This window comes from Paludibacterium sp. (assembly GCF_019232825.1).
Classification (GTDB): Bacteria; Pseudomonadota; Gammaproteobacteria; order Burkholderiales; family Chromobacteriaceae; genus Paludibacterium.
In genome coordinates, this window is record NZ_JAFAND010000092.1 from 1 (window position 1) to 55,755 (window position 55,755).

General features: G+C 61.4%; 55 protein-coding genes, 1 tRNA gene and 2 pseudogenes (1 of these 58 only partly in view). 19 read left to right on the forward strand and 39 right to left on the reverse strand.

Going from position 1 to position 55,755, the window contains the following annotated elements:
* The 6 genes from JOZ06_RS11755 to JOZ06_RS11780 all read right to left on the reverse strand — a co-directional run.
* On the reverse strand, window positions 1-119 hold a 119-nt coding region (locus tag JOZ06_RS11755; RefSeq protein ID WP_293232800.1), incomplete at its 3' end, for a ChbG/HpnK family deacetylase.
* Window positions 119-505 (reverse strand): GtrA family protein, encoded by a 387-nt coding sequence (locus JOZ06_RS11760; protein ID WP_293232611.1) that lies wholly within the window; start codon window positions 503-505, stop codon window positions 119-121. The genes JOZ06_RS11755 and JOZ06_RS11760, both read right to left, overlap by 1 nt.
* The gene (locus JOZ06_RS11765) at window positions 502-1,509 is read right to left on the reverse strand and encodes a glycosyltransferase family 2 protein (RefSeq protein WP_293232613.1); all 1,008 of its coding nucleotides are present in this window, start codon (window positions 1,507-1,509) and stop codon (window positions 502-504) included. The genes JOZ06_RS11760 and JOZ06_RS11765 overlap by 4 nt, the downstream gene beginning before the upstream one ends.
* A gap of 13 nt (window positions 1,510-1,522) precedes the next feature.
* Window positions 1,523-2,962, reverse strand: a complete 1,440-nt coding sequence (locus tag JOZ06_RS11770) for a glycosyltransferase family 39 protein (RefSeq protein WP_293232615.1) — start codon at window positions 2,960-2,962, stop codon at window positions 1,523-1,525.
* 155 nt (window positions 2,963-3,117) lie between these two features.
* Window positions 3,118-4,494 carry a peptide MFS transporter gene (locus JOZ06_RS11775; protein ID WP_293232616.1) on the reverse strand — a complete coding sequence of 459 codons (1,377 nt, stop codon included), beginning with the start codon at window positions 4,492-4,494 and terminating at the stop codon, window positions 3,118-3,120.
* Window positions 4,495-4,653: 159 nt separating this feature from the next.
* A complete protein-coding gene (locus JOZ06_RS11780) occupies window positions 4,654-4,980 on the reverse strand; it encodes a hypothetical protein (protein WP_293232618.1) in 327 nt (108 codons plus the stop codon).
* Window positions 4,981-5,061: 81 nt separating this feature from the next.
* On the opposite strand from JOZ06_RS11780, the gene JOZ06_RS11785 reads away from it, so the two are divergent.
* The gene (locus JOZ06_RS11785; RefSeq protein ID WP_293232620.1) at window positions 5,062-6,450 is read left to right on the forward strand and encodes a tryptophanase; all 1,389 of its coding nucleotides are present in this window, start codon (window positions 5,062-5,064) and stop codon (window positions 6,448-6,450) included.
* Window positions 6,451-6,507: 57 nt separating this feature from the next.
* Here JOZ06_RS11785 and JOZ06_RS11790 read toward each other — a convergent pair whose 3' ends face one another.
* The 6 genes from JOZ06_RS11790 to ccoN form a co-directional block, all read right to left on the reverse strand.
* Window positions 6,508-6,918 carry a YbaY family lipoprotein gene (locus JOZ06_RS11790; RefSeq protein WP_293232622.1) on the reverse strand — a complete coding sequence of 137 codons (411 nt, stop codon included), beginning with the start codon at window positions 6,916-6,918 and terminating at the stop codon, window positions 6,508-6,510.
* Between the two features lie 96 nt (window positions 6,919-7,014).
* A complete protein-coding gene (gene ccoG / locus JOZ06_RS11795; protein WP_293232624.1) occupies window positions 7,015-8,442 on the reverse strand; it encodes a cytochrome c oxidase accessory protein CcoG in 1,428 nt (475 codons plus the stop codon).
* Between the two features lie 144 nt (window positions 8,443-8,586).
* Complete coding sequence (gene ccoP, locus JOZ06_RS11800) at window positions 8,587-9,516, reverse strand: cytochrome-c oxidase, cbb3-type subunit III (protein WP_366515129.1); 930 nt, start codon at window positions 9,514-9,516, stop codon at window positions 8,587-8,589.
* Complete coding sequence (locus JOZ06_RS11805; RefSeq protein ID WP_293232626.1) at window positions 9,513-9,704, reverse strand: cbb3-type cytochrome c oxidase subunit 3; 192 nt, start codon at window positions 9,702-9,704, stop codon at window positions 9,513-9,515. The genes ccoP and JOZ06_RS11805 overlap by 4 nt, the downstream gene beginning before the upstream one ends.
* Window positions 9,705-9,707: 3 nt before the next feature.
* Entirely contained in the window at window positions 9,708-10,322 is a 615-nt protein-coding gene (gene ccoO / locus JOZ06_RS11810; protein WP_293232628.1) for a cytochrome-c oxidase, cbb3-type subunit II, read from the reverse strand.
* 19 nt (window positions 10,323-10,341) lie between these two features.
* Window positions 10,342-11,766 (reverse strand): cytochrome-c oxidase, cbb3-type subunit I, encoded by a 1,425-nt coding sequence (gene ccoN / locus JOZ06_RS11815; RefSeq protein WP_293232630.1) that lies wholly within the window; start codon window positions 11,764-11,766, stop codon window positions 10,342-10,344.
* A 403-nt stretch (window positions 11,767-12,169) separates the two neighbouring features.
* Between ccoN and JOZ06_RS11820 the strand changes: the two genes are divergently transcribed.
* The 7 genes from JOZ06_RS11820 (at window position 12,170) to aroC (ending at window position 21,013) form a co-directional block, all read left to right on the forward strand.
* A complete protein-coding gene (locus JOZ06_RS11820; protein WP_293232632.1) occupies window positions 12,170-13,960 on the forward strand; it encodes a PDZ domain-containing protein in 1,791 nt (596 codons plus the stop codon).
* Window positions 13,961-14,034: 74 nt separating this feature from the next.
* Window positions 14,035-16,662 (forward strand): aminopeptidase N, encoded by a 2,628-nt coding sequence (pepN, locus tag JOZ06_RS11825; protein ID WP_293232634.1) that lies wholly within the window; start codon window positions 14,035-14,037, stop codon window positions 16,660-16,662.
* Between the two features lie 119 nt (window positions 16,663-16,781).
* Window positions 16,782-17,669, forward strand: a complete 888-nt coding sequence (locus JOZ06_RS11830; RefSeq protein ID WP_293232636.1) for a DMT family transporter — start codon at window positions 16,782-16,784, stop codon at window positions 17,667-17,669.
* A gap of 87 nt (window positions 17,670-17,756) precedes the next feature.
* On the forward strand, window positions 17,757-18,677 hold the full coding sequence (locus JOZ06_RS11835) for an alpha/beta fold hydrolase (RefSeq protein ID WP_293232638.1): 921 nt from the start codon (window positions 17,757-17,759) through the stop codon (window positions 18,675-18,677).
* A 41-nt stretch (window positions 18,678-18,718) separates the two neighbouring features.
* Window positions 18,719-19,411 (forward strand): YafY family protein, encoded by a 693-nt coding sequence (locus JOZ06_RS11840; protein ID WP_293232640.1) that lies wholly within the window; start codon window positions 18,719-18,721, stop codon window positions 19,409-19,411.
* A gap of 69 nt (window positions 19,412-19,480) precedes the next feature.
* The gene (locus JOZ06_RS11845; protein ID WP_293232642.1) at window positions 19,481-19,852 is read left to right on the forward strand and encodes a VOC family protein; all 372 of its coding nucleotides are present in this window, start codon (window positions 19,481-19,483) and stop codon (window positions 19,850-19,852) included.
* 75 nt (window positions 19,853-19,927) lie between these two features.
* Complete coding sequence (aroC, locus tag JOZ06_RS11850) at window positions 19,928-21,013, forward strand: chorismate synthase (RefSeq protein WP_293232644.1); 1,086 nt, start codon at window positions 19,928-19,930, stop codon at window positions 21,011-21,013.
* 341 nt (window positions 21,014-21,354) lie between these two features.
* Here the strand turns inward: aroC and JOZ06_RS11855 are convergent, their stop codons facing one another.
* The 3 genes and pseudogenes from JOZ06_RS11855 to galE all read right to left on the reverse strand — a co-directional run bounded on the left by JOZ06_RS11855 (window position 21,355) and on the right by galE (window position 23,243).
* The gene (locus tag JOZ06_RS11855) at window positions 21,355-21,669 is read right to left on the reverse strand and encodes an addiction module antidote protein (protein ID WP_293232646.1); all 315 of its coding nucleotides are present in this window, start codon (window positions 21,667-21,669) and stop codon (window positions 21,355-21,357) included.
* A 14-nt stretch (window positions 21,670-21,683) separates the two neighbouring features.
* Window positions 21,684-21,938: pseudogene (locus JOZ06_RS11860) on the reverse strand (type II toxin-antitoxin system RelE/ParE family toxin); the annotation flags it as partial.
* 291 nt (window positions 21,939-22,229) lie between these two features.
* Window positions 22,230-23,243: a UDP-glucose 4-epimerase GalE gene (galE, locus tag JOZ06_RS11865; protein ID WP_293232648.1), complete on the reverse strand. Its 1,014-nt coding sequence runs from the start codon at window positions 23,241-23,243 to the stop codon at window positions 22,230-22,232.
* A 179-nt stretch (window positions 23,244-23,422) separates the two neighbouring features.
* Here galE and JOZ06_RS11870 point away from each other — a divergent pair, with 179 nt between their 5' ends.
* Complete coding sequence (locus JOZ06_RS11870; RefSeq protein ID WP_293232650.1) at window positions 23,423-23,680, forward strand: hypothetical protein; 258 nt, start codon at window positions 23,423-23,425, stop codon at window positions 23,678-23,680.
* Between the two features lie 70 nt (window positions 23,681-23,750).
* On the opposite strand, the gene JOZ06_RS11875 is transcribed toward JOZ06_RS11870, so the two are convergent.
* From JOZ06_RS11875 to glmS, 7 genes are all read right to left on the reverse strand, one after another.
* A complete protein-coding gene (locus tag JOZ06_RS11875) occupies window positions 23,751-24,821 on the reverse strand; it encodes a type II asparaginase (RefSeq protein WP_293232652.1) in 1,071 nt (356 codons plus the stop codon).
* Between the two features lie 261 nt (window positions 24,822-25,082).
* Window positions 25,083-25,400 (reverse strand): DUF4387 domain-containing protein, encoded by a 318-nt coding sequence (locus JOZ06_RS11880; RefSeq protein ID WP_293232654.1) that lies wholly within the window; start codon window positions 25,398-25,400, stop codon window positions 25,083-25,085.
* The gene (locus tag JOZ06_RS11885; protein ID WP_293232656.1) at window positions 25,397-26,767 is read right to left on the reverse strand and encodes an acyclic terpene utilization AtuA family protein; all 1,371 of its coding nucleotides are present in this window, start codon (window positions 26,765-26,767) and stop codon (window positions 25,397-25,399) included. Before JOZ06_RS11885 ends, JOZ06_RS11880 begins: the two co-directional genes overlap by 4 nt.
* Window positions 26,764-28,014 carry a methylaspartate ammonia-lyase gene (locus JOZ06_RS11890; protein ID WP_293232658.1) on the reverse strand — a complete coding sequence of 417 codons (1,251 nt, stop codon included), beginning with the start codon at window positions 28,012-28,014 and terminating at the stop codon, window positions 26,764-26,766. Before JOZ06_RS11890 ends, JOZ06_RS11885 begins: the two co-directional genes overlap by 4 nt.
* A complete protein-coding gene (locus JOZ06_RS11895) occupies window positions 28,011-29,459 on the reverse strand; it encodes a methylaspartate mutase subunit E (protein WP_293232660.1) in 1,449 nt (482 codons plus the stop codon). The genes JOZ06_RS11890 and JOZ06_RS11895 overlap by 4 nt, the downstream gene beginning before the upstream one ends.
* An 11-nt stretch (window positions 29,460-29,470) precedes the next feature.
* Window positions 29,471-30,862, reverse strand: coding sequence for a methylaspartate mutase accessory protein GlmL (gene glmL / locus JOZ06_RS11900; protein WP_293232662.1), 1,392 nt, complete (start codon window positions 30,860-30,862; stop codon window positions 29,471-29,473).
* Window positions 30,859-31,302: a methylaspartate mutase subunit S gene (glmS, locus tag JOZ06_RS11905; protein WP_293232664.1), complete on the reverse strand. Its 444-nt coding sequence runs from the start codon at window positions 31,300-31,302 to the stop codon at window positions 30,859-30,861. Before glmS ends, glmL begins: the two co-directional genes overlap by 4 nt.
* 281 nt (window positions 31,303-31,583) lie before the next feature.
* Here glmS and gcvA point away from each other — a divergent pair, with 281 nt between their 5' ends.
* The gene (gene gcvA / locus JOZ06_RS11910) at window positions 31,584-32,546 is read left to right on the forward strand and encodes a transcriptional regulator GcvA (protein WP_293232666.1); all 963 of its coding nucleotides are present in this window, start codon (window positions 31,584-31,586) and stop codon (window positions 32,544-32,546) included.
* A gap of 63 nt (window positions 32,547-32,609) precedes the next feature.
* On the opposite strand, the gene JOZ06_RS11915 is transcribed toward gcvA, so the two are convergent.
* Complete coding sequence (locus tag JOZ06_RS11915; RefSeq protein WP_293232668.1) at window positions 32,610-32,777, reverse strand: hypothetical protein; 168 nt, start codon at window positions 32,775-32,777, stop codon at window positions 32,610-32,612.
* A 336-nt stretch (window positions 32,778-33,113) separates the two neighbouring features.
* On the opposite strand from JOZ06_RS11915, the pseudogene JOZ06_RS11920 reads away from it, so the two are divergent.
* Window positions 33,114-33,673 (forward strand): annotated as a pseudogene (locus tag JOZ06_RS11920) (IS3 family transposase); the annotation flags it as partial.
* Between the two features lie 64 nt (window positions 33,674-33,737).
* Here JOZ06_RS11920 and JOZ06_RS11925 read toward each other — a convergent pair.
* Window positions 33,738-33,935, reverse strand: coding sequence for a hypothetical protein (locus JOZ06_RS11925; protein ID WP_293232670.1), 198 nt, complete (start codon window positions 33,933-33,935; stop codon window positions 33,738-33,740).
* Window positions 33,936-34,216: 281 nt separating this feature from the next.
* Between JOZ06_RS11925 and JOZ06_RS11930 the strand changes: the two genes are divergently transcribed.
* Entirely contained in the window at window positions 34,217-35,419 is a 1,203-nt protein-coding gene (locus tag JOZ06_RS11930; RefSeq protein ID WP_293232672.1) for an MFS transporter, read from the forward strand.
* Between the two features lie 84 nt (window positions 35,420-35,503).
* Entirely contained in the window at window positions 35,504-35,728 is a 225-nt protein-coding gene (locus JOZ06_RS11935; RefSeq protein WP_293232674.1) for a hypothetical protein, read from the forward strand.
* Here the strand turns inward: JOZ06_RS11935 and JOZ06_RS11940 are convergent, their stop codons facing one another.
* From JOZ06_RS11940 to JOZ06_RS11950, 3 genes are read right to left on the reverse strand one after another with little or no spacing between them, the layout of a single operon-like run.
* Window positions 35,729-36,331 (reverse strand): uracil-DNA glycosylase family protein, encoded by a 603-nt coding sequence (locus JOZ06_RS11940; protein ID WP_293232676.1) that lies wholly within the window; start codon window positions 36,329-36,331, stop codon window positions 35,729-35,731.
* Window positions 36,328-36,744 carry a GFA family protein gene (locus tag JOZ06_RS11945; RefSeq protein ID WP_293232678.1) on the reverse strand — a complete coding sequence of 139 codons (417 nt, stop codon included), beginning with the start codon at window positions 36,742-36,744 and terminating at the stop codon, window positions 36,328-36,330. The genes JOZ06_RS11940 and JOZ06_RS11945 overlap by 4 nt, the downstream gene beginning before the upstream one ends.
* A gap of 13 nt (window positions 36,745-36,757) precedes the next feature.
* Window positions 36,758-37,600, reverse strand: coding sequence for a helix-turn-helix transcriptional regulator (locus JOZ06_RS11950; protein ID WP_293232680.1), 843 nt, complete (start codon window positions 37,598-37,600; stop codon window positions 36,758-36,760).
* 97 nt (window positions 37,601-37,697) lie between these two features.
* On the opposite strand from JOZ06_RS11950, the gene JOZ06_RS11955 reads away from it, so the two are divergent.
* On the forward strand, window positions 37,698-38,597 hold the full coding sequence (locus tag JOZ06_RS11955; RefSeq protein ID WP_293232682.1) for an SDR family oxidoreductase: 900 nt from the start codon (window positions 37,698-37,700) through the stop codon (window positions 38,595-38,597).
* Between the two features lie 111 nt (window positions 38,598-38,708).
* Here JOZ06_RS11955 and JOZ06_RS11960 read toward each other — a convergent pair whose 3' ends face one another.
* On the reverse strand, window positions 38,709-39,179 hold the full coding sequence (locus JOZ06_RS11960; RefSeq protein ID WP_293232684.1) for a GNAT family N-acetyltransferase: 471 nt from the start codon (window positions 39,177-39,179) through the stop codon (window positions 38,709-38,711).
* 520 nt (window positions 39,180-39,699) lie between these two features.
* On the opposite strand from JOZ06_RS11960, the gene JOZ06_RS11965 reads away from it, so the two are divergent.
* Entirely contained in the window at window positions 39,700-40,356 is a 657-nt protein-coding gene (locus JOZ06_RS11965; RefSeq protein ID WP_293232686.1) for a class I SAM-dependent methyltransferase, read from the forward strand.
* Between the two features lie 93 nt (window positions 40,357-40,449).
* Here JOZ06_RS11965 and JOZ06_RS11970 read toward each other — a convergent pair whose 3' ends face one another.
* From JOZ06_RS11970 to JOZ06_RS11985, 4 genes are all read right to left on the reverse strand, one after another.
* Entirely contained in the window at window positions 40,450-41,700 is a 1,251-nt protein-coding gene (locus JOZ06_RS11970; RefSeq protein WP_293232688.1) for a TIGR03862 family flavoprotein, read from the reverse strand.
* Between the two features lie 151 nt (window positions 41,701-41,851).
* Window positions 41,852-42,190, reverse strand: coding sequence for a type II toxin-antitoxin system HicB family antitoxin (locus JOZ06_RS11975; RefSeq protein ID WP_293232689.1), 339 nt, complete (start codon window positions 42,188-42,190; stop codon window positions 41,852-41,854).
* Window positions 42,187-42,441 carry a type II toxin-antitoxin system HicA family toxin gene (locus tag JOZ06_RS11980; protein WP_293232691.1) on the reverse strand — a complete coding sequence of 85 codons (255 nt, stop codon included), beginning with the start codon at window positions 42,439-42,441 and terminating at the stop codon, window positions 42,187-42,189. Before JOZ06_RS11980 ends, JOZ06_RS11975 begins: the two co-directional genes overlap by 4 nt.
* A gap of 114 nt (window positions 42,442-42,555) precedes the next feature.
* Window positions 42,556-42,645 (reverse strand) — tRNA-Ser (locus JOZ06_RS11985).
* A 164-nt stretch (window positions 42,646-42,809) separates the two neighbouring features.
* On the opposite strand from JOZ06_RS11985, the gene JOZ06_RS11990 reads away from it, so the two are divergent.
* Window positions 42,810-43,226: a hypothetical protein gene (locus JOZ06_RS11990; protein ID WP_293232693.1), complete on the forward strand. Its 417-nt coding sequence runs from the start codon at window positions 42,810-42,812 to the stop codon at window positions 43,224-43,226.
* 83 nt (window positions 43,227-43,309) lie between these two features.
* Here the strand turns inward: JOZ06_RS11990 and JOZ06_RS11995 are convergent, their stop codons facing one another.
* Window positions 43,310-44,524: a transposase gene (locus JOZ06_RS11995; RefSeq protein ID WP_293232695.1), complete on the reverse strand. Its 1,215-nt coding sequence runs from the start codon at window positions 44,522-44,524 to the stop codon at window positions 43,310-43,312.
* Window positions 44,525-44,541: 17 nt separating this feature from the next.
* On the opposite strand from JOZ06_RS11995, the gene tnpA reads away from it, so the two are divergent.
* The gene (gene tnpA / locus JOZ06_RS12000) at window positions 44,542-44,955 is read left to right on the forward strand and encodes an IS200/IS605 family transposase (RefSeq protein WP_293232697.1); all 414 of its coding nucleotides are present in this window, start codon (window positions 44,542-44,544) and stop codon (window positions 44,953-44,955) included.
* Window positions 44,956-45,086: 131 nt separating this feature from the next.
* On the opposite strand, the gene JOZ06_RS12005 is transcribed toward tnpA, so the two are convergent.
* The 4 genes from JOZ06_RS12005 to apbC all read right to left on the reverse strand — a co-directional run bounded on the left by JOZ06_RS12005 (window position 45,087) and on the right by apbC (window position 49,615).
* Window positions 45,087-46,316 (reverse strand): dicarboxylate/amino acid:cation symporter, encoded by a 1,230-nt coding sequence (locus tag JOZ06_RS12005; RefSeq protein ID WP_293232699.1) that lies wholly within the window; start codon window positions 46,314-46,316, stop codon window positions 45,087-45,089.
* A 439-nt stretch (window positions 46,317-46,755) separates the two neighbouring features.
* Complete coding sequence (locus JOZ06_RS12010; RefSeq protein ID WP_293232701.1) at window positions 46,756-47,661, reverse strand: DMT family transporter; 906 nt, start codon at window positions 47,659-47,661, stop codon at window positions 46,756-46,758.
* A gap of 109 nt (window positions 47,662-47,770) precedes the next feature.
* Window positions 47,771-48,529, reverse strand: coding sequence for a glutamate racemase (murI, locus tag JOZ06_RS12015; protein ID WP_293232703.1), 759 nt, complete (start codon window positions 48,527-48,529; stop codon window positions 47,771-47,773).
* Window positions 48,530-48,544: 15 nt separating this feature from the next.
* Window positions 48,545-49,615, reverse strand: a complete 1,071-nt coding sequence (gene apbC / locus JOZ06_RS12020; RefSeq protein WP_293232705.1) for an iron-sulfur cluster carrier protein ApbC — start codon at window positions 49,613-49,615, stop codon at window positions 48,545-48,547.
* A gap of 287 nt (window positions 49,616-49,902) precedes the next feature.
* Here apbC and JOZ06_RS12025 point away from each other — a divergent pair, with 287 nt between their 5' ends.
* Window positions 49,903-51,144 carry an MFS transporter gene (locus JOZ06_RS12025; RefSeq protein WP_293232707.1) on the forward strand — a complete coding sequence of 414 codons (1,242 nt, stop codon included), beginning with the start codon at window positions 49,903-49,905 and terminating at the stop codon, window positions 51,142-51,144.
* Between the two features lie 58 nt (window positions 51,145-51,202).
* The gene (gene metG, locus JOZ06_RS12030; protein ID WP_293232709.1) at window positions 51,203-53,263 is read left to right on the forward strand and encodes a methionine--tRNA ligase; all 2,061 of its coding nucleotides are present in this window, start codon (window positions 51,203-51,205) and stop codon (window positions 53,261-53,263) included.
* 255 nt (window positions 53,264-53,518) lie between these two features.
* Here metG and JOZ06_RS12035 read toward each other — a convergent pair whose 3' ends face one another.
* Entirely contained in the window at window positions 53,519-55,105 is a 1,587-nt protein-coding gene (locus JOZ06_RS12035; RefSeq protein ID WP_293232711.1) for an ABC transporter substrate-binding protein, read from the reverse strand.
* A 105-nt stretch (window positions 55,106-55,210) separates the two neighbouring features.
* Window positions 55,211-55,755, reverse strand: partial view of an HD-GYP domain-containing protein gene (locus JOZ06_RS12040; RefSeq protein ID WP_293232713.1) — the final stretch only. Its footprint extends 736 nt past the window's final position; 545 of the gene's 1,281 nt are visible here — the last part of the coding sequence; its start codon lies beyond the right edge, outside the window; it ends in the stop codon at window positions 55,211-55,213.

Below are 55,755 nucleotides of genomic sequence, written 5' to 3' on the forward strand. Positions count from 1 at the left end.
GGCGAGGGCGCGAACACGCTGGTGGCGGACAGCCTGCCGGCATCGATCAGTGCCAGGATGCCGCGGCTGATGCCGGGGGATTGGGCAAAGTCGTCGGCGCACAGGATCAGGCGGCGCATCAGGCGAGGCTCCGGGCGCGAAACGCCCACAGTTTGCTCAGCACGAAGGTCAGCGCCGCCACGGCGAACAGCACGATCAACAGCGACACCCGGTAGTCGAGCGCGGTAAAGCGCAACAAGAGCGCGTACAGACCTTCGTTGACGGCGAAGCTCAGGCAGGCGACGCCGAAAAAGCGCGGCAGCGCGTGGCGGTGCGACACGCCGCTTTGGCCGAAGGTCAGGTGGCGGTGGCCCCAGTAGCTGACCTGAAACGCCACCAGGAAGGCGGCGATGTTGGCGACGAGCGGCGCGAGTCCGAGCGGGGTCAGTACGGCGGTCACCATCAGGTAGTGCACGACGAGCGCGCTGATGCCGACCACGCCAAACCAGAGCAGCTGCCGTTTCACTCCCGTCCCTCGTCGCTGCCCGACAAATGGGTGATGCGGCTGATGAAGTAAGCCGGCCGCTGTTTGACCTCGGTGAAGATGCGTCCGATGTATTCGCCCAGCACGCCGATGGATAGCAATTGCACGCCGCCGAGGAACATGATGGCGACGATCAGCGTCGGCCAACCGTGCTGGTCGTTGCCGTGCAGCAAGGTATCGAGGATGACGTAGAGCGCATAGGCGATCGAGGCAAGTGAAATGCTGCTGCCGACGAAGGTCCAGACGCGCAGTGGCACGTTGGAAAACGCGGTGAGTCCGGTCAAACCCAGGCCGAGCAGGCGGTAGAGGTTGAAGCTGCTTTGTCCTCCCAGCCGGTCGTTGGTGTGGGTCTCCACCGCGAGTCGGGTGAAGCCGACCCAGTTGTAGATGCCCTTCATGAAGCGGTTGCGTTCCGGCATCTGGCGCAGCGCGTCCAGGATGCAGCGGTCGAGCACGCGGAAGTCCTGGGTGTTTTCCGGAATCTTCAACTGTGCGCCGGTATTGAGCAGCGCATAAAACACCCGCGTGAACCAGCGCTTGGCCAGGCTTTCGCCATCCCGGCTCGATCGGACGCTGTAGACCATGTCGTAGCCTTTGCGCCAATTGGCGATGAAGGCGGGGATCATCTCCGGCGGGTGTTGGAAATCGCCGTCGATCAGCACCGCCACGTCGCCGCGCGCCAGATCGATGCCGGCGGTCAGCGCCAGCTCCTTGCCAAAGTTGCGCGACAGCTGCACCAGTGTCACCGGCAACTGATCCTTGATGCCGAGTACCCGTTCCACCGTGGCATCGCGGCTGCCGTCGTCGACGACGATCAGCTCGTGGCGCAAGCCCTCCGCCAGCAGAATCTGGTGCAGCGTATGCAACAGCAGCACGATGTTCTCCGCCTCGTTGTAGGCGGGCACGATGCAGCTGACCAGCGGGTCTGCCGGCCGTTCTGCGGCGCGAAGTTGCAGCAGATACTCGGGAACGAACTCTTCAGTCATGTCAGATCCTGAATCAGACTTGGCCATGCCGCTTGCGCAACAGCAGGGTGACTTCCCCCGGGTTGCGGAAACGGCCGATTTCTTCAAAGGCTTGCTTGACCGGCGCGGGCAAGGTCGCATAGTCGTCGGATGTGGTGGCAATGTAATCCACCGTCGGGTCTTGCAACAGCGCCATTGCCGCTGTCGGCGCGTGGCTTGTGCGCACGCGGCCTTGGGAATAGAACTCGGCCGAGAACTCGCGCCGTGAATCCCAGTAGAGCAGGTGGCTCGTCGGCGCCGGGTGCTGGGCCTGCCAGTCGGCGATCAGCGCCTCCTGGGTGCGGCCGACCTTGCCCGGCATCGCGGCAAAGGCCAGCGTCGCCGCCAGCGTTACCACGCCGGCAAACAAGCCTAACCAGGCAATCGGCGCGAGCGGCGCCTGGCGGCGGCGCCACAGCTCCGCGAACAGCAAGGCGAAGCCGCTGGCGATCGGCAACGGATACGGGAAGATGATATTGCCCGACAGGGTAAAGAACGCCAGGGTCATCAACGTCCACAACACCAAGTACGACAGCCAGCCGTCATCCGCTTCGCCGGCTGGCGCGGCGGGGCGCTTCGCCAGCCAGTAGATCGCTTGCGGCGACCAGGGCAGGAAGCCCGCCAGCGCGAACAGCCAGATCATCCCATGCGGCGTAGCGTGGGCGAAACCGTAGCGGTCGCCCTTCCAGCCCGGATCGAGGAAGCGGTGCACGTGCTCGCCCATGATGAAATAGTTGAGGAAACCCGGTGTACGGATTTCCGCCAGGATGTACCAGGGAATGCCGATGGCCAGCATCAGCGCCACGCCGCCCGCCCAGGGCAGGTCGCGCCATAGCGCCATCCATTGCCGCTGCCAGAATAGCCAAACGAAGATCGGCATGCCGACGAGCACGATCGCCAGCGGCCCCTTGGCCAATAGGCCGAGGCCGAGGCCGGCGAAAAACAGATAGCCCCACAGACGGCTCTTCTCGGACAGCGCAAACCAGAAAGCCAATTGCGACAGCGTGACGCAGAACATCAGCGACGGATCGGTCATCACCGTGCCGGCGCACAGGTAAAACAGCACACCGCCCGCGAGGGCCAGAACGGCGACCCAGGCGGCTTCCTCGCCCTGGCGCTTCCGGGCGGCGATGAAGGTCAGCCAGCCGGTGGCGATGGCGAGCAACAGCGCCGGCAGGCGCACGGCGAATGCATTGACGCCGAAGAGGCCCATCGCGGCGGCTGACAGCCAGGTCGATAGCGGCGGCTTGGCCCAGAACGGCACGCCGTAATCATGCAACGGGGTCACCCAGTTGCCGGTTTCCAGCATCTTGCGGGCGATTTCCGCATAACGCGCCTCGGTGGTGTCGTTCAGCGGAATGAAGAACATGGCGATGAGCCGGATGAGAAGCAGCGCCAGCAAGACGGTCAATACGCGCCGTCGGGTTGTGTTCATGCGTGTCCTGTGTCTGGAAAATTCGTAACCGCTGATTTTATACCAGCAAAGCTTAATATGCTTTTAAACCTGATGAGAACGGCAAAAAGTTTATCAAATGCAAAAAGGCCACCGCTTGTGCGGTGGCCACAGTTCTATCTGACGGTCGGCGCGAATCAGGCGGCGAGGTGCATCATCTTTTGCAGCTTGCGCGACAGCGCAAACAGAATCAGCGAGGCGACCCCGGCCATGGCCACGAACAGCATGAAGAAGTCGTGCAGGTTGTGGATGGTGTAGCCCATGAACACCGGCGGTGCCATTTTCGGATCCGGGTACAGCGCCGAGAGGATGCCGGCGAACTTATTGGCGGCGGCGTTGGACAAGAACCAGATACCCATCATCAGGCTCGTGAAGCGCACCGGCGAGAGCTTGACCACCAGCGACAGACCGATCGGCGACAGACTCAGTTCGCCGAAGGTGTGCAGCAGGTAGAGGCTGGTGAGCCACATCATGCTGACCTTGACGCCCGGCTGCAGGCCGTCGACGCCGAAGGCGATCACCAGATAGCCGATGGCGAGCAGGAACAGGCCGAGCGCCATCTTGGTCGGCGAGGCCGGCTCGCGGCCCTTGTTGCCCAGGCGAGTCCAGATCCAGGCGAACACAGGGGCGAACAGCACGATGGCCACCGGATTGATCGACTGGAAGTACGAGGCCGGCACGACGAAGCCGAACAGGCTGCGGTTGGTCTGTTCTTCGGCGAAGAAGGTCAGCGAAGCGCCGGCCTGTTCGAAGGCCGACCAGAAGAAGATCACGAATGCCGACACGATCATGATGACCGCCAGGCGCTCGTAGTCGACGCGGGTCAGCGGCTCATGCTTGGCGTGGCCGCTGGTGTCGACGGCGCGTTTGGGCGCCATGCCGATGGCCTTGCCTTCCGGCGTGACCAGATAGCGGTTCTTCAGCAGGGAGAACACCACCAGGCTGATGAGCATGCCAAAGCCGGCGGCGAGGAAGCCCCACTTGAAGTCATGCGCGTTCCCTGTGTCCCCCAGGGTGCCGCAGACCAGCGGCGCCAACAGCGCGCCGGCGTTAATGCCCATGTAGAAAATGGTGAAGGCCGCGTCCACGCGTTTGTCGCCCGCCGGATACAGCTGACCGACCATCGACGAGATGTTCGGCTTGAACATGCCGTTGCCGGCGATCAACGCGCCCAGGCCGACGTACATCATCGTCGTGGCGGTGCCGATCGACTGGCTAAACAGCGAGCCGGAAAAGAACATCATGAACTGGCCGATGGCCATCAACAGGCCGCCAGTGATGATCGAGCGGCGGTTGCCCCAATAGCGGTCGGCGATGTAGCCGCCGATCAGCGGGGTCACGTAGACCAGACTCGTGTAGGTACCGTAAATGCCCGAAGCGGCCGCTTTGTCCATCAGCAACGCTTTGACCATGAACAGGACGAAAATGGCGCGCATGCCGTAATAGCTGAAGCGCTCCCACATTTCAGTGACAAAGAGCAGATACAGGCCCTTTGGATGTGCTTGTTTGATCATTAATGTATTCCTAGTGCAAGGAAGCTTGAGACCAACGACGATAGATTTATGTTTTTTTGTTATGTCCCCATTCGGTAATTACACCGCTGGGGTCTGGCATGATAACGGCGATGATATTTGCAATGAGGATATTTTCTTTTTATTGCAACGTGGATGTCATCAATTGGTCATTTGTTGATATAGATCGTGATTTTCTGTGATGCGACTGACATAAATAAAGCGATGATGTAATTCTATTGGCAGATAAATGTTATGGTGTGAAGCTATTGTCATATTGAATGTGAATTGATTATTTTTTTCTTGAACGATGATGGCAACCTGGCGTAGCCTGTTGAGGCGCCGATGTGGCGCTAACCCTTTGAGTTGATGATGGATGTTCACTGCTTCCGGGCCTTGGTCCCGAACTGGTATACGCTCGACATCGTCTTGACCTACGACTTTCCCCGCGCTTGATCCCTGCCGCGCCACGCGGCGTCTGTGTTTCATCATTTTTCCGTTACACACGATACTCGGCCGACTTGCCGTTGCCGCATGAGGCAGGGTGAGCCGCGCCTAGGGAGATTCAACATGGCACGTCGTATTCCTGAGCCGTTCCGTATCAAGATGGTTGAGCCGATTCACCAGACCACGCCCGAGTACCGCCGTCAGGCGCTCGATGCCGCCGGCTGGAACCCGTTCCTGTTGCATGGGGACGACGTTTATATCGATTTGCTGACCGACAGCGGCACCGGCGCGATGAGCGACCGGCAATGGGCCGGGCTGATGATGGGGGACGAGTCCTATGCCGGCAGCCGCAATTTCTACCACCTGGAACAGACCGTGCGCGAGCTGTTCGGTTATCAGCACGTGATGCCGACCCACCAGGGGCGTGGCGCCGAACAGATTCTGTTTCCCGAGCTCGTTCGCCGTCTCAAGGGCAGCGCGCCGGTGTTCTTCTCCAACTATCACTTCGACACCACCAAGGCGCATGTCGAAATGGCCGGTGCGCGCGCGTTGAATCTGCTGACGCCGGCGGCGCTCGACACGCAGAAGGCCTACGACTGGAAGGGCGACTTCGACCTCGAGGGATTGCGCGCCGCGATCAAGACGCATGGCGCCGACAACGTGGCCGGGGTGATCATGACGGTTACCTGTAACAGCGCCGGCGGTCAGCCGGTGTCGATGGGCAACCTGCGCGCGGTGAGCGAGCTGGCCCGCCAACATGGCATTCCGGTGATTCTGGATGCCGCGCGCTTCGCCGAGAACGCCTGGTTCATCAAACATCGCGACCGCGATTACGCGCAGGCCGAAATCGGCGATATCGTGCGCGAGATGTTCAGCTATGGCGACATCTTTACCATGTCGGCCAAGAAGGACGCGCTGGTGAACATCGGCGGCCTATGCTGTTTCCGCGACGACGTCGATCTGTTCCGCGCGGTGCAGGTGCGCTGTGTGGCGATGGAAGGCTTCGTCACCTACGGCGGCTTGGCCGGGCGCGACATGGAGGCGTTGGCGATCGGTTTGAGGGAGGGGTTGAACCACGACTACCTGAGCTACCGTATTGCCCAGGTGGCTTATCTGGGCGAGCGCTTGGCGACTGGCGGCGTGCCGATCCAGACGCCGACCGGCGGCCACGCGGTATTCGTCGACGCCAAGCGCATGTTGCCGCATATTCCGTCGCACCAATTCCCGGCGCACGCGCTGGCTTGCGCGCTGTATCTGGAAGGCGGCATCCGCGGGGTGGAAATCGGTTCGCTGCTGTTGGGCCGCAACCCAGTGACCGGCGAGCAGGAACCGTCGGATCTGGAATTGCTGCGCCTGACCATTCCTCGACGCGTCTACACCAACGATCACATGGACTACATCGCCGACTGTCTGATCGAACTGAATGGCCGCGCCGGCAGCATCCGCGGTCTGACCTTCGAGTATGAGCCGCCGATCCTGCGTCACTTCACCGCGCGCTTGAAGCAAGTGTAAGCGCCTGGCGGACGCGCGCTACGGATGTATCTCGTGGCGTGCGTTCCCGTCTCGACTTCAGGGCGCGATCGGCTGCGGCGTCACGTCGGCTGTGGCGGGCAGGCCGGCGTCGGTGCCGGTCAGCATCGTCGTGCCTTGCATGCGTAGCGAACCATTGGCGTAGACCTGACTATCCACTTCGTAATGGCCGCCGGCATGGACGGCGCGGCGGTCGTAGGTCAACGCGTAGACCACCGGCGTGCGCTTCGGATTGTTGAGGAACTGTTCGCTCAATACGTCGGCGGCGCCGCCGCTGCCGGTCACGTCCATGAGCCGCTGGCGCACCATGACGTCGCGGCCGTTCTTGATCAGGTTCGGCGGCAGCTCGACATTGCCGTTGAGCACGGCGGGCTGGTAGGGCGTGCCGGCGCAAGCGGCCAAGAGCGCGGCGCAGGGCAGGGCGAACCACAGCGAGGAACGGGGCAGCATGTACAGATCTCCGATTTGCGGGACGAATGCCGCATTGGACGCGATTTGACACCGCAATGCAACGACGCCGTCGCGAAGGACGGCGTCGTGGGACGGTTATTCGCCGATAAAGCTCGACTTCTCGCGGGTGTAATTGGACGGCTGCTCCACTTGGCGGATGGTGAAGTGGATCTCGTGGCTGCCCTGTGGCGCCACCTCCGGCTGCGCCTGCACACGCGCGCCTACCAAGACGTTGTCGCCCGGCGCCACGTTGATGGTCTTCTGATCCATTTGCAAGCGCAGGTCGGGGAGTCCATCGACTGCCACGGTGAAGTGCTGCGGCTGGTCGGTCACGTTCATGATGCGCAGGCTGTAGGTGTTTTCCAGCCAGCCGTCGTCGGTTTCGCGTACGAGCGAGGCGCGGTCGCGGATGATGTCGACCTTGAACGGCAGACGCAGGAAGAACATCGTGCAGGCCGTGGTGAACACCACCAAGAGCACCACCGAATACATGATCACACGCGGGCGCAGGATGCGGTGCGCGATCTGTGCCCGCGGGACCTTGCCTTCCTGCACGTTTTCCGTGGTGTAGCTGATCAAGCCGCGCGGATAGCCCATCTTATCCATGACTTCGTCGCAGCCGTCGATACAGGCGGCGCAGCCGATGCACTCGTATTGCAGGCCGTCGCGGATGTCGATGCCCACCGGGCAGACCTGCACGCAGATGCCGCAGTTGATGCAGCTGCCGAGGCCGACGTCCTTGGGATCGATGCCTTTTTTACGCGCGCCGCGCGGTTCGCCACGCGCCTCGTCGTAGGAAATGATCAGCGTGTCGCGGTCGAACATGACGCTCTGGAAACGGGCGTACGGACACATGTACTTGCAGACCTGCTCGCGCATGTGCGCGGCGAACAGATAGGTGAAGCCGGCGTAGAAGAAGATCCAGAAGGTTTCCCACGGACCGTAGTCGAAGGTCGGCATCGCGGCCACCAGATCGCGGATCGGGGTGTAGTAGCCGACGAGGGTGAAGCCGGTCCATAGCGAGAAGGCGATCATGATGGCGTGCTTGACGAACTTGATCGTGAACTTGCGTCCGCTCATCGGCTGCTGGTCGAGCTTCATGCGCTTGACGTGGTTGCCTTCGACCAGACGCTCGATCCACAGCATGACCTCGGTGTACACCGTTTGCGGACAAGCGTAGCCGCACCACAGCCGGCCGGCGATCGTGGTCCACAGGAACAGGCCGAAGGCGCAGCACATCAAGAGCGCGGCCAGATAGACGAAATCCTGCGGCCAGATGGTGAGGCCGAACAGGTAGAACTTGCGGTCGACCAGATCGAACAGCAGCGCTTGGCGGCCATTCCAGGTGACCCAGGGCATACCGAGGTAGAACAGTTGGGTGCCGAATAGGAACAGCAGGCGCCATTTGGCGAAGATGCCGCGCACGTCGCGCGGGTAGAGCTTGCGGGATTTTTCGTACAGAGAAATCGCTTGTTCCGGCTTATTTTCTACTTTGACGTTGATGTCTTTGAGTGAATCCGACATGGCCGTTCCCTTGCGAGGATTAGGTAAAACTCACTGCTATGAATTTTACATAATTCTCATATTGTTTGCGTGTTATAAAGATAGAACTTTTTGTTATGTTGAAACACCACTGCCCGCGTGAGCGGGCAGTGGTGAAAACCAGCGTTATTGTGCCGGTTGTTGCGGCAGGTTGGACAGGCTCCACACGTAGGCGGCCAGCAAGTGCACCTTGCCTTCGCCGAGGAAGTCCTTCCAGGCCGGCATCTGATTGTTGCGGCCGTTGGTGATGGTTTCGATGATGGTCTTTTCGGTACCGCCATAGAGCCATACGCCGCTCGGGTGCGTCAGGTTCGGCGCGCCGACGGCGGTATTGCCGTGACCGTCCGGACCGTGGCAGGACGCGCAGATGGTCTTGAAGGTGGTCTCGCCACGCGATGCACGGTCGGCATCGAACTGCTTGCCGGCGATCTTCAGCACGTAGTTGGCCACATCCTTGACCTTCTCTTCACCCAGTACCGAGCCCCAGGCCGGCATCTGGCCGTGACGGCCACCCAGGATCGTGGTCTGGATGGTTTGCGGGTCGCCGCCGTACTGCCAGTCGTGATGCACCAGGTTGGGGAAGCCCTTGGCGCCGCGCGCGTCGGAACCATGGCACTGGATGCAATAGGTCTGGAACAGGCGTTGGCCCATTTCATGCGCTTGCGGATCGGCGGCGACGGCCTTCAAGTCCATCTGCAGATACTTGTTGAACATCGGCAGATACTTGGCTTCCGCCTGTGCGCGCTCCTCGTTGTACTGGCCGACCGAGGTCCAGCCGCGGATGCCCGGGAAGGTGCCCAGACCCGGATACAGCACCAGATACACGGCGCCGAAGATCAGGGTCAGATAGAACAGCATCATCCACCAGCGCGGCAGCGGATTGTTGTACTCCTGCAAGTCGCCGTCCCACACGTGGCCCATGGTCTCGGCCTGTTGGCCGGGCTTGACCGATGTTTTCGATTGGGTAATCAACAGCGCGGCCAGGCCGACGAAGCCCGCAACCACGATGACCGTGATGTAGATCCCCCAGAAACCGCTGACAAAATCACTCATCATCTCGCTCCATTGCCGCTTGGCTCGTCACCGTCCTCTTCAGGCGTCAAGTCATCGTCGTCGATGATCATCTTCGCCACGTCGTTGTAGCGTTGCTTGGAGCGCTTGCTGTAGGCGACCCAAGCGAACACCAGAAACGACACGAAGCAGAAGACGGTGAACAGCTCGTGGGCAAAATTGGTCCAGTCCATGGCTTAACGCACGTTCTTCAGTGCAAGGCCGAGGCTTTGCAGGTAGGCGATCAGCGCATCCATTTCGGACTTGCCCTCGACTTCCGACTTGGCGTTGGCGATGTCCTGGTCGGTGTACGGCACGCCGACCACGCGCAGCGCGCGCATCTTCGCCTGAACGTCGTCCGCATCGGCCAGATTCTTGGCCAGCCACGGGAAGGCCGGCATATTCGACTCCGGCACCACGTCGCGCGGGTTGTTCAGGTGGACGCGGTGCCATTCGTCGGAGTAGCGGCCGCCGACGCGGGCCAGGTCCGGGCCATTACGCTTGGAACCCCATTGGAACGGATGGTCGTAGACCGATTCGCCCGCCACCGAGTAGTGACCATAGCGCTCGGTTTCGGCGCGGAACGGACGGATCATCTGCGAGTGGCAGGTATAACAGCCTTCGCGGATGTAGATGTCCCGGCCGGTCAATTCGAGGGCGCTGTACGGCTTAAGGCCCTCGATCGGCTGGGTGGTGGACTTTTGGAACGCCAGCGGAACGATCTCCACCAGGCCGGCAACGCTGATCACGATCAGCGTGAATACGATCAGGAAGCCGACATGTTCTTCGACAAGTTGCTGAATCTTATCCATTTTTATTCTGCCTTTCCGCTCAATGGCTTTGCGCTGCCAACGCCGGGATCTTGGCGTCGACGGCCTTGCCGGCATTGATGGTGCGGAACACGTTGTATGCCATGACGAGCATGCCGCTGAGGTAGAACAGACCGCCCAGCGCGCGCACGATCAGATACGGGTGCACTGCCTTGACCACTTCCACGAAGGCGTAGGTCAGGGTGCCATCCGGGTTGATGGCGCGCCACATCAGACCTTCGGTGACGCCGGCGATCCACATCGAGGCGATGTAGAGCACGACGCCGACGGTGGCGATCCAGAAGTGCACTTCGATCAGCTTGGTGCTGAACATCTCCTCACGGTTCCACAGACGCGGAATCAGGTAGTAGATCGAGCCGATGGTGATGAAGCCGACCCAGCCAAGCGCCCCGGAGTGAACGTGGCCAATGCCCCAGTCGGTATAGTGCGACAGCGCGTTGACGGTCTTGATCGACATCATCGGGCCTTCGAAGGTGGACATACCGTAGAAGGACAGGGAGACGATCAGGAACTTCAGGATCGGATCGGTACGCAGTTTGTGCCAGGCGCCGGATAGGGTCATGATGCCGTTGATCATCCCGCCCCAGCTCGGTGCGAGCAGGATCAGCGAGAACACCATGCCTAGCGACTGAGTCCAGTCGGGCAGCGCGGTGTAGTGCAGGTGGTGCGGGCCGGCCCACATGTAGGTGAAGATCAGCGCCCAGAAGTGCACCACCGACAGACGGTACGAGTAGATCGGACGGCCGGCCTGTTTCGGCACGAAGTAGTACATCATGCCGAGGAAGGCGGCGGTCAGGAAGAAGCCTACCGCGTTATGGCCGTACCACCACTGCACCATGGCGTCCACCGCGCCCGAATAGACCGAGTAGGACTTCCACATGCTCACCGGAATGAAGGCGCTGTTGACGATATGCAGCAAGGCCACGGCCAAAATGAACGCGCCGTAGAACCAGTTGGCCACGTAGATGTGCTTGACCTTGCGGATGGCCAGGGTGCCGAAAAAGACGATGGCGTAGACCACCCAGACGATGGTGATCAATACCTTGATCGGCCATTCCAATTCGGCGTATTCCTTGCCGAAGGTGATGCCGAGCGGGAACGTGATCGCGGCGAGCACGATGACGAGCTGCCAGCCCCAGAAGGTGAAGGCGGCGAGCTTGTCTGAGATCAGCCGGACGTTGCAGGTGCGCTGCACCACATAATACGAGGTGGAGAACAGACCGCAGCCGCCAAAGGCGAAGATCACGGCGTTCGTGTGTAACGGGCGCAGACGGCCAAAGTGGAACCAGGGCCCAAAATTGAGCTCCGGCCACACCATTTGGGCCGCGATGATGACGCCCACCAGCATGCCGACCACGCCCCAAACGACGGTCATGATGGCAAACTGGCGCACCACCTTATAGTTATAAGTGGATTGCGTTTCCATTTATGGTTATCTCCAAGGTTGCGAACTCAGAACGAGAAAACACTGCTCGCCACAAGAAGACCCACGCCAGGATTACCCTGAACGCGAGGTCCGGCAGAATTCCTTAGTTGCGACACATCCCGTGGTCCGGACGCTGTCTGGACCATCATCCCGGTAAGGCCATTGCCGTTATTCTATATGCATTCGTCTGTTAAAGACGAATTGCGGAGGTCATGAAATACGCAAATTTCACTGATCTCGGCGGCTTGCAGGCTAACTTTGTTATTTAACTTATTTCAACAACGCTTGCAGTATAATGTCATGGTGTGGCCATTAGTTGACCTGAATCAATTTGTTGGGGTGGCCCGCTCAATACCACACGGCAATGTTAGAATGTTGTTTTGCCCTTGCAGGATAGCTGCTCATGTCCGTTCCTGTTCTCTATCGCATTCGCCCCGCCTCGCCCGAAGCGCATCTTTTCGAAGTTTCCTTAACGGTTAGCCAGCCGGCCAAGAAAGGTCAGCTGTTCCATTTGCCGGCTTGGATTCCGGGCAGTTACATGATCCGCGAGTTCGCCCGGCACATCGTCACGCTGCATGCCGAATGCGGCGGGCAACCGGTGGCGTTGCATAAGCTCGACAAGCATAGCTGGCAGGCCGATCCGGTCGACGGCGCGCTGACGCTCTACTATCAGGTATATGCCTTCGACCTGTCGGTGCGCGGGGCCTATCTGGACGCTCAGCGCGGCTTCTTCAACGGGACGAGCGTCTTCCTGGCGGTCGACGGCTATGAACAGGGCCGCTGCGAGGTCGAGATCGAGCGGCCGCGCGGCAAGGCCTATCAAGACTGGCGTGTCGCCACCAGCCTGCCGCTGCGCGAGGGCAAACAAAAGGACAATGGCTTCGGACGTTATCGCGCCGAGAATTACGATGCGCTGATCGACCATCCGGTAGAACTTGGCTTGTTTGAGTCGGTGTCGTTCAAGGCGTGCGGCGTGCCGCACGAATTTGTGGTCTCTGGGCGTTTTAACGCCGACTTGAAACGTTTGGCGCGCGATACGAAGAAAATCTGCGAATGGCATATCCGCTTGTTCGGCGAACCGGCGCCGTTTGACCGCTACGTTTTCATGCTGTTCGTCGGCAAGGAGATCTACGGGGGCCTGGAGCACCGCGCCTCCACCGCGCTGATGGCCGACCGCGACCATCTGCCGCGTCCGGGCGCGAAGGGCATCGACGACGGCTATCTTCGGCTGTTGGGTCTCATCAGCCATGAATATTTCCATGCCTGGAACGTCAAACGCCTGAAGCCCGCTGCGTTCCAGCCCTATGACCTGACGCGCGAAAACCATACCCGCCTGTTGTGGGCGTTCGAGGGCGTGACTTCGTACTATGACGACTTGGCGCTGCTGCGCGCCGGCCTGATCGACCGCGAGCGTTACCTCGGTTGCGTGGCGGAGACGGTCACCACCGTGTGGCGTGGCAACGGTCGTACCAAGCAGACGCTGGAGGCCTCGAGCTTCGATGCCTGGACCAAGTACTACCGTCAGGATGAGAACAGCCCCAATAGCATCGTCAGCTACTATGCCAAGGGAGCGCTGGTGGCGTTGGCGCTGGATTTGTTGATCCGCGACAAGACCAAAGGCACGAAGTCGCTTGATGATGTCATGCGATTTTTGTGGAAAAAATGGCAAAAGGATGGCGCTGGCTTGGCCGAGGGCGAATGGGAATCGCTGGCTGGCGACGCGACCGGCCTTGATTTACACGATTTTTTCCAGCAGGCGTTGCGCGCTACGGACGATCTGCCGCTAGGCCCGCTGTTGGCGACCCAAGGGATCAAGTTTGCCTTCGACTACGGCGCGGGCCTGACCGACCGCGGCGGCTTCGGCGCCGTGAAGTCCGAACCGGACGTGCCGCGCGCCTCGCTCGGCATCAAGGGCGCGAGCGACCCGCTCGGCGTGCGGCTGCAGCACGTGTATGACGGCGGCGCGGCTCAGGCGGCCGGCTTGTCCGGCGGCGACGTGATCGTGGCGGTGGACGGTTTGCGCGCGACCGATGCCGACAAGATGCAGGCAGGCCTGATCGCAGGGCGGAGCGTTATCGTGCACGCCTTCCGCCGCGACGAGCTCTTGACCGTGCAGGTGCTGCCGAAGGCGCAAACGCCCGATGCCTGCCGTTTGTCTTTGATGAAAAAAACCGGGCCTTGGCCCGCGGTGTAGATGAATCCGCAAGATAGCGGAGCGTTGGCGGGGCCCATCCCCGCCGTATAGACCTCGTTACAGTGAGTTGAAAAATGACACGCCAGCCTCAAGTCAAGTATCGCCATGATTACCAGCCGCCGGCCTTTCTGATCGATCGGGTCGATCTCAAGTTCGACATTGAAGACACGTTGACGCGGGTTTCCTCGCGTCTGGTCATTACCCGCAACCCGGAGGCGCACCATGCCGCCGATCTGGTGCTCGACGGCTCGGCCCGCCTGTCGGGCGTGGTGCTCGACGGCCAGCCGCTGGAGCCCGAGCGCTATCAGCTGACCGATGACGCGTTGACGGTGAAGGCTGTGCCCGACAGCTTCATCCTTGAGGTGGAGACCGAGATCGAGCCTGCGGCGAACACGAGCCTGATGGGCTTGTATGCCTCCAACGGCAACCTGTTCACCCAGTGCGAGCCGGAAGGCTTCCGCAAGATCACCTATTATCTTGACCGTCCCGACGTGATGGCCAAGTTCTCCACCACGATCGTCGCCGACAAGCTCAAGTTTCCGGCCATGCTGTCCAATGGCAACAAGGTGGGCGAGGGCATGGTCGACAAGAAGCGCCGTTGGGTGAAGTGGGTCGACCCATACCGCAAGCCGTCCTATCTGTTCGCCATGGTGGCGGGCAAGCTGACCGCGCTCAAGGACAAGTTCATTACGATGAACGGGCGCGAAGTGGCGCTGGAGATCTGGACCGAACCGGCCGACCAGGACAAGGTGGTGTTCGCCATGGAGGCGGTCAAGCACGCCATGAAATGGGACGAGGAGCGCTTCGGTCTGGAGTACGACCTCGACATCTACATGATCGTGGCGGTGGGCGACTTCAATATGGGCGCCATGGAGAACAAGGGCCTGAACATCTTCAACACCAAGTACGTGCTGGCGCGGCAGGAAACCGCCACCGACGCCGATTTCGAGGCGGTCGAGGCGGTGATCGCGCACGAGTATTTCCACAACTGGACCGGCAATCGCGTCACTTGCCGCGACTGGTTCCAGCTGTCGTTGAAGGAAGGCCTGACCGTGTTCCGCGACCAGGAGTTCTCTGCCGACATGACAAGCCGCGCGGTCAAGCGCATCGAGGACGTGCAGGGACTGCGCGCCATGCAGTTCCCAGAGGATGCCGGCCCGACCGCGCACCCGATCCGCCCGGACAGCTACATCGAAATGAACAACTTCTACACCATGACGGTGTATGAAAAGGGCGCCGAAGTGGTGCGTATGTACCAGACCTTGCTTGGCCGCGATGGCTTCCGCAAGGGCATGGATCTGTATTTCAAGCGTCACGACGGCCACGCCGTGACCTGCGACGATTTCCGAGCCGCGATGGCCGACGCCAACGACGTCGACTTGACGCAATTCGCGCTGTGGTACAGCCAGGCCGGCACGCCGGTGCTGGACGCCAAGGGCCACTACGATGCCGTGGCGCGCACCTACCGTCTGGACGTGCGTCAGTCGTGTCCGGCCACGCCTGGCCAAAGCGACAAGCAGCCGATGCATATCCCGCTCGCGCTGGGGCTGCTCGGCAGTGACGGCAAGGATTTGCCGCTCAAGCTCGACGGCGAGACGCAAGCCGGCGCGACCACCCGCGTGCTCGATGTGAAGGCGGCGGAGCAGTCGTTCCTGTTCGTCGACGTGGCGAGCGCGCCGGTGCCTTCGCTGCTGCGCGGTTTTTCCGCGCCGGTGCAATTGAATGTCGATCTGACGGACGTCGAGTTGGCTTTCTTGATGGCGCACGACTCGGACGCCTTCTCCCGCTGGGAAGCCGGCCAGATCCTGTCGCAGCGCGTGCTGCGCATGCTGGTGGCCGATAGCCAGGCTGGCCGCGCGCTCTCGGTGCCGGCGCACTTCACCGCGGCGTTTGCCGCGGTGCTGAAGGATCTGAAAGCCGACCCTGCCTTTAAGGCGCTGATGCTCTCCTTGCCGAGCGAAGGCGAAATGCTCGAGTGGTTCGATGGCGCCGACCCGGCCTGCCACCATCACGTGCGCGAGTTCGTGCTCAAACACCTGGCGCAGGCGCTGCGCGCCGAATGGCGTCAGACGTTGGAACTTAGCCAGACGCGCGCCTACCTTCCGGCCGATGCCGGTCAGCGCACGCTGAAGAATCATGCGCTGGCGATGCTGTGCCGCCTGGACGAGGCCGGGTCGCTGGAAACCGCCAAGAACCAGTGCCTGCAAGCCGACAACATGAGCGATCAGATGGGGGCGCTCGTGGCGCTACGTGATCGCGACGTTCCCGAACGCGCCGACTGCTTGGCGGCCTTTGCGGCTCGGTGGGCCAACGATCCGCTGGTGATGGACAAGTACTTCGCGCTGCTCGCATCGTGCCAGGTGCCGAGCGCCCTGGATCAAGTGCGCGCTGCGATGGCGCACCCGGCGTTCTCGATCAAGAATCCGAATAAGGTCTACGCGCTCATTCGCACCTTCGGCCGCAATATGCAGCACTTCCATGCCGCCGATGGCAGCGGCTACCGCTTCATGGCCGATCAAGTGCTGGCGATCGATGCGCTCAACCCGTCGGTGGCGAGCCGGCTGGTGGGGGCGTTCAACCGCTGGAAGAAGGTCGAGCCGAAGCGTCAGGCGCTGATGAAGGCCGAACTGGAACGCCTGGCCGCGGCCAAGCTGTCCAAGGACGTGTTCGAGATCGTGTCCAAGAACTTGGAACAGGCTTGATCGATCTGTGCTAGGGGCTGTCTGCAAACTATTTGCGGCTGCAGACAGGCCCTAGACCCGGCAAGCGGGCGTGAGCGATCACGTCCGCTTGTTTCGTGATGGAGAAGGAATTGTCGACCATGCTTGGAAAAGGGCGCAGCGTCGCGTTGCTGGTGGGATTGTGGCTGGTGTGGGCCTATAGCTGGATCGCCAGCAAGATGGGGTTGCCGTATATGACGCCATTGCAACTGGCGTTCTGGCGCACGCTGCTGGGTCTCGTCACGCTCGCCACCGCGATGTTGCTGACGCGGCGCAGCCTGCGGCCTACGCCGTTTTGGCCAACCTTTTGGCTTGGCATGAGCCAAACCGCCGCCTTCGGTTCGTTGACGACAATGGCGCTATTGGCCGGCGGCGCCGGCAAGGTGTCGGTGTTGGCGTATACCATGCCGTTTTGGACGCTGTTGTTGGCGCGCTGCTTTCTCAACGAGCGTCTGGTGGGGCTGCAGTGGGGCGCGGTGGCCTTGGCCTGTGTGGGCCTCACGCTGATCATCCAGCCCTGGCAATTGCGCGGCGGGCCGCTGTCGGACGTGTTGGCCATTGCCGGCGGCTTGGCGTGGGCCGTGGCGGCGGTGCAGGCCAAACGGTTGCGCCAGCGTCATCGCGTCGGCACGGTGGCGCTGACCTTCTGGCAAATGCTGTGGGGGGTGATCCCGCTCGGCGCGCTGGCATGGCTGGTGCCGGCCCCGCCGGTCCACGTCAGTTGGCAGCTGGTGGCGATTTTGCTGTATCTCGGCGTGTTCGCCTCCGGGCTGGGCTGGCTGACCTGGATGCTGCTGCTCTCGAGGCTGTCGGCCGGCATGGCGAGCCTGAACGTGCTGGCGATTCCGGCGGTGGCGGTGCTGATGGCCTGGCTGCAGATGGGCGAGGCGCCGGATCGGACCGAGGGGCTCGGCATGTTGCTGATCGCCTTGGCGTTGGCGTTGTTGTCCGGCTGGACGGTGTGGCGCGAGCGGCAAGCCGGCGCTTGACGTAAACGGAAATTTCCGGCAATCATTCAAGCGTTTGCTTGATTTACCGGAGCGCCGCATCAGACGGCGCCATGACTTGGGGTTGCCGTGGAAAACCTGGAACACGACTTTTTCGTCGCGGTGACGGCGTCTGACCGTTTGCGTCTGCGCCGCATCTACCGCCAAGACGCGGGTCCGGCGGTACTGCTGGTGCACGGCGCCATGGCCAACGGACGCATTTTCTATTCCAACACGGGCAAGGGCTTGGCGCACTATCTGGCGCGCGCCGGCTATGACGTGTTCGTGCTCGACCTGCGCGGCCGTGGCGGCAGTACGCCAATCATCGACAAACGCGCGCGTCACGGTCAGACCGAGAGCATCCGCGACGATATCCCCGCCGCGCATCGCGCCATCCGCGCGCTGAAGGGCGATGCGCCGATTCACTGGATGGCGCACTCCTGGGGTGGCGTACTGATGCACAGCGCGCTGTTGCGCGACCCTGACCTGATTCCCGACGTCGCCTCTTGCGTGTATTTTGCCTCCAAGCGCACGGTGCGCGTGAAGAATCTGCAGCGCCGGCTGAAAGTCGACTTTTTCTGGAACGGCGTCGCCCACCTCATTACCCATGTGGTCGGCTATCTACCGTCGCGGGCTATGGGGCTGGGGCCCGACAACGAAACGCGCTTAAGCCACGCGCACAGCAGTCGCTGGGTGCGTGACGACCGCTGGGTCGATCCGGTCGACGGCTTCGATTACGCCGCCGCGGCGACGCGGCTGGCTTTGCCGCCGACGCTGTATTTCGCCGCCTGGGACGACCCGTGCCTTGGACACCGCGACGACGTGCGCCGTTTTCGCGATGAGGCCGGCCAGCATGTCTCGCGCTTGCATCTGCTCGGCCGCTGCACTGGCCATCGTCAGGATTACGACCATGCCTCGCTGCTGACGCATCCGGACGCGGTCGACGACCATTTCCCGCTGGTGTTGCGCTGGTTGGCCGGCGATTTTGCCGCCGTCCCGGAGAATATCTAACGTATGATGCAGGGCGGGACGTTCCTTCTCGCCGCGCCGCCATGTCACGATCACAACGCCTGCTGGCTCTGCTCCAGCTTCTGCGCGGCCACCGCTATCCGGTGGCCGGCGCCCGCCTGGCCGAAGATCTTGGCATCAGCCTGCGCACGCTTTACCGCGACATCGCCACGTTGCAAGAGCAGGGCGCGACCATCGAGGGCGAGCCGGGTCTCGGCTATGTGCTGCGGCCCGGCTTCATGTTGCCGCCTTTGATGTTCAGCGAGGAGGAGATCGAGGCGCTGGTGCTCGGCACACGCTGGGTGGCGAAGCGCGCCGACGCCCGTCTGGCGGAGGGCGCCGCGAGCGCGCTGGCCAAGGTTGCCGCCGTGCTGCCGGCCGACCTGCGGCTGGCATTGGACACGACCGCATTGCTGGTGCCGGGCTCCTCCGAGCCGGCGTCCGCCGTCGACCTGTCGCTGGTGCGCCAGGCGATCCGGAGTGAGCGCAAGGTGGCGCTGCACTATCGCGATCTGCAGGGGGCCGAATCGACTCGCACCGTCTGGCCGTTCGCCCTAGGGTACTTTGACCATGTTCGCGTGCTGACGGCATGGTGCGAGTTGCGCCAGGATTTTCGCCACTTCCGCGCCGACCGCATCATCGCCATGGACATGTTGAGCGAACGGTATCCGGCGCGCCGTCAGGCCTTGCTGAAGACGTGGCGCGAGCAGAACGGCATCGCTGCTGACAAAAACTGACAGTGTCGATCTCTACACTGCGGTTGTCAGCCGGGCCGTCGCCCGCGCCGCTCAAGCCAGGAGATTCTGATGGCTCAACCCAACTACGTGCTGCTGTATGTCGACAATCCGGCGCAAAGCGCCGCTTTCTATCGCTGGCTGCTGGATCGGCAGCCGGTCGAGTCCTCGCCCACTTTTGCGCTCTTTGTTCTCGACAGCGGCGTCAAGCTTGGCTTGTGGTCCAAGCATACGGTCGAGCCGGCCGCCACCGCCGCCGGCGGGGGCGGTGAGCTGGCGTTCTCGGTCGCCGACGACGACGCGGTGCGCGCACTCTTCGCCGCCTGGCGCGCCAAGGACCTGCCGATCTTGCAGCCGCTCACCGAGATGGACTTTGGCTATACCTTCGTAGCCGAAGACCCGGATGGCCATCGGCTACGGGTGTTTGCGCCGCATTTGGACTAGGGCCTGGGCCTGCGTCCCCCCGGCGCGGCCATGCTAGAATCGTCGCAAAGACGATTGAATAGTGGAGAAACCAGGATGTCGGGAAACAGTTTTGGCCTGTTGTTCACGGTCACCTCCTTCGGGGAGAGCCATGGACCAGGCATCGGCTGCATCGTGGACGGCTGTCCGCCGGGAATGGCGTTGACCGAGCAAGACATTCAAACGGAACTGGACCGGCGCAAGCCCGGCACCAGCCGTCATGTCACCCAACGGCGCGAGGAGGATAAGGTCGAAATCCTCTCCGGCGTGTACGAAGGCAAGACCACCGGCACGCCGATCGCGCTGTTGATCCGCAACACCGATCAGCGCTCGCGCGACTACGGCAACATTGCCGATACCTTCCGCCCCGGCCATGCCGACTACACCTACTGGCACAAATATGGCATTCGCGATCCGCGCGGCGGCGGCCGTTCGTCGGCGCGTGAAACCGCGGTGCGCGTGGCAGCCGGCGCCATCGCCAAGAAATGGCTGCATGAGAAGTTCGGCATCGTCATTCGCGGCCACCTGACACAGATCGGCGAGGTGGTGATTCCATTCACCGACTGGGCGCAGGTCGAACAGAATCCGTTCTTTGCCGCCGACGCCGGCATCGTGCCCGAGCTGGAAGCGTACATGGACAGCATTCGTAAGAGCCTGGACTCGGTCGGGGCGCGCTTGCGTGTCGTGGCGGAGAACGTGCCGGTTGGCTGGGGCGAGCCGGTGTATGACCGGCTCGACGCCGAGATCGCCTATGCGATGATGGGCATCAATGCCGTCAAGGGCGTGGAGATCGGCGCCGGCTTCGGCTCGGTCACCCAGCGCGGCAGCGAGCACGGCGACGAATTGACCCCCGAAGGCTTTGCCAGCAATCACGCCGGCGGCGTGTTGGGCGGCATCTCCACCGGCCAGCCGATCGAGGTGTCGATCGCCATCAAGCCCACGTCCAGCATCGCCACCCCGCGCCGTTCGATCGACAAGCAGGGTAACCCTGTGACGCTGGAAACCCACGGCCGCCACGACCCCTGCGTCGGCATTCGCGCCACGCCGATCGCCGAGGCGATGCTGGCGCTGGTGCTGATCGACCACGCGCTGCGCCACCGCGGGCAGTGCGGCGACGTGTCGGTGTCGACCCCGCGGATTTAAAAAAGATCTGGCCGCGTTTAGGGACCCTCTGAACAAGTTATTTACCGCTGCGGCGGCCCCTGGCGGGATGGGGATGCGCGGCGCGGGGCGCAGTGGATGGTCATTCCATCCACCAGCCGCGCAACAAAGCAGACCGACCGCCAGGCGCCGCCCCGAAGGGTTTGGCCTACAAGCGGCCGCCTGACGGCGTTGCGCTCCTTGGCATCGCAGAATAACTGCGACCTGCGTCGCGCGCCTTGCATTCGGCCTGTTATTGACCAAACGCAGTGGTAAATAACTTGTTCAGAGGGTCCTTAGCGGCCAGATTCCGTGGTTGTCGTGGGGAGAATAGCTACGCAACACTAGTGCGTATGCATCGGTTCGACGACCAGGCGCACGCCGAGCGCGGCACAAACACGGTTAATGGTATCAAAGCGTGGTTCGCTGCCTGGGCGGAGAGCCTTGTATAAGGCTTCGCGTGAGATTCCTGCCGATTTGGCGATGTCCGTCATTCCGCGCGCTCGGGCAATATCGCCGAGAGCAGAGGCCAGTAGTGCCGCATCATTCGCTTCTAGAATATCAGTCAGGTATGCTGCAATCGCCTCCTCACTGTCTAGATACGGCACCGCATCGAATTCGGGAAGTTCATCCACGTTGATATGCTGTTGTTTGCTCACCGCTATTTCTCCTGTCATCTCAGTTGCGCTGCCAGGGCCTTTGCGCGTTTGATGTCGCGCTTCTGCGTACGTTTGGTCCCTCCTGCCAGCAATACGATGACTTGCATGCCCCGTTGGCTGAAGTAGATGCGCCAACCCGAGCCAAGGTGAATGCGTAACTCCCAAAGACCGTCACCTAGCGGCTCGACGTCTCCCATGAGGCCGCACTCCAAACGCTTGATTCTTGCCACGACCGCGCTGCGTGTTTTGGTGTCGCTCAGACTGTCTAGCCGGGCCTTGAACTAAGGAAGAGATTTGATCGTGAACATAGTTAATGTAATCGATCGATTACGATTTCGTCAAATAGAACCCGCATGATGGCAGGTTCTTTATTCATTCAGAACGTAAAGAGGGGCGGGCGGCGATAAGCCTTCCGCCCAAGTAGAGGCGGGGCCGTCGACGCAGATTCAGGTTTTCACAGCCTAAGAGAGGCGGAGAGCAAGGTCTAACCTGCGCATACGGGGTATTTAATCATGATCGCATAGCATCACGGAGCGATCGTGATGGCGAATGTACGGTGGTTAGGCGTAGCCGTTGGGGTTTTGCTGCTGCCAGCGCCAGCTGTCGCGGCACATGTCGTCCAGCGTGTGCTCGGCTTTCCAACCCAGCACTCGTTCGGCCTGCGAAGGGTCGGCGAAGCAGCTGGCGATGTCGCCGTCGCGGCGCGCGACCACGCGGTAGGGCACCGGCCGCTGGCTCGCGCGCTCGAACGCCGCCACCATCTCCAAGACCGAATGGCCGCGCCCGGTGCCGAGATTCAACGTGTGTACCGCCGGCGCGCCGTCCATCAACGCCAGGGCTTTGACGTGCGCCCGCGCCAGATCGACCACGTGCAGATAGTCGCGTACCCCGGTGCCATCCGGCGTCGGGTAGTCGTTGCCGAATACCTTCAGTTCAGCCAGCTTGCCCACCGCCACTTGGCTGACGAATGGCAGCAGATTGTTGGGAATACCGTTGGGGTCCTCGCCGATCAGGCCGCTTTCGTGCGCGCCGACCGGGTTGAAGTAGCGCAACAGCGCCACGCGCCAGCCAGGTTCGCTCGCCGCCAAATCGCGCAAGAAGGTTTCGGTCATCAGCTTGGTTTGACCGTAGGGGTTGGTCGGACCGAGCGGGTAGTCCTCGGTGATCGGTTTGCCGCCGGTGTCGGCATAGACGGTGGCCGACGAGCTGAACACGATATTGCGCACCCCGGCGTCCTGCATGCACGACAACAGATTGAGCGTGCCGGTCAGGTTGTTGTGGTAATAAGAGAGCGGCTTGGCCACCGATTCGCCCACGGCCTTGAGCGCGGCAAAGTGAATGACCGCGTCGAAGCGGTAGCGCTGGAACAGCGCTACCAGCGCAGCTCGGTCGAGCAGATCCTCGGCGTGGCACGGCACGGCGTGGCCGCTCAGATGCTCGACCCGGCGCAAGGCTTCGGGTTTGCTGTTGCTGAAATTGTCGACCACGACCGGATCGTGGCCGGCGGCGATCAGTTCCAACAGGGTGTGGCTGCCGATGTAGCCGGCGCCGCCGGTGACGAGAATGGTGCTCATAATGAGGAAGTCTGTCTGTTGTTGTCGCGAGTTGCTGCCATTCTAGCAGTGCTGCGTGATGCTCTGGTGAATCCGCGTGGCCAGGCTGCGCCGTCGGCTTGACGATTGTTGTCCGTCGGTCCTATAAAAGCTTGGTTTAAACATGTTGTTTAAACTGATTTTCGCAAAGGAGGATAGCGATGAAGGCAACGTGGCTATTGACGCCGCTGATACTCTCGTTGGCGGCTGGCGCCGCTGCCGCCAGTGAGACGGCCGATACCAAGATCAACAAGCGCAATACGCAGATTGACCGCGGTTGCACGATGATCATCGAGGCCCGGCAGGGCTACCAAGACCGCCCTTCCGCCGAACGCTCGGCAATGAACCGTAAACCGGAGAACAGTTCGAAAATCGACGAGTGCGTGAACCGCTACCGGATTCAGATAACCGCGACATAAGCGGACGCAAGCCGGCGGAAAAAAGCCCCGGCGCCTTTGGTCCGGGGCTTTCGCATACTCTACCGATCGATCAATAGGTGAAGAACATGCGTTGGATGTCCTGGGTGTTGTGCGTTTTGGTCAACGCCAGCATCAGCAGGATGCGCGCCTTTTGCGCGTTGAGCGTGTCGCTCACCACCAGATCTTCCTTGTCGTCGTTGGCTTCGCCGTTGCGCGCCACGATACCGCTGCCGGTGCGCGAGCTGCGAACCACGATCACCCCCTTCTGGCGGGCGTCGCGGAAGGCCGGCATCATCTGCGCGGCGATGCTGCCGTCGCCCACGCCGGCCTGCACGATGCCTTGCGCGCCGGCAGCGATGTCGGCGTCCATGGCGACACGGTCCATGTTTTCATAGCCGTAGACGATGTCGACGCGCGGCAGCTTATCCAGCTTGCTGACGTCGAACTCGGTATCGGCGGTGTTTTTGCGCGTCGACATGCGGTAGAAGTGCGGCTTGTTGTCCTGCATGTAGCCGATGAAGCCCAGATCCGGCGAACGGAAGGTGTCGGCGGTCGCGGTATTGGTCTTGGTGACCTCGCGCGCGGCGTTGATCTGATCGTTGAGCGCCACCAGCACACCCTTGCCGACCGCGTCCTTACTGCCCGCCAGAATCACGGCGTTATACAGGTTGATCGGGCCGTCGGCGCTGATGGCGGTCGACGGGCGCATGGCGCCCACGACCACCACCGGCTTCTTGCTCTTGACCACCAGGTCGAGGAAGTAAGCGGTTTCCTCGATGGTATCGGTGCCGTGCGTCACCACGATGCCGTCCACGTCCTTTTGCGCCAGCAGCTGGTTGATGCGCTTGGCGAGCTTCAGCCACACCTCGTTGTTCATGCTTTCGCTGGCGATCTGCGCGACTTGCTCGCCGCGCACGTCGGCCACTTTTTGCAGTTCCGGCACCGAGGCGATCATCTGATCGACACCGAGTTTGGCGGCGGTATAGCCGACGGTGGTGGTGGTGGTGGCGCCGGTGCCGGCGATGGTGCCGCCGGTGGCTAGGATGACGACGTGCGGCAGATCGGCGGCTTGCGCCGGGGCAAAGCACAGACCGACGGTGAGCGCGGCGGCGGTAACGACGGACTTGAGACGGTTATTCATTGCTAAATGACTCCGCTTTCATAGATATGGATTGGTGATTGTTCCCTGTGTGCCGAGAAATGCTGGCATAACCGGCACGGCGACCGAGGCGTTTTAAACGCAACGGATCTATGACATAATAATTAAATGTTATAAATTTGCAATAAAAACAGTTTTAATATGCCGTTTGAATTGAGGGGGTGTGGCGCGGAGGAGACGAGGTCGTCTAAGTGACTGAAAGGCAAATAAAAAAGCGCGGACCGGATGGCCCGCGCTCTTGGATTACAGCTCGAAGGTCAATCCCAAGAGCGGCGCGTGCTGCTGAGCGCCGTACACGTCGGAGTCGCCCGGCGCGCCGGAAATGATGCGACGGTGCATCACCACCTTGACCGCGTGGGCCGGGGCAAACCAGACAATGTTCTGGATGTCCGCCGGGGCGATGCCGTAGGCTTCGGCGACGCGTTCCTTGGTGATCTGCTTGGTTTCACGCAGCGTTTCGAAGATCTGACGGTCTTTGAACATAATGTCGAGCACCAGCTCAAACGGCCCGGAGTTCTTCGAGCGCACGACGCGCGCGATGTCGAGAATGCCGTGTTTCATGCCGTGGCTCCTTGCGGGGTGACCTGCTGCATATGGAAGGGGAACAGGTCCTCTTGCGGCAGATCCATCAAGTGATAAACCGAGAATTCATACACCACGCCGGCGCGAATATCCGACGGCGAGAACGGCAGCGCCAGGTTGCCGGCGGTGGCCACGCGGCCCGGGTAGCCGTAGTGCAGCAACGTCGAGCGCGTCAGCGAGCAGACCGTGTCGGCCGCTTCCTGGGTGGGGGCCACGACTTCGACCACGATGCCCAGTTCGTGCGTCTGGGTTTGCTTGACCGGCTCCAAATCGCCCATCACGCCGTTCTTGCCATAGATATGGAAGAACACGCGCGCATCGGCGTTGGCGCCAAGGTTTTTCTCGACGCGTTCGCGCACCGCCTTCAGGATCGACTCGATCGATTGGATCATGATCGGGTCGCGCACCCCGGCGATCGCCACGGTGCGATAGCCGACCGGGCGCGAGCCTTCCAGCTTGACCTTGTACGGCGTATGTTCGTGGCGCGAGCCGGTGACGCGCACCTGACCGTTGCCGATGTCCTCGAACTTGCATTCGCGCAGGTTCAGCACGCCGCCCGGGCCGGGCAGCATGTAGGGGTCGGACTTCTCGTACAGCGTGTGCGCCGCGGCCGACTCGGGGGTGAACTTGCGCTCGTCCGAGAAGGTTTTCAGCACAAAGCCGGTTTCGTCCAGGATGCCCATGGCGCAGTCGGAGCCCGAGCCCGGGGTGGCGGCGATGGCCGCGCACTCCAGGATCTTGCCGCAATGCAGCGCCAGGCCTTCGTCGTAACCGAGCATGATCGGCAGGGCGGCGAAGCAGGACGGGTCGTAGGCACGGCCGCCCAGCACGACTTCAGCGCCAGCCTTGAGCGCGGCGATGAACGGCTCCACGCCCATCTGCGCCACCAGATTGGTGGTGGCATCGATGGCTTCGTGCGTGAGTTCGGGCACGAACGGCAGCGATTCGATCTTGCCGGCGTCGAGCGCGGCATGCACCACGTCTTTCGACACGTCGGTCGGAATCACCGCCATCTTGAACGACAGCTTTTCCTCGGCGGCGATTTCCAGAATGATCTGGCGGCACCATTCCAAGTGCGGCTCGGCGCCGGAACCGCCGGCAGTGCCGATCACCACCGGAATGCCGTTCTTCACGCCCTCGGTGATCATGAAGCGCAGGTCGCGCTTGACCCCGGTGCGGTCGGTAAAGGCCTTGCCCGCGCCCAGGTAGTACGGGCCGGGGTCGCTGGAACCGCCATCAACGGCGATCAGATCGGGTTTTTCTGCGATGGCGCGCCGGAAACTTTCTTCCGGGAAGCCATAACCCAGAATCGCGGTAGGCGACAGGATCTTGAATGCGGGTTTCACTTTGCGCTCCCTTTCGCCTTCAGTTGGGCGATCGTGCGATGCATTTCGTTGTAGACGATGTTCAGCCCTTCGTCGAAACCCATGCCCGGCTTGATCAGCATGCGCATCGGACGGGCGGCCACGGCCAGGTGGACGCAAGTGCGGGCGCTGACGTCGGTTTCGTTGCAGGTGCCGCCTTGGTAGGCTTCCATGCCGCGCTGATTGCAGTACAGCACCGAGTCGACGATGTTGTGGATGCCGCCCAGGTCCGGCGTCTTGATCTGTACCATGTGGCAGCACTTGGCATCGGTGAAGTCGACGATGTCTTCGTAGGTGTTGCACCATTCGTCGGCGACGATCTTGACCGGCGAGCCCATGCGGGTCAGTTCGGCGGTGATCTTGCCCAGGCAAGCGATTTGAGCTTGTTTCTCGCCCATGTCCACCGGACCTTCGATGTACAGTTCCAAACCGTCGGCGAAGTCTTCCAGACCCGCGATGTACTGTGCCACGCGCACCGGGTCGTTATCGAAGATCAGGCCGATGGTGCCGTACACGTCGATGTGCAGCGCCGGGCGGTAGCTGGCGTCGGGCGCCAGTTGCTTGACGCGGTCGGCGAGCCACTTGACGTAGGCTTGCAGCTTTTCGCCCTTGAAGCCCAGCTTTTCTTCCACGTTGTTGATCAGGCCGTGCGGCAGCACGTCGACGCCCTTGATGATCATCTTGTCGACCGCCATGTAGCGGTCGTCGCCGCTCTGACCGAACAAAGGAATCGGCTCGGCGACCACCGGCAGCTTGTACTCGTCGCAGATCACCTCGGCCTTGATGCGGTTGGTGGCGAGCGCGGTGGCGTCCAACAGCGCCTGGGTCAGGCCGTAGCGGATCGCGGTGTGCAGGCGCTTGCCTTCCACTTGCAGGTTGTCGAAGTAGCGTGCGTTGCCGAGGAAGGTCGACACGTCGCGGCCTTCCAGCAGCGGCTTGATATGCTGCTCCAGGAACGGCACGAACTGTTCGCCCAGGAACAGCGGATCGCGGCCGCCGGCGCCGGAGTATTGCACGGCGGCGCAATCGCCCACCGCCATGGCGCCGTTTTCCAGCTGCAGCAGCACCGAGACGCACTCGCCGGCCTGACGCACGGCGCGGAAGCCCGGAGTCACCGGCGCGCCGGTATAGTTAAAGCCATCGTGGCCGGCGCCGTTCTTGATCGCCTGTTGGTCATCGAAATAGAAAGAGGAATAGCCTGCTACGAACAGGGCACGAACGATTTTCATTTTGCCGGTCTCCCGATCAGGGTGCTCTTGGAAATTGCGTAAATATCGTCGACGACCATCTGGAACGACGGTTCGCGGCCTTCGGCGCGCGCGCGTTCGGCGATGAGATCGCGATGCAGAGTCAGTACGTCTTCCGGCAGCGGCACTTGGCCGGCCTCGAAGACGCGCACCGCGCCGTGGTTGTCGCGTACCGGCAGCAGTTTGCCGGCGTTGCAGGCGGCGGGAGCGAACGGGACGTCCAAAACGCCCGCTTCAAAGGCGCGAACCGTGCCGACGGCGATGTCGCCTTCGCCCAGTTCGAACACCTTGCTCATCACCGCGCGCACTTCGCGCTTGATCAGCTCGACTTCGAATGCCAGCGCGTCGCTGGCCGGGAAGACTTGGTCCTGCACCATGTTGAGGATCTGACGGGTGGCGTTCAGACCCTGGCGGTTGGCTTCCATGGTCGGAATGCCGCGCGCTTCGTGCGGGGTCTTGACGATGACCTTGGTCGCGCCAGACATGCCGGCGATGGCGCCGCCCCAGGAGATGACCGAGAAGGCCATGGCTTCGTTTTCCGGGAAGCCGCCCATCCATTGGTGGAACACCGTGGTCAGTTCGAAATCGTCGAAGCCGGCGGCGCGGAAGTATTCGTCAGCCAGTGCGCGCAGCGAACGGATGGCGGCGATGTCTTGTACGATGTTGCCCACCTGGCCGTAGCCGACGGTGATCGAGCGGACACCTTGCTCCAGCGCCAGCAAGCCTTCGATGATGGCGACCGCGTGAGACATGAACGGCGGAACCAGTGTGCCGGACAACGGGCCGAACGGTTCGCGGTTGATGCGGATGCCGTGTTCTTCATACAGGCCGACCAGGCGGTCGCAGTATTGCCAGTCGCGAATCGATCTTTCCAGCGAGACCTTCTTGGCATACGGAATATTGTAGGAGATGCCGCCGCCTTCGTAGGCGCTGAAGCCGCCGGCGAGCGTGATTTCCGCCAACAGGCGCGCATCCGGCGTGCCGTGGCGCACTTGCACCGGCTTGTCGACCGCTTCCACCACGCGGCGGCATTCGGCCAGACCGTGGTTGACCGCCGGGAAGCCATTGAGCAGCGACGTGCCGGCCTCGCGCGACTTGGCGATGCCCTTGGCGGCTTCGTCGTAGCGGTTCAGGCGGGTGTAGGCGTCGATGGTGGAGGGCAGCAGGTCGCAGGCGGTCTGCAGACCTTGCAGCAGTGCGATGTGTTCGTCGACCAGCGCGACGCCGGCGCGCGGTTGCGACAGCGTCTTGCCTTCTTGATCGGCCTTCTTCAGCACCGCGGCAAAACGCTTGTGTTCGGGCAGGGATTCCTGATACTTGACGCCGTCGGCGAACTTCACGTCCTTGCCGGTCGGCCAGGTCGTCAGGACCTGTTCACGTTCCGCCAGAAAATCCGGCAGCTCGATTTTTTTGTTTTGCAGTTCCATCGTATTTCCAATCATGATTGCGCCAGCAGCGCAACACCGGTCAAGGCGGCCGCTTCTGGGTAGTTTCTTGCCACGTTGGCTAAGAGCGGAAAGAGATATTGCGCATCGCGGTAGTACTCGACCGTGGCGGGCAGGAGCACGGTTTTGCCCTTGCCGTCGACCTTGCGTTCACTGATCCAGGCGCTGACGTCGAAGTCCGGACTATTGGCGAGCCAGCCGCCGGAGCCGATCACCTTTTTCACCCCGGTCAAATCGCGTCCGGTCAGCACGTCCACCGTGCCGTCGAGCGTGTAGACCTGGGTCGAGCGGCCGGCATGGCGTTCACAGGCGTAGGCGGCGCAGGCGCCGGCCAACAGCGTGTCGAAATGCTTGCCCTGGCCGTCTTGCGGCAGATAATCCGGTTCGGCCGTCACCTTGGCCACATAGTCGTGGAAGGCGGCGATTTGCGCCGGATCGTGTGCAAGATGCTCGGCAATCAGCGTGTCGCCGGTTTCGCTCACCGCTTCGGCCGACACGCGCATGCCCAGGTCGCCCTCGACGGTGCGCTTGATCAGCGGCTCGGGCAGCCCGCGTTGCACTGCGCCCGGGGGCGGGCATTGGTCGTGCGACGAGTAGACGTCGGTGGTGGCGCCGCCCATGTCGAGCAGGATGAAGTCGTCCCAACCCGGCACATGTTCCTGAATGTGGCGGGTGAACTCGTACACCGCATAGGGCGTGGGCACCGGTTCGGAGCCGGTGGCGGCGATAATCTCGTCCAGACCCTTGCCCTTGACGATGCGCGACAGGAAGATCGTGCGCATCGCCTCGCGGGCCGGGTCCGGATTCTGCTGGTCAAGCGCCGGCAGCACGTTTTCCACCACGACCAGGTCTTTGTCGCCCAACAAGTCGGTGACTTCGTCCTGTACCGCGCGGTTGCCGGCGTACACGATCGAACAGTCGAGCGCGGACGAGGCCAGCAGCGCGGCATTGTGGCGGATGGTGTCGAAATGGCCGCCGTCGGTGCCGCCGGCGAACAACAGAATGTCCGGCGGGTTGGCTTCCAGCGCCCGGATGTCCGAACGGTTCATGCGGTAGGCGAACACTTGGGTGATCTTGGCGCCGGCCGAGTAGGCGGCAACGCGCGCCGACTCCAGCGTGATGCTGGGCACGAGCCCCAGCGCGGCGACCGCCAGCCCGCCTTTGGCCGACGACGAATAGTTCAGCGTGATCTCGCCCGAACGAACGCGATCGATGGCATGGGCGTCATCCAACAAGGCATTGAGCACTTGGTAGAAGCCGTCCGCCAGGTGTTGCACGGTGGTCGGGAAGACCGTCCGTTTGATCAGTTGCAGATCTCGATCCCCGACCTCGAACAACGCACCCTTTGTCCAGGTGGAGCCGATATCGATGGAGACGGTTTTCATGCTGCGGCCTCGACAGCCAGATGTTCGCGGTTGTAGACGGCGATATCTTGGTGCAGGCAGTCGACGACGTGCTGCAGGTCGACGTCCGGGCCGAACACGCGGTCAAAGCCCATGCCCTTGAAGATCACTTCCACATCCTTGAACTCGCGCTTGCCGATCACCAGATTGCCGCCGACGAACAGCGGGATGCCGTCCAGGCCGCGTTCGGTGCAGCGATCGCGCATGCCGATGCAGTCGATCTCGCCGTGGCCGTAGATCGACGACACCAGAATGGCGCGGGCGTTGGTTTCGATCGCGGCGTCGATGTATTCGTCTTGGCTGACCATCACGCCGAGGTTGATGACGTTGAAGCCGGCGCGGGCGAAGACGTTTTCCAGAATCTTGTTGCCGACCGCATGACAATCGGAGCCGATGACGCCGATTACGATGGTTTCTTGCATGACAAATCTCCCTAGTGATATGTCTGGCTGTTACCTAAAATTCGCAGCACTCGGGTTTGCTCTATCTATGCTTAAAAAACATCGGTTAGTGCGCCGCAAGCATGAACTCTATATGAGCAAACTCGAATACTTCTGTTACGCTCATTTTTGTTAGTTCCCATCCATGAAGCAAACGATATAAAATCACTACATAGTGCATTTTTGGAATGATCTGTGCGGATTGGGTATGTTTGAAGGCACAAGTCATTCGCTGCAGAAAGTGGGCGAGGAGGGCATAAGCCATGCGCCGCAAGATTCCCGGCACCGACGTGCTGATCGCTTTTGAAACTGCCGCGCGCCACTTGAGCTTTACCCGGGCGGCGGCCGAGTTGTCGTTGACGCAGAGTGCCGTCTGCCGGCAGATCGCCGGGTTGGAACAATACTTGGGCGTGGCATTGTTCAACCGCATCAAGAAACGCATCAGCCTGACCGACGCCGGCCAGCAATACGCCAAGCAAGTGCGCGAACATTTGGCGCGCCTGGAACGCGACACCTTGTCCGTCATGGCCTTTCAGGGTTCGGGCGGTGTGCTGGAGTTGGCGGTGATTCCCACTTTTGCAACACGTTGGCTGATTCCGCGCCTGGGCGAGTTCAATACGCTCTATCCGGACGTCACGCTCAACCTGACCACGCGCGCCGAGCCGTTCATGTTTACCGACACGCCGTTTGATGCGGCCATCCACTTTGGCGATCCGGTATGGCCGGGTGCGGTGGCGGAATATCTATTTGGCGAGGAAATCGTGCCGGTGTGCAGCCCGAAGCTGCTGGAGAAAGAGACGCTGCCGCTCGACCCGCACGACCTGAAGCGTTTTACGCTGCTGCACCAGTCGGCACGTCCGGATGCCTGGCACCAGTGGTTCGATATGCTGCATATCGCCGATATCAATGCCATGCGCGGCCCGCGTTATGAGCTGTTTTCCATGCTGGTGGAAGCGGCGCGTGCCAGTTTGGGGGTCGCGCTGGTGCCGCGCTTTTTCGTGCTGGACGAATTGTCATCGGGCGAACTGGTGGTGCCGTGCGCGCATACGATGAAGAGCGATCGCGGCTATTACTTGGTCTATCCGGAGCGCAAGAGCACCTCGGCGGCGCTGCAGACGTTTATGCAGTGGCTGGTGGATAGGGCGCAGCGTTATCGCGCCGATACGCCGTGTGTCGCGGTTGCGCCCACGACCGGCGCGGCGCCGGAGGGCGTGCCGGCCTGTTGACGTGCCAGTGACCGGTACGGTAGAGAGGGGCTGGCGCAATGCGCGTGCATTGCGCCAAAGGTGTTAGTTGCCGGCGTCCACCGCCGATGCGCCGTTCGCCGAGGAGGCGTCTTGCGCTTGCGACACGGACGGGGTGTGGCGCGGCGCCGGGATATCTTTGTCATAGGCCATGGCGGTGGCGGAGACAGCCAGCAGTGCTGCCGACAGCAGGGTATTCTTGATGATGTTCATGATGAATTTCCATTCTTGATTTGAATTGATCATATTTGGCGCGTTTGTCTTTATCGCCAAAATGAAGGTTATTCCGGCTCTTTCGCAGCAGATATGAGATAAATCCTAAACGTTCCCAACGAAAACACCCTCAGCGTAGATGAACTGCACCCCAAGAGTTGGACACCGTTCCAACCTTTGGGGTGTTTTTCACGGCAAAACATGATGAAGATTTCAAACGAGCCGTCGTTCAGGGGTATCTAGCTGGGGCAATGGGGTACAGGGTGCAGGGGGCTAAGTACAAGGTTGGCAGGACCAGTATCCGGCAGTGGGTGGCAAGCTATCGCCAGCATGGCCAAGAAGTACCGATCCTACCGGGGTGGTTGCCACGTTGACGTGCCGAACGTGCTGAATAGGCAGTTTCAGGCAGACCGACCGAACCAATGGTGGGTGACCGATGTGACCGAGTTCAATGTGCGAGGGGAAAAGCTTTACCTTTCGCCGGTGCTGGATCTCTACAACGGGGAGATCGTCGCCTACGAGATGCAAGCGCGACCGCACTTTCCCTTGGTTGGCAAAATGCTCCAAAAGGCGTTTGCTAAACTGACAAACCGTGATGCGCCATTACTGCACTCTGATCAGGGATGGCAATACCAGATGCCTGCCGGCGCCAACTCGCGTCTCATGGCCTAACCCAGAGTATGTCGCGCAAGGGAAACTGCCTGGACAATGCCGCGATGGAGAGCTTCTTTGGCACGCTGAAATCGGAGTTCTTCTACCTGAATCGCTTCGAGAGTATCGACGCATTACAGGCGGGCATTCGGAAATACATCCACTATTACAACCATGAGCGTATCAAGCTCAAACTAAAAGGCCTGAGTCCTGTGAGGTACAGAACTCAGGCCTTGCGAGCCTAGCTGCAAACTGTCCAACTTATTGGGGGCAGTTCACATCACGCGGGCCGTTTTCTTTTCGAAGGGCTTAATGGCGGGTGTAGTTGCTATGTACCGGAACCGCTTGCGTGTTGCTCTCGGTGGTGTCGGTTGCAGCTGGCGTATTGTTCTGCGTCGCTTGTGCCTGGGCCAATGCGGCCTGAGTCTGGCGGGGAATGTAGTGGCTCTCTGCCAGCGCGGCGGTCGAAACGGTCAACAGGGCGATCATCATGGTCAAGGTTTTCATTGTTTACTCCTTCGTTGTTCGATTGGCGTCACGGGGGTGACGTTTGATACGTACTGTACTTGTACTAGTAAGAACAATAAATATGCCATTGATCGATAAATTGTTTACCAAAAGTAAATGAACTTGATGGCGAGATATTTGTCATTTTGAACTGGGTTGTATATAACCTATTGATTATTTTGCGATTGTTGTGTGTGTGAAAATAAGAACGTTCCTCTGTGTCGGCGTGCGGGCGGTGGCTAAGCTGGAGATGGGTCGAGTGCAACCTCGGAGGACGATTCATGCATACCGATACGCAGCAGGCGCGATTGACCCCGTTGCTGACGGGATGGATGGCTGCGGCCTGTGGGCTGGCCGTGGCCAGCATCTATTACGCTCAGCCGCTGTTGCCGGCGATGGCGGTTGAATTTCACCTCGATACGGCCGGTGCCGGGGGGATCGTGACGGTGGCTCAGATCGGCTACGCGTTGGGCTTATTCTTGATCGTGCCGTTGGGCGACCTGTTGGAGCGGCGTCGACTGATTGCAGCGCTGTCGGCGCTGACCGCGCTTGGCCTGTTGATCTGCGCATTGTCGACGTCAACGACGGTTTTCCTGCTCGGCACGTTGATGAGTGGCCTCTGCTCGGCGGTGGCACAGATATTGGTGCCATTTGCCGCGACGCTGGCCGATCCGGCACGGCGCGGCAAAGCGGTCGGCACGGTGATGAGTGGCCTTCTGCTGGGCATTTTGTTGGCACGCACCGCTGCCGGTTTACTGGCGAGCCTGTCGGGCTGGCGCACCATCTACTGGGTGGGTTTTGCCGTGTTGATGCTGATGACCGTGGTGTTGGCGCGCCAGTTGCCGCGCTACCGTTTGAGCGCCGGATTGACTTACCCCGGCTTGTTGCTTTCCGTGCTGAACTTGCTTGCCGGCGAGCGCCGCTTGCAGTTGCGCGCATCGCTCGGCATGGCGGCTTTTGGCGCTTTCAGCGTGTTTTGGACGTCGCTGGCCTTCTTGCTGTCCGCACCGCCTTACACGATGTCGAGCGCGTCGATCGGCCTGTTCGGTCTGGTGGGCGCGGTTGGCGCCGCCTCCTCCTCATTGACCGGCCGCTTGGCGGATAAGGGCCATGGGAGCCGTGCCACCACATTGGCGCTCGCGGGTCTGGTGTTGTCGTGGCTGCCGCTAGCGTTTGCCGGCCATTCGCTGTGGGCGTTGTTGCTTGGCGTGTTGCTTCTCGATTGGGTGGTGCAGGCGGTGCACGTGAGCAATCAGAACGCGATCTATCGCTTGGCCGCCACCGCGCATAACCGGCTCAACGCCGCCTACATGACCTGCAACTTCATCGGCATGGCAGGCGGCTCGCTGCTGTCCGCCTGGGCCTTCGGCGCCGCAGGCTGGGGCGGCGTGGTGGCGGCCGGCGCCGCCGTCAGCGTGGCTGGGTTTGCCATTTGGGCGGCTGCGCGCCGTTTCGATGTGGCGCCTCGACTGGCGGAAGATTGATCCATTGCAGTACCTTGCCCGGCGCCGGCGGTAGAATGGCGGCGACACGATCCGTTGTCGCCGCTATTTTTGGAAAGTCCCAGCATGAAACAACCCGTCGCCACGCCGGCCGTTCCGGCGTTCCGTCCTTATTTCATCCGCCAGAGTCTGCTGCTGTCGCTGTTGTTCATCATCCTCAATAGCATGATGGTGATGCGCGGCGCAGAGGGCGTTCAAACCATGGATTGGGTGCGTTTGGTGATTTCGTCGGTGGTCGGCGGTTGTTTCGGCGCCACGGCGATGTGGTTCCTTCGCCGTAAGAAACGCTGATCACGCCCCGTCCTGCATCAGCACGCGGCGCACCTCGGCGCGCAGCACCGGCAGCAGGTCGTCGGTAAACCACGGATGACGCTTGAGCCAAAGCTGGTTGCGTGGACTCGGGTGGGGTAGGGGAAACAGTGCCGGCGCCATGGTCCGCCAGTCGGCAATCGTGGCGGACAACGTTTCACCGGCGCGTTGCGGCAGGTGGTAGTCGCGCGCGTACTGACCGATGACCAGCGTCAGACGAAGATCGGGCAGCATCGGCAGCAGGCGCGGGTGCCAGGTTTGGCGGCACGCCGGCCGGGGTGGGAGATCGCCGCTGCGGCCGGTTCCCGGAAAGCAAAAACCCATCGGCACGATAGCGAATCGCGACGGGTCGTAGAATATTTCCGGCGTCACGCCAAGCCACTCGCGCAAGCGCTTGCCGCTGGCATCGTTCCAGGGAATGCCGCTGTCGTGAACCTTGCGCCCCGGCGCTTGGCCGGCAATGAGAATGCGCGCGCGCCGGTCGGCGACGACCACCGGGCGCGGCGTGTGCGGCAGCTGGTTGGCGCATAGGCGGCAGCCGGCAATCTCAGTGAGCAAAGACGGCAGCAGATCGGAATGACTCACTTCGTCTCCTGATTCAACGGCCGGCGTTCGGCGTATTGCGGCAGGCCGTCGGCAATGAGGTCCCACTCGGCTTTCGAATCGACAAAAGCGTGGTAGGCGTTGGCACAGGTAAACGGTGTTTCCACCGTGCCCAGGCGCAGGCGGATCACGCCGGGTAATCGGTCGTTGGCGCTGTAGATCGGGCTGCCACACTCGGAACAGAAGACCCGCGCTTTCTCTGGCACCGCGCGATAGGCCTTGAGTAGCGCCTGCCCCCGCAGGATACGAAAGCGGCCGGCTTCGATGGGGCTCACCGCCACGTAGGCCGAGCCCTGCGCCTTGCGGCACATCGAACAATGGCACAGCGAGATCTCCTCGATCTCGCCGTCATACTGGTAGCGCACCCCGCCACAAAGACAACCTCCGACGATCATGCACTCTCCCCTTTCATTGAACGCCGACCCGCGGCGGCTGCAACAGCGCTTGAATGCGCTCGGCGTCCTCCGCGGTGGCCGGGTTGAAAATCACCAGGCACAGATCGGGCCGGCCGTTGACGGCGAAGGCCGAGTATTCCAGGCCAATGAGCCCGGCCTGCGGGTGCACGATCTGTTTGGCGCGTTCGTCGTAAACGCTGCGCACGTCATGTTCGCGCCACATGGCATCGAATTCCGGGCTCGAACGGCTCAGTTCGTCGACCAATTCACGCACTTGGCCGCCGGCGCCGGCGCGCACCACGTCGCCGCGGAATGCCGCCACGACAAAGCGCGCCATGCTTTCCCAATCCCGTGGCTTGGTGCGGACGTGCGGGTGGCAGAACAGCAGGCGCAAGATATTGCGCTGCTTGGGTTCCAGTTGGCCGTAATCGGTCAGCACCAGGGCGGCGGTACGGTTCCAGGCCACCACGTCCCAGGTGTAAGTCATGATATAGGCCGGGCAGGCGCCCAGCGCGTCGAGCATGCGTTGCAGCCTCGGCGAGACGCCTTCGGCAGTCTGGTAGCGCACCTCGGGAGGACGGCCCAAGGCCAGCAGAAACAGATGCTCGCGCTCCGCCTCGGATAGCATCAGCGCGCGGGCGATGCGCTCCAATACCTCGGCGGACGGCGCGCCGCCGCGGCCCTGTTCCAGCCAGGTGTACCAAGTGGCGCTGACGTTGGCGCGTTGCGCCACTTCCTCGCGCCTAAGCCCTGGCGTGCGCCGGCGCGACGGCGGGTAGCCGAATGCCGCAGGATCGAGTTTTTCGCGCCGGTCGCGCAGGTAGGCGCCTAGCGGGTTGTCGTCGCAATGTTCCATCGTCTGCCTGTTAATCATTATACCCGTATAACGTCACGGCTTTACCTGGATAGATTAGGCGCCACAATGACAGGTGTCTATACCCAAGGAGAACGTTATGCGTATCTTTGTAACCGGCGCCTCCGGCTTTATCGGCACCGCCCTCGTGAAGGAATTGTTTGCCCATGGCCATCAGGTGTTGGGGCTCGCGCGCTCCGATGCGGCCGCGGCGACGGTGGCCGCCATGGGGGCCGCCGTGCTGCGCGGCTCGCTGGAAGACCTCGACAGCCTGCGCCGTGGCGCCGCCGATAGCGACGGTGTGGTGCACACCGCCTTCATCCACAATTTTGCCGATCTGGCGGCTTCCGGCGCCGCCGACCGTCACGCCATCACGGCGATCGGTGACGTGCTGGCCGGTTCGGGCCGGCCCTTGGTCATCACTTCCGGCACCGCCTTGCTCTCGCCAGGGCGCGTCAGCACTGAAGCCGACATGGCCACGCCGACCGGTGTCGCCGCCTTTCGCGCCCCGTCGGAAACCCTCGCCCTGGGCTTGGCCGAGCGTGGCGTGCGCGCCTCGGTGGTACGGCTGCCGCCCTCGGTGCATGGCGATGGCGATGTTCACGGATTCGTGCCGCGGCTGATCGCGCTGGCGCGCGACAAGGGTGCCGCGGCCTATGTCGGAGACGGGCAGAATCGTTGGGCGGCGGTACATCGCCTCGATGCCGCACGCTTGTTCCGTTTGGCGGTGGAGAAGGGTGTCGGTGGGCATTGTTACCATGGTGTGGGGGACGCGGGCGTGCCGGCGCGCGACATCGCCACGGTCATCGCCCAGAAGCTAGGCCTGCCGCTGGAGAGCAAAACCGGCGAACAGATCGACGACCATTTCGGCTGGATCGGCCACTTCTTCGCCCTCGATTGCCCCTCGTCGAGCGCGCGCACGCAGGCCGAGCTCGGTTGGCGGCCGGAAGAGGCTGGGCTACTGGACGATATGGCGCAGGGACACTACTTCATCGCGTGACGGGCTTCGTTTTTTGAGCGGGTGCTGAAGACTGGCAGCTCATGGATCCCGGGGACACAGGTTTGGCCGCCTGTCTATCTGAAGCCGCGGTGCTGTGACATTGCGGGGGCATTACAGGGCGATCCAATAACGGCGCTTAAGCCGTGGGCCGAAATCCGTATCGACCTCGATCTTGTTTTCCAGTACGCCGCCACAACGTTCGATGACCTTGTAGGAGCCGATATTGTCGTCGTCGCAGGTCAGCAGCACGCGGCCCAGGCCGAGTGCTCTGGCCCGCGGCAGGGTCTGCGTCAGCATGCTGCGCGCCACCCCTCGCTTGCGGTACTCGGGCAAGACGCTATAGCCGATATGCCCGCCAACCCGGTCGAACCGCGCATTGAGCCGGTGCCGGAGCGTGATGCGCCCAACGATGATCGAGCCGATAAATCCGAACAGCACGGTAAACGGTACCAAGCTCGGCGACAAGGCCTGCCCTTTCTCTTGCGCACCCAATAGATCGAGGTATGCCCCGAAAGCGAGCGTGGGCTCGTAGCCCGGCGCGAAGGGGGCGCTGCGCGCGCCTGTCCAACGTTCAACGGCCATGAGGAACGACTGCTCGTCTTCAGGCCTTAACCTGCGAATGCTGCACCCCGCTATGTCTTCCGTCATGTCGACCCTTTCGCAAGTGATTGAGTGACACATCCGTTTGATGTTATTGATCTATAAACGCCTATTATGCATCCATCGGTCATCCATGGGGAGGGTGAGCAACTGTGATTGGCGGCAGCGAAAGGTGTGTTTGGTATGCTGTTTCATAGCATTTGCTTATGAAGTGCTGTTCTATTTTTATGTTTTGATATAATATAAGTAAAGTGTTATTTGCTTATTGACTTGGGAAGTCATGATCACCTTGGGGGAAGGCGCGATACGGAATTAATTTATATATAAAAATTATTCGTTCAGGTACGTTATTAATAATAAATTTTCAAGTTGCCGGTAATAGAGAAATAAAATGAATTGTCGCTGTCCTGTTTGTGGTTGTTATTCTGGAAATTATCATTTATCTATTAAGAATTTTAATATTTATATATGTAACAACTGTGGCTTGGAATATACAAACCCAATGCCAAGCGATCAAGAGCTCGCTACGTTTTATCAGAAATATTCTGATTTCAAAGCGCCGGAGGATGTTACATATTTAAATGCTAAAAAAAATGTGGAGATTCTAAGAAAATTCGATTTCTCTGAAGATGAATATACGTTGGATTTCGGCACGGGGGGCGGCGAATTCGTCGAAGTCGCCGGAGAGAAGTGCTATGGGGTGGACTTCAAGGAAAACAGGTCCAGCCGGATCTTCAAAAGCATGGATGCTTTGCCTATCAAGAAATTTGGTTTCATCACTTTGTGGGGCGTGCTTGAACACCTAAAGAATCCGGCCTCATTGATAGAAGAGTTATCTAAAAAACTCAACAGTAAAGGCAAGATGGTCATTACCACCGTCGACGCCGAAAGCGTCATTCCCTATTATTATAAGCCTATTGAACATCTTACTTATTGGACAAGGAATGCGCTCAATCAGCTGTTTAATCAGTGCGGGTTGGATGTTATCTGTCATGAGCCTTACTTTATGTATCAGCGATCGGAAATTTATCTCGATCGGCTTTTGAGCCGCACGCCCGCCGCCTATCAGGCCGCATTCTCTCATGTCACTGACAATCTTCCTGAGTACGTTAAAGTACCTACCAACGAGACTTTCGTGGTGGCACAACTAAGGCATTGATTTGGTTTTTTGACGAGGGCGATGCCCCGCGGTGATGAGAGAGGCCGAGTCCCGAATGATGGGACTCGGCTTTTTTGATGGTGTGCTTGGTGTTCAGCGCGACGGCGTGTCGGCGCGCAGCCACGCCTGCGCCGCCTGCCCAGCCCACTGCCCGGTCGCAAAACACGCCGTTAGCAGGTAGCCGCCGGTCGGCGCCTCCCAGTCGATCATTTCGCCGGCGACAAACACACCTGGCAGCGCGGTCAGCATGAGGTTGGCGTCGAGATCGGAGAAATCCACGCCGCCCGCGCTGCTGATCGCTTCATCGATGGGGCGTGTCGCGCGCACCGTGATCGGCAAGGCCTTGATCGCGGCCGCCAGCTTGCCCGCGTCTGCCATGCCCGCCTTGCCCAATTGCTCGTACAACAAGGCTGTCTTGATACCGCCGAGCCCTAAACGGCTTTGCAGATGACTGGAGATCGAGCGCGATCCACGCGGATGAAGGACTTCGGCTTGCACGCGTTCTACATCGTAGCCGGGCGCCAGATCCAAGAAGAAGGTGGCGCTGCCTGTCGCCTTCAGCGTTTCGCGCAGTGGCCGCGAAAAAGCATAAATCAGGCTGCCTTCCACGCCATACGCGCTGATCACCATTTCGCCCTGGCGGCGCACGGTCTGACCATGCCGGTCGGTGAACGACAATGCCACCGATTTGAGTGGGGTGCCGGCGAATTTGTCGCGCAGATGCGCGCTCCAAGGCAGCTCGAAACCGCAATTGGCGCTTTCCAGCGTAGCGACCGCCACGCCGCGCGCTTGTAGCCAGGGCACCCAGGCGCCATCCGATCCCAGTTTCGGCCAACTGGCGCCGCCCAGCGCCAATACGGTTGCGTGCGGCTTGAGCGTCAATTCGCCGTCTGGTCCGACCAAGCGCAAAGCGCCATGCTCATCCCAGCCCAGCCAGCGATGGCGGACATGGAGACGCACGCCGCGGCTGCGCAGACGATGCAGCCAGGCCCGTAACAACGGGGCGGCTTTCATTTCGCGTGGAAACACGCGCCCCGAACTGCCGACGAAGGTTTGGATGCCCAGAGCGTGTACCCACGCGCGCAGCGCCTGCGGCCCGAAACGGTCGAGCATCGGCTGCAAAGCGGGTTGACGGTCGCCATAGCGCGCGCAGAAGGCATCGAAGCCTTCGCTGTGGGTAATGTTCAAGCCGCCGATGCCGGCTAGCAGCAATTTGCGGCCGAGCGAAGGCATCGCGTCGTAAACGTCGACCTGCACGCCGGCAAGGCTGAGCGCATCAGCCGCCATGAGTCCGGCGGGGCCGCCGCCGATGATGACGACGGACGAGGGGGAATGATCAGACACGGGACGCGCCGAAAACGTAGTTGGGGGTGCGATTATACGCGTTCTCTGCCGATCGGGCCCATTTGGCAATGGTTGCGCGTTGCCATGCCGGGAGGCGGAGAAACAAAAAAGCCCTGATTTCTCAGGGCTTGGGGACTTAGGGGGAGTAAGGTCATCCCGCGTGCAGTTCGTGATCGATCGCACCGCGTACCCAATCGTTCAAACTCATGCCGGACGCTGCCGCCGCTTGGGCCGATTCCGCGTGCAATTCTGGCGGGATACGTACATTGAACTTGCCCGAGTAGGCCTTGTACGGCTCGATGCCCTGTGCCTTGCAGATATCCAGGAATACTTGCAGCGAAGCGCGGCCTTCCGCTTCCAGCCCTGCCACATCGGTGGCGTAGAAGTCGGCGCCGCCGTTCAGGCCGACGAATTCACCACGGAACAGCTGAATATCCGGATCGTAGGCAATGACGGCCTTATGGCCGTCGATGGTCATGATGTTGTTCATGGTCTCACTCCGTTTGCATCTAGCCATTTGCGAACGCTTTCCACTGCCCCCTTGTCGGTTTCCGGCGAGGGGTGGGGACGGTGGAACACCTTGACCTGACCAAATAAGACCACCGCGATGCGAGAACCCTCGCGCTCGATGATCTGGGCCCCTAGCTCTTGCATCAAGGCCTCGATCTCGCTCCAGCGAATGTTGCCGCTGACTGGCCGTTTGAAAAGCAGAGCGAGTGTGGCTTGGTGTTTGCGTTTCATTGTTTTATGGTACTAAATAATGGTACCACAAGCAAGCCATTGATGTGCGATGTTTTTGATTCAAAATCCAAAAACAAAAAAGCCCTGATTTCTCAGGGCTTTCATGTTGGTCACTGGCGGAGAGGGTGGGATTCGAACCCACGTAGGACTTGCATCCTCCACTGATTTCGAGTCAGGGCCGTTCGGCCTCTCCGGCACCTCTCCGCTGCTCAGTGAGAGACGCATTCTAAGGATTGGGACATTCATTGTCAATGTGTTTTTCGCTATGAAACACCTGGGAACCGGTGTTTTGCCCCATGGCGCGTGCCGGCAGCAAAAAATGCAAATGTAATGTATTGTCAAATAAGAATAAATTAAAGGATAGAAAAATGTTCGTGCCAGCGGGAAGCCAGGTATGGAGCCGCCAAAGCGGCGCGCTCGCCTGGTTGTATGTCGTGGGGCCTTGGGACGCGGAACGGGTGCGGGCGGCGCGCGAGTACTTCGAGGAGGCGCGTGCCGTGAAACCGTTACCGGAACCTTGGGGGCTGATCGTGGTGGCGTTGGCGTCCGCCGAATGCGTGCCGGAGGCGCTACTGGCGTTGCGCGCCGCCGCCTTGCGCGATATCCGCCGCGAAGGGCGGGCGGCAACGGCTTGGGTGATGTCGCCGGAGTTGGCGGGCCGAAGCGTGATGGGCGCCGTGCTGCACAGCGTCTATCAAGACATCGGTCCGATGGAGGTGTTCGATAACGAGGGCGCCGCCGAGACCTGGCTGCGCGCCCAGCTCTCGGGCCTCGCGCGCGGCTGAGTCTGTGTCCGTTGACATCCTCCCCCAGCTCTCGCTAACGCGCGCCGGTCTCGAGACCGGGAAGGAGGGGGATTCCTACGGCGCTATACGCTAGTCTGTATAGTCGCTTCGGTGGGTTCCTGGCCCGACGCCCTGACTTCAGGCGAAGTATCTGCACAGGCTAACCGGGAGTGTCCCGCCCTTAGTACATTGATCGCGCCAACTATGTCGGCGTTGTTTTCGTAGCCGCATTCCACGCACTCGAACTGGGCTTGTGTCTGCCGATTATCCGCTGAGACGTGACCACAACACGGGCAGGTGCGACTGGTATTGCGGGGCGGTACCGCAATGAGATGCCCGCCACGCCATGCCAGCTTGTAGTCCAGTTGACGGCGGAACTCGAACCAGCCCTGATCGAGAATGGCTTTGTTCAGGCCAGACTTGGCCCGGACGTTCTTTCCCGGCTTCTCGGTGCTGCCTGCCGCCGACCTGGACATGTTCCGCACCTTCAAATCCTCGATACAGACAATCGCGTGGTTTTGGCTGATTGTTGTCGTGGCTTTGTGCAGGTAGTCGCGGCGGGCATTGCCGATACGGGCATGAATACGCTGGACGCGGGCTTTTGCTTTCTTCCAGTTGTTGCTGAACTTGGTCTTGCGGCTCATGGCCTGCTGCGTCTTACGCAGCGCGCTTTCGTGCCGTTTAAAACTGTTGAGCGGCACAAGATAGCTGCCGTCGCTCAGGGTGGCGAAACGGGCAATGCCCATGTCGATGCCGACCGCGCCGCCGTTGGGGATCGGCTGCGCAACCTCACGCTCGGTCTGGATGCTGACGAACCACTTGCCGCACCACTGGCTGACGGTGATGTTCTTCGCTTCGCCCAGCACCTCGCGGCTGTTGCGATAGCGCAGCCAGCCCAACTTGGGCAGAAAGAGGCGGGAATTGACCTGATCGAGCTTGATCTGCTTCGGGTCGGGATAGCGAAAGCTGTCGGACTGGCCTTTCTTTTTGAAGCGCGGAAACTCAGCCCGCTTGGCGAAGAAGTTGGTGTAGGCCCGCGCCAAATCCTTGAGCGTCTGTTGCAGTGGATGCGTCGGCGCGTCCTTGAGCCACGGTGTTTCCGGGCCGTTGCGCCACTCGGTGAGCAGCTTGCACAACTCGGCGTAGCCGAGCCTCTTCTCACCTTGCTCGTAGCGTTCCTTCTGCAACGCGAGTGCCTTATTGAAGACGAACCTGCACGAACCCGCGAAGCGGCGCATGTCGCGCTGCTGGTCGCCGGTCGGCATCAGTTCGTATTTGAAGGCTTGGCGGCGTTGCATGCGGATAATATAGGCCTATGAGCGACGACAACGATATTCGGCACGGAAGACACTGTTTCTTTATGATGCATGTCCAGTTGGTCTTCGTGACAAAATACCGCCGAGAGGTGTTCACCAAGAACATCTTGGACGACCTTCGCAGCATCTTCACCAGCGTCTGTGCCGACTTCGAGGCGGAACGGGTGGAATTCAACAGGGAAGACGATCACGTTCACCTGCGGGTGAACTATCCGCCGAAAGTGGCCGTGTCGGCGCTGGTAAACAGCCTGAAAGGCGTCTCCAGCCGCATGATCCGCAAGAAGAACTACCCGAGCCTCCGCAAGAAGCTGTGGGGTAGTGCACTGTGGTCGCCGTCCTACTCCGCCGGGCGCTGTGGCGGAGCGCCCATTGAGATCATCCGACACATCGAGCAACAGCAGACGCCACACTGACCGCCGCAAAGGACGCCTGCGGCGTCCGCGCTATCCTTCCCCCGGCCTGAAGGCCAAGGCTTGCCGCGCACCGGGTCAAAAAAAACGCCATGCCCCGAGGCATGGCGTATTCATGTCGGCTTGCCGAGCGATCAGCTCTTGAGCTCGTTCTCCCACTTGGCCACCACGGCGGTGGCGATCGAGTTGCCCATGACGTTGGTCGCGGAGCGGCCCATGTCGAGGAAGTGGTCGATGCCGAGGATCAACAGCAGGCCGGCTTCCGGGATGTTGAACTGCGGCAGCATGGCGGCGATCACCACCAGCGAGGCGCGCGGCACGCCGGCCATGCCCTTGGAGGTCACCATGAACATCAGCAGCATGGTGATTTCCTGGGTCAGCGTCAGCGGGATGTTGAATGCTTGTGCCAGGAAGATGGTGGCAAAGGTGCAATACATCATCGAGCCGTCGAGGTTGAACGAATAGCCCACCGGCAGCACGAAGCTGGCGATTTTGTTGGAAACGCCGAAGCGCTCCAGCTGCTCCAGGGTTTTCGGATAGGCGGCTTCCGAGCTGGCCGTGGAGAACGCGAGCAAGATCGGTTCGCGGATCGAGCGCACCAACGTCAACACGCGCGGCCCGACGAACAGACTGCCGATCACGATCAAGACCGTCCACAACAGTAGAATCGACAGGTAGAACTCGCCCAGGAACTTGCCGTAGGTGCCGAGGATCGCCAGGCCATCCTTGGCGACGGTGGCGGCCAGCGCGGCAAACACGGCGACCGGCGCAACCATCATCACGTAGCCGGTCACTTTCAGCATCACGTGGGCGGCCACGTCCATCAGATCGACCAAGAGCTTGGCGCGCTCACCGAGTGCGGCGCAGGCGCTGCCGAAGAACAGCGAGAACACCACGATCTGCAGGATCTCGTTGTTGGCCATGGCATCGAACACGCTCTTGGGGAAGGCGTGGGTGATGAAGTCCTTGACGCTCATGGCGCTGGCCTTGATGCCGGAATCGGCGTGCAGATCGGGCAGCGGCAGATTGACCGCTACGCCCGGCTTCAGCAGGTTGACCATGATCAGGCCGAGCGTCAGCGACAACAGCGAGGCGGAGATGAACCACATCAGCGTCTTGCCGCCGACACGGCCGACGCTCTTGGCGTCACCCATGCGAGCGATGCCGGCGACAAGCGTGGTGAAGACCAACGGCGCGATGATCATTTTGATCAAGCGCAGGAAGATGTCGGTCAACATGCTGATGTTGTCGACGAACGATTTAAGGCCGGCGGCGTCGGAGGTGCCGGAACGCACGATCAGGCCGGTGGCGATGCCCAGCACCATGCCGAGCAAGATGAACAGCGTGAGTTTTTTAGACTTCATGATAGTCGCGGGGTCCCTTGAGAAAGCGTATTCCATTTCCCGCCGTTGCCGTGATGCAGACTGTTATGGTTGTGGCGCCTGACGGCGCACGGGCAACGACGAACCGAGCCTCGCAAGTGTATTGATCTTGTTCTGAAACGAGGCGTGGAAAACTCTGAAAGAGTTAGGGGGCGATTATAGACACCCTACTGGCGGCTGTCTTTGTTTTGGGTATGGTTGCCATACTTTTTTGCATGACCTGCCGTTTTTTCGCCACTGCAGCATACTTTTCGGCAGAAAATTTATTTAAACGTCATTAAGCGGGCATTTTCTACCTTGCCGTTAAGGCAAGGTTTCCGCTGCTTCTTATTTAAAAGAATAGGTAAATTCGCTAGAACTCCGTTGTGTAGGGCGCAATCGACGCGCAACGCGCGGCATTGCGCCGAACATCTGACGGATGTCACCGGCGGCGGCTAAACAGCGCCGGCTGATTGACCGCCAGCGCGGCCGCAATCAGCACCAGCGCGAGCCAGGCATTGACGCCGATCTGCTCGCTGGCGATGACGGCGCCGATGAATACCCCGACCGGCGGCACCAGGTAGTTGGTCAGCGAGGTGAACACGGAGCCGGCCAATTGGATCAGACGGGCGAACATCAGGTAGACGATACCGGCGCAAAACACGCCCAGTACCAGGAGCGACCAGAGCGTATCGGCGCTGACGTGCAGCGTCCAGGGACGGTCGATCGCCGCCGCCAGCACGATCAGCGGCAGCGCGGCCAAGGCTAGTACATTGCGCACGGTAATGACCGGCGACAAACTACCCAGGCGGTTGAATAGCAGCAGGCTGATCGACACGCTGGCGGCAGCGCCGAGCACCGACAGGGCGCCAAGCAGGCTGCCGGCGCCATGGCCGCTCACGCCGGGCAGCACCAGCACCACGATGCCGGCAAAGCCGGTGGCCACGCTGAGGATGGCCGGCAATCGCCAATGCGGGCCGGTGACGAACAGCGGCGCCAGCACGATAGTGAAGATCGGAATGGTGCCCATCAAGATCGAGGCTTCGCTGCTCTCGACCTGGGTTTGGCCCCAGCCGAGCAGCAAGAGCGGCAGCAGTGCTTCGAAGAAAGCCAGCAACAGGTAGGTCGGTAGCAGCCGGCGCCCCGCGGCGGCCGCCTGGCGCCGTTCGTCGGGCATGAATAAGCCGATCAGCGCCAGCGTGAGCGCGCCGATGCCGGCGCGGCCGGCGGCCAAGGTCAGTGGCGGCAGCTCGCGAATGACGATCTGATTGAAGATGAATTGCGCGCCCCAGATCAGAGCGATGGCCAACAACAACAGGTAATGACCGAGGGTCGGGTTTTTCTGCATGAAAGGCTTCCTTGGCAAAAAGACACATACGCCCACGCCGCCTGGCTGAGCGGGCGGTGTGGGAGCCTTCCGGTTTAGTCTGTTAGCGCCGGTTCGGGAACAGGCGCTCTTAGATGCCGGCGTGTTGCACCGGGTAGGGGTGTCCGATCAGAACCGGTAATACGTCGGACATAGGGGCCGTGTCGGCCGTGGTGTAAAAGCGATAGCCGTTCGGTTTTTGCGGCGCCTTGCCGGCCAACAGATCGGCGGCGCGCCGCGCGCTACCTTCGGCGGGATCGTCGAGCACGACATCAGGTCCGACGATGTCGCGAATCAGTGGCGCCAAGAACGGATAGTGGGTACAGCCGAGCACGATGTGGTCGACATTCTCTGCAAGTAAAGGTTCCACCACGGCGGCAACTTTTTCTCTGGCCTCGTCGCCGTCGATACGGCCGGCTTCGACCAGTTCAACCCAGCCGCGCCCCGGGCGCGGCAGCACTTCGACCGTACCGGCGTGCCGCTGCAGCAGCGAGTGGAAGCGGGCGCTTTGCAGCATAAACTCGGTGGCTAGCACCGCGATGCGCCCGGTGCGGCTCGCTCTAGCGGCCGGTTTGACCGCCGGCTCGATGGCCACGATCGGAATCGGCAATTCCTTGCGCATCGTGTCGACCGCGGCGCTGGTGGCGGTGTTACAGGCGACCACCAGCAGCGACGCGCCTTGCTCATGCAAGAAGTGGCCGATGCGCAGGCTGCGCTCTATCAGTTGTTCGCGGCTCTTCGAGCCGTAGGGCACATAGGCTTGGTCAGCCAAGTAGGTGACCGGCCACTCGGGCAGCTCGCGGGTCACGGCACGCCAGACGGAGAGTCCGCCCAGGCCCGAATCGAACATGGCTATCATGATTTTTTAGTTGCGTTGAATGACGATTTTCGGGAATTTGCTGCTGAAATCCTGCGCCTGCTCGCCGACCTTGACGGCGACGCGCTGCGCCAGTTCGCGATAACTGGCGGCCACGGCGCTGTCAGGCGCGCTGACCACGGTGGGACGCCCCTCGTCGGTGGCGGTGCGAATGCCGATGTCGAGCGGCAACGAACCGAGTAGTTCGACACCATACTCGGCGGCCATGCGCTCGCCGCCGCCGGCGCCGAAGATAGGCTCGGCATGGCCGCAGTTCGAACAGATGTGGATCGCCATGTTTTCAACCAGCCCCAGGATCGGCACGCCGACCTTTTCGAACATCTTCAGACCCTTGCGGGCGTCCAGTAGCGCGATGTCCTGCGGCGTGGTGACGATGACCGCGCCGGTGACCGGCACTTTCTGCGCCAGCGTCAGCTGAATGTCGCCGGTGCCCGGCGGCAGGTCGATCACCAGATAGTCGAGGTTGTCCCATTGCGTGTCGTTGAGCAGCTGCTGCAGTGCTTGCGACACCATCGGCCCACGCCACACCATCGCTTGGTCGGTGTCGACCAAAAAGCCGATCGACATGACTTGCACGCCGTGGCTGACGATCGGTGTGATGTGCTTGCCGTCCGGCGACTCCGGCCGCTGTCCGGCCACCCCCATCATCAGCGGCTGCGACGGGCCGTAGATATCTGCGTCGAGCAGGCCGACACGCGCGCCTTCGCCGGCCAGCGCCAGGGCCAGGTTGACCGCCGTGGTCGACTTGCCGACGCCGCCCTTGCCCGAAGCCACGGCAATGATGTTTTTGACCCCGGCAATCAACGGCACGCCGCGCTGGGCCGCATGGCTGATGATCTGGCTCGCGACGCGGATGTCGAGCGCCCGTCCAGCAGCCGCGGGCGCGAGCGCCTCGGCCAGCTGTGCCCGCACCGTGTCGAGCCGGCTCTTGGCCGGATAGGGCAGCGTCACGTCCAGGCTGATGCGCGCGTCGTCGATCTGCAGGTTTTTGCAGCGGAACGGCTTTTGGGTGATGGGGTCGATCTGGGCGGCAAGCAGGGCGTCGAGTTGGCTGGTCATAAGTGTCTGTCGGGAGGGTTGGGCCGGGCGAACCGGAATACCTGAGTATTCTACTCAAACTTTAGCGACGAATCAGACTATTTTAGCGCGAAATGATCTGACAGGAACGTTTATGCGCGTGAATGGTCCTTCTCTCCGTTCAGGCATTCGGCGACGGGGTGCCGCGAGATAGTTTTATGTGATACAATTTAACCCATTGAATTTGCATGTCATGCCGTCTGTTTGGCGGGCATGGGAGGCCGGGGCAATCGCGCCCGGCCTCTTTGTTCTTTAGCGAAAGGTTTTTCATGCAGAAGCACGCGGTACTGACGCCCGCCACCTTGTTGTTCCCCCTCGCGCTGGTGTTGTTCGAATTCTCCGTTTATATCGCCAACGACATGATCCAGCCCGGCATGCTGGACGTGGTGCGTGAATTCGGCGTCGATGCCTCCTGGGTGCCGACCTCGATGACCGGTTTCCTGTTGGGCGGCGCCATCCTGCCTTGGCTGATGGGGCCGCTGTCCGACCATATCGGCCGCCGTCCGGTCATGCTGTGGGGCGTGGCGTTTTTCATTCTGACCTGCCTCGGAACGCTTTGGTCGCATAACATCGCCAGCTTCATGATGCTGCGCGTGCTGCAAGGCATGGGGCTGTGCTTCATCTCCGCGGTCGGCTACGCCGCCATTCAGGAAGCCTTCGAGGAAAAGACCGCGGTCAAGGTGACCGCGCTGATGGCCAATGTGGCCTTGATCGCGCCGCTGGTCGGCCCGGTGGCCGGCGCGGCGTTGGCGCAAATCTGGCCGTGGCGCGGCAGTTTCATGTTGATTGCCGCCGTGGCCACGATCTCGTTCATCGGTTTGATCGTGTCGATGCCGGAAACCGTGCGCCGGGGCGAACATCCGTTGGGCCTGTCGAAACTGGCGGCCAGCTACCGCGACGTGTTTGCCAACAGCCGCTTTGTCGCCTCGGCGTTGTGCATTCCGCTGATGGCGCTGCCGCTGTTGGGCTGGATCGCGCTCTCGCCGGTGATGCTGGTGCGCGATGCCGGCATGAGCGTGCTGGCGTATGGGCTTTGGCAGGTGCCGGTGATCGGCTCGCTGATCGCGGGCAACCTGTTGCTGGTGAAATTCGCCGACCGCTGGCAGTTGGGTCACTCGGTGGCGGTTGGCCGTGTGCCGGCGCTCTTAGGCGTGCTGGTGGTGGTGGTCGGTTGCCTGTTCCCGCTGTATCGGTTCTATTTTTTGATCGCCGGCATGAGCCTCGTGTCGCTGGGCGAAGGGCTGGCGTTTGCCGTGCTGTACCGCTTCGCGCTTACCGCCAGCGATGTGGCCAAGGGCGCGGTGGCCGCCAGCATGACCATGCTGTCGATGGCGGTCTACGCGTGCGGCATCGAAGGGCTCAAGCGCGCTTATGTGGCCGGCGGCTATGCCGGCTACGCGCTGCTGGTGTTTGTGCTGACGATGATGTTCTTCTTGCTGTCGCGCCGCATGGTCGGCGTGGCCATGGCCGATCGCGCGCCAGGCGGTCGCCTGGCCCAAGAGAGCGCGTGATCCGCGCCGCTCGCTGCTGATATACTGGGTCGCTTGAAGACGGAAAAGGATGAAAACAATGACGGACAAACGCAAAATTCTGGTGACCAGCGCGCTGCCTTACGCCAACGGCGCCATCCACCTCGGCCATATGGTTGAGCATATCCAGACCGATATCTGGGTGCGGTTCCAGAAGATGCGTGGGCATACCTGTCATTATGTTTGCGCCGACGACACCCACGGCACGCCGATCATGCTGGCGGCCGAGAAGCGGGGGGTCTCGCCCGAGGCGCTGATCGAGCGGGTGCGCGGCGAGCATCTGGCCGATTTCACCGGCTTCCACATCGGCTACGACAACTACTACAGCACCAATTCGCCCGAGAACAAGGCGTTTGCTGAGCAGATTTATCTGTCGCTGCGCGAGAACGGCAAAATCGTCAGCCGCACCATCGAGCAGTTGTACGATCCGGAAAAGGAAATGTTCCTGCCGGACCGCTTCGTCAAGGGCGAGTGTCCGAAGTGCGGCGCGCGCGACCAGTACGGCGATAACTGCGAAGTGTGCGGCGCCACCTATGGCCCGACCGAGTTGAAGAACCCGTACTCGGTGGTGTCGGGCGCCAAGCCGGTGCTGAAGACCTCCGAGCACTACTTCTTCCGTTTGGGCGATTGCGCCGATTTCCTGAAAAAGTGGACCGCCGGCTCCTCCCGCCTGGCCGATGGCCGCGCGCAGCCGCACTTGCAGCCCGAATCGCTCAACAAGATGAACGAGTGGATCGAGGGCGGCCTGCAAGATTGGGATATCTCGCGCGACGCGCCGTATTTCGGCTTCGAGATCCCGGATGCGCCGGGCAAGTATTTCTATGTCTGGCTAGACGCGCCGATCGGCTACATGGCGTCGTTCAAGAACCTGTGCGATCGTGCCGGCATCGATTTCGACGAGTATTTCAAGCCGGATTCCAAGGCCGAGCTGGTGCACTTCATCGGCAAGGACATTCTGTATTTCCACGCGCTGTTCTGGCCGGCCATGCTGCAATACGCCGGTCTGCGCACGCCGACCGGGGTGTTCGCCCACGGCTTCCTCACCGTTGACGGCCAGAAGATGTCCAAGTCGCGCGGCACGTTCATCACCGCCAAGAGCTATCTGGATTGCGGACTCAACCCGGAATGGATGCGCTATTACATCGCCGCCAAGCTTAATGCCCGTATCGAGGATATCGATCTGTCGCTGGATGATTTCATCGCCCGCGTCAATTCCGACCTGATCGGCAAGTACGTCAACATCGCCTCGCGCGCGGCGGGTTTCATCGCCAAGCGCTTCAATGGCCGCCTGGCCGACGCCGTGTCCGAGCGCGCGCTGCTCGTTGATCTGCAGGCCGCGGCCGAGCCGATCGCCCAGGCGCTCGAGGCGCGCGAATATGCCCGCGCGCTGCGCGACATCATGGCATTGGCCGACCAGGTGAACGGCTACGTCGACGCCAACAAGCCTTGGGAACTGGCCAAGCAGGAGGGCAGCGACGCGCGCTTGCATGAAGTGTGCACGGTGCTGATCAATGCCTTCCGTCTATTGAGCATCTATCTCAAGCCGGTGCTGCCGCATCTGGCGCGTGGGGTGGAAGATTTCCTGCAGGTGGCGGAGCTCACCTGGGCGGACGCCGGCCAGTTGCTGCTCGGCCACGGCATTCGCCCCTATCAGCATCTGATGACGCGCGTCGAGCAGACGCAGGTCGACGCGCTGATCGCCGCCAACAAGCAGTCGATCGAGCAGGCTCCGGCCGCCAAGCCGGAAACCGCCTACGCGCCGTTGGCGCCGACCATCGGCATCGAGGATTTCGCCAAGCTCGACCTGCGCGTCGGCAAGGTGCTCGATTGCCGTTTCGTCGAAGGCTCGACCAAGCTGTTGCAATTCACCGTCGATCTGGGGTTCGAACAGCGCAATATTTTCTCCGGAATCCGCAAGAGTTATGCCGATCCGGCCAAGCTGATCGGCCGTCATGTGGTGGTGGTGGCCAATCTGGCACCACGCAAGATGCGCTTCGGCGTGTCGGAGGGCATGATCGTCTGCGCCGGCCTGGACGAAGAGCACGATTTCTATTTGCTCGATGTCGACGCGGGAGCCGAACCGGGTTGGCGTCTGAGCTGAGCCCCCTCTTCTTTACGCCCGCCGTTACGCCTGCACGGCCTTCCATTGCGGGAGTAACGGCAACACCTTAACAGCGGGAGCGGGGGAGCGCTTTTACTCCCGCCGTGAAGGTTTTGCTTCTACTCCCGCCTTGCGCGTGCGCGAGGTGGCGGGATGCTTGGTGTTGACCGCCGATTAACCCCCGAACCCGGTATCGCCGTGCGTTGAAACGTGCGTTGCTTCGCGAACGCACGCTACATTCTACTCCCCACTCCCTTATTGGACGCTGACGCGGGAGAAATCCTGCCGGCCGAACGGGTTGACGCGGTAGCCGCTCACGCCCTTGCCGGTCATGGCGTACAGCGTCGGGTGCGCCAAGGGCAACCACACCGCTTGGTCGTGGATGATCTTTTGCGCCGCCAGATAGCTTTGCGTGCGCGCCTTGATATCGCCGCTGGCCTTGCCCGCGCTGATCAGCTTGTCGAGCTTGGGATCGCAATAGCGGGCGAAATTGGTGCCGGATTTGACCGCGGCGCAGCCAAACTGCGGCGTGAGGAAATTGTCCGGATCGCCGTTGTCGCCCGCCCAGCCCATGAACAGCATGTCGTGTTCCCCCGCTTTGCCGCGGCGGATCAGCTCGCCCCAATCCAACACCAGAACCTTGGCGCGTATGCCGACACGGGCCAGGTCGGCTTGCAGCAATTCTGCGCCCGCGCGCGGGTTGGGGTTGAGCATGCTGCCGCCGGGCCGCACCCAGACGGTGGTGTCGAAGCCTTGCGGATAGCCCGCTTGGGCAAGCAGCTTCTTGGCGGCGGCGACGTCGTGCGGCCAGGGTTTGATGTTGCGCGCATAGCCCCAGGTATTGGGCGGGAAGGGTAGAACGGCCTCGGTGGCGGTGCCGTCGAATACGGCGGACAGATAGCTTGCGTGGTCGAAGGCCAGGTTGACCGCGCGTCGCACCAGCACGTTGTCGAACGGTTTCTTCTGGCTATTCATGGCCACGAAGGCGGTCATGAAGGCCGGAGAGGACAGTACTCTCAGTCCCGTGTCGCCCCGCGCGCTCAACACGTCCTGCGGCGTGGGCGACAGCGCGATCTGGCATTCGCTCGCCTTCAGCTTCTGCAGGCGCACCGCCGGCGTCGGCGTGATGGCGAAAATCAACTGACCGACCTTGGGCTTGCCGCCGAAGTAAGCCGGATTGGCGCTGTAGCGGATGGTGCTGTCCTTGATATAGCTTTTGAACACGAACGGCCCGGTGCCGATCGGTTTGCTGTTGAGTTCCTGCGGCTTGCCGGCACTCATCAGCTGATTGGCGTATTCGGCCGAATAGATCGAGGCAAACCCCATGCTCAGCGTCGACAGGAATGTCGATTCCGGCCGGGTCAGGACGAATTGCACCGTGTGGCTGTCGAGCGCACGCACCGATTGGATCAGCGACGGCAGTTGCAGCGACGTGGCGTGCGGGAACGTGCCGGTTGAAATCTTGTACCAAGGGTTGGCCGGATTGAGCATGCGATCGAAGGAGAACGCCACGTCTTCGGCGTTGAGCTTGCGTGTCGGCTTGAAGTAGTCGGTGCTGTGGAATGCCGCGTCCGGACGCAGCGAGAAGGTATAGGCGCGGCCGTCCGGGCTCACCCGCCAGCTGGTGGCGAGCGAGGGCACGACCTTGCCGCTGTCCGGGTCGTATTCCACGAGGCGGTTCATCAGCACGTCGGCCGAGGCGTTGGTGGTGACGAGCGCGTTGTATTGCACCACGTCGAACCCGTCGGGGTTGGACTCGGTGCAAACGGTCAGGGTATTGGCCGCCCAGGCCGAACTGACGGTCAAGGCGGCAAGCAGGAAGGCTTGGCGGATCGGGTGCATGGTTTGTTGTTCTCCGTCGGCTTGGACCAGTGAGTATAAGCACTATGCTCAAGGCGTGCTAAAACAACATTCTATATGCATATTCCGCGGCGGGGATAGCACTCGTCAGTGCTTGGCCCCTGCTCGGAAGTATTTGCGCATCGCTTGTGCCAGCAAGTGCTTGAGGGTATCGGTCTGTGCGGCGTGGTAGTGGTCGTATAGTCGTGGGGCCATCGGCAGGAAGACGTCCAGCATGGCGGGGTCGAACTGGCGTCCGCGCGCGTCTTGCATCATCGCCAGGGTCTGCTCCAACGCAAATGGCTCCTTATAAGGGCGGCGCGAGGTCAGCGCGTCGAATACGTCGACGATGGTGAACAAGCGCGCATTGTATGGAATGGCGTCGCCCCGCAGCCCGCGCGGGTAGCCGCTGCCGTCGTATCGCTCGTGATGGCCGCCGACGACCTCTTCCGTCCACTCGAGCCATTTCACTTCGCCGATGATCTGCACGCCGATATCCACATGCTGTTTCATCAGCGCGAACTCCTCGTCATCGAGCGCTCCGGGCTTGAGCAGTACGCGGTCGGCGATGCCGATCTTGCCGACGTCGTGGAGGAAGGCCCCGGCCATGAGGGCGATGACGTCGCGCGGCGTGCGGCCCAGTGCTTCAGCCA

Excerpts from the sequence above, each read along its gene's own strand:
- JOZ06_RS11765 (WP_293232613.1), bottom strand. The coding sequence starts at position 1,509 with ATGACTGAAGAGTTCGTTCCCGAGTATCTGCTGCAACTTCGCGCCGCA.
- JOZ06_RS11770 (WP_293232615.1), bottom strand. The coding sequence starts at position 2,962 with ATGAACACAACCCGACGGCGCGTATTGACCGTCTTGCTGGCGCTGCTT.
- JOZ06_RS11775 (WP_293232616.1), bottom strand. The coding sequence starts at position 4,494 with ATGATCAAACAAGCACATCCAAAGGGCCTGTATCTGCTCTTTGTCACT.
- JOZ06_RS11780 (WP_293232618.1), bottom strand. The coding sequence starts at position 4,980 with ATGAAACACAGACGCCGCGTGGCGCGGCAGGGATCAAGCGCGGGGAAA.
- JOZ06_RS11785 (WP_293232620.1), top strand. The coding sequence starts at position 5,062 with ATGGCACGTCGTATTCCTGAGCCGTTCCGTATCAAGATGGTTGAGCCG.
- JOZ06_RS11790 (WP_293232622.1), bottom strand. The coding sequence starts at position 6,918 with ATGCTGCCCCGTTCCTCGCTGTGGTTCGCCCTGCCCTGCGCCGCGCTC.
- ccoG (WP_293232624.1), bottom strand. The coding sequence starts at position 8,442 with ATGTCGGATTCACTCAAAGACATCAACGTCAAAGTAGAAAATAAGCCG.
- ccoP (WP_366515129.1), bottom strand. The coding sequence starts at position 9,516 with ATGATGAGTGATTTTGTCAGCGGTTTCTGGGGGATCTACATCACGGTC.
- JOZ06_RS11805 (WP_293232626.1), bottom strand. The coding sequence starts at position 9,704 with ATGGACTGGACCAATTTTGCCCACGAGCTGTTCACCGTCTTCTGCTTC.
- ccoO (WP_293232628.1), bottom strand. The coding sequence starts at position 10,322 with ATGGATAAGATTCAGCAACTTGTCGAAGAACATGTCGGCTTCCTGATC.
- ccoN (WP_293232630.1), bottom strand. The coding sequence starts at position 11,766 with ATGGAAACGCAATCCACTTATAACTATAAGGTGGTGCGCCAGTTTGCC.
- JOZ06_RS11820 (WP_293232632.1), top strand. The coding sequence starts at position 12,170 with ATGTCCGTTCCTGTTCTCTATCGCATTCGCCCCGCCTCGCCCGAAGCG.
- pepN (WP_293232634.1), top strand. The coding sequence starts at position 14,035 with ATGACACGCCAGCCTCAAGTCAAGTATCGCCATGATTACCAGCCGCCG.
- JOZ06_RS11830 (WP_293232636.1), top strand. The coding sequence starts at position 16,782 with ATGCTTGGAAAAGGGCGCAGCGTCGCGTTGCTGGTGGGATTGTGGCTG.
- JOZ06_RS11840 (WP_293232640.1), top strand. The coding sequence starts at position 18,719 with ATGTCACGATCACAACGCCTGCTGGCTCTGCTCCAGCTTCTGCGCGGC.
- JOZ06_RS11845 (WP_293232642.1), top strand. The coding sequence starts at position 19,481 with ATGGCTCAACCCAACTACGTGCTGCTGTATGTCGACAATCCGGCGCAA.
- aroC (WP_293232644.1), top strand. The coding sequence starts at position 19,928 with ATGTCGGGAAACAGTTTTGGCCTGTTGTTCACGGTCACCTCCTTCGGG.
- galE (WP_293232648.1), bottom strand. The coding sequence starts at position 23,243 with ATGAGCACCATTCTCGTCACCGGCGGCGCCGGCTACATCGGCAGCCAC.
- JOZ06_RS11870 (WP_293232650.1), top strand. The coding sequence starts at position 23,423 with ATGAAGGCAACGTGGCTATTGACGCCGCTGATACTCTCGTTGGCGGCT.
- JOZ06_RS11875 (WP_293232652.1), bottom strand. The coding sequence starts at position 24,821 with ATGAATAACCGTCTCAAGTCCGTCGTTACCGCCGCCGCGCTCACCGTC.
- JOZ06_RS11880 (WP_293232654.1), bottom strand. The coding sequence starts at position 25,400 with ATGAAACACGGCATTCTCGACATCGCGCGCGTCGTGCGCTCGAAGAAC.
- JOZ06_RS11890 (WP_293232658.1), bottom strand. The coding sequence starts at position 28,014 with ATGAAAATCGTTCGTGCCCTGTTCGTAGCAGGCTATTCCTCTTTCTAT.
- JOZ06_RS11895 (WP_293232660.1), bottom strand. The coding sequence starts at position 29,459 with ATGGAACTGCAAAACAAAAAAATCGAGCTGCCGGATTTTCTGGCGGAA.
- glmL (WP_293232662.1), bottom strand. The coding sequence starts at position 30,862 with ATGAAAACCGTCTCCATCGATATCGGCTCCACCTGGACAAAGGGTGCG.
- glmS (WP_293232664.1), bottom strand. The coding sequence starts at position 31,302 with ATGCAAGAAACCATCGTAATCGGCGTCATCGGCTCCGATTGTCATGCG.
- gcvA (WP_293232666.1), top strand. The coding sequence starts at position 31,584 with ATGCGCCGCAAGATTCCCGGCACCGACGTGCTGATCGCTTTTGAAACT.
- JOZ06_RS11915 (WP_293232668.1), bottom strand. The coding sequence starts at position 32,777 with ATGAACATCATCAAGAATACCCTGCTGTCGGCAGCACTGCTGGCTGTC.
- JOZ06_RS11925 (WP_293232670.1), bottom strand. The coding sequence starts at position 33,935 with ATGAAAACCTTGACCATGATGATCGCCCTGTTGACCGTTTCGACCGCC.
- JOZ06_RS11930 (WP_293232672.1), top strand. The coding sequence starts at position 34,217 with ATGCATACCGATACGCAGCAGGCGCGATTGACCCCGTTGCTGACGGGA.
- JOZ06_RS11935 (WP_293232674.1), top strand. The coding sequence starts at position 35,504 with ATGAAACAACCCGTCGCCACGCCGGCCGTTCCGGCGTTCCGTCCTTAT.
- JOZ06_RS11945 (WP_293232678.1), bottom strand. The coding sequence starts at position 36,744 with ATGATCGTCGGAGGTTGTCTTTGTGGCGGGGTGCGCTACCAGTATGAC.
- JOZ06_RS11950 (WP_293232680.1), bottom strand. The coding sequence starts at position 37,600 with ATGGAACATTGCGACGACAACCCGCTAGGCGCCTACCTGCGCGACCGG.
- JOZ06_RS11955 (WP_293232682.1), top strand. The coding sequence starts at position 37,698 with ATGCGTATCTTTGTAACCGGCGCCTCCGGCTTTATCGGCACCGCCCTC.
- JOZ06_RS11960 (WP_293232684.1), bottom strand. The coding sequence starts at position 39,179 with ATGGCCGTTGAACGTTGGACAGGCGCGCGCAGCGCCCCCTTCGCGCCG.
- JOZ06_RS11965 (WP_293232686.1), top strand. The coding sequence starts at position 39,700 with ATGCCAAGCGATCAAGAGCTCGCTACGTTTTATCAGAAATATTCTGAT.
- JOZ06_RS11975 (WP_293232689.1), bottom strand. The coding sequence starts at position 42,190 with ATGAACAACATCATGACCATCGACGGCCATAAGGCCGTCATTGCCTAC.
- JOZ06_RS11980 (WP_293232691.1), bottom strand. The coding sequence starts at position 42,441 with ATGAAACGCAAACACCAAGCCACACTCGCTCTGCTTTTCAAACGGCCA.
- JOZ06_RS11990 (WP_293232693.1), top strand. The coding sequence starts at position 42,810 with ATGTTCGTGCCAGCGGGAAGCCAGGTATGGAGCCGCCAAAGCGGCGCG.
- JOZ06_RS11995 (WP_293232695.1), bottom strand. The coding sequence starts at position 44,524 with ATGCAACGCCGCCAAGCCTTCAAATACGAACTGATGCCGACCGGCGAC.
- tnpA (WP_293232697.1), top strand. The coding sequence starts at position 44,542 with ATGAGCGACGACAACGATATTCGGCACGGAAGACACTGTTTCTTTATG.
- JOZ06_RS12005 (WP_293232699.1), bottom strand. The coding sequence starts at position 46,316 with ATGAAGTCTAAAAAACTCACGCTGTTCATCTTGCTCGGCATGGTGCTG.
- JOZ06_RS12010 (WP_293232701.1), bottom strand. The coding sequence starts at position 47,661 with ATGCAGAAAAACCCGACCCTCGGTCATTACCTGTTGTTGTTGGCCATC.
- murI (WP_293232703.1), bottom strand. The coding sequence starts at position 48,529 with ATGTTCGATTCGGGCCTGGGCGGACTCTCCGTCTGGCGTGCCGTGACC.
- apbC (WP_293232705.1), bottom strand. The coding sequence starts at position 49,615 with ATGACCAGCCAACTCGACGCCCTGCTTGCCGCCCAGATCGACCCCATC.
- JOZ06_RS12025 (WP_293232707.1), top strand. The coding sequence starts at position 49,903 with ATGCAGAAGCACGCGGTACTGACGCCCGCCACCTTGTTGTTCCCCCTC.
- metG (WP_293232709.1), top strand. The coding sequence starts at position 51,203 with ATGACGGACAAACGCAAAATTCTGGTGACCAGCGCGCTGCCTTACGCC.
- JOZ06_RS12035 (WP_293232711.1), bottom strand. The coding sequence starts at position 55,105 with ATGCACCCGATCCGCCAAGCCTTCCTGCTTGCCGCCTTGACCGTCAGT.